The 57671-nt window shown below is 28.3% G+C and carries 59 protein-coding genes, 1 pseudogene and 2 riboswitches; of the genes and pseudogenes, 4 read left to right on the top strand and 56 right to left on the bottom strand.

Annotated features, from left to right (window positions below):
- Window positions 1–75 precede the first annotated feature (75 nt).
- From Q5O29_RS11070 to Q5O29_RS11220, 31 genes and pseudogenes are all read right to left on the bottom strand, one after another.
- On the bottom strand, window positions 76–1302 hold the full coding sequence (locus Q5O29_RS11070; RefSeq protein WP_022213003.1) for an NAD(P)/FAD-dependent oxidoreductase: 1227 nt from the start codon (window positions 1300–1302) through the stop codon (window positions 76–78).
- On the bottom strand, window positions 1302–1709 hold the full coding sequence (locus Q5O29_RS11075) for a 4Fe-4S dicluster domain-containing protein (protein WP_022166567.1): 408 nt from the start codon (window positions 1707–1709) through the stop codon (window positions 1302–1304). Before Q5O29_RS11075 ends, Q5O29_RS11070 begins: the two co-directional genes overlap by 1 nt.
- A 33-nt stretch (window positions 1710–1742) precedes the next feature.
- Entirely contained in the window at window positions 1743–3824 is a 2082-nt protein-coding gene (locus tag Q5O29_RS11080; protein ID WP_022213004.1) for a molybdopterin oxidoreductase family protein, read from the bottom strand.
- Between the two features lie 143 nt (window positions 3825–3967).
- Window positions 3968–4918, bottom strand: coding sequence for a TDT family transporter (locus Q5O29_RS11085; protein ID WP_022213005.1), 951 nt, complete (start codon window positions 4916–4918; stop codon window positions 3968–3970).
- A gap of 37 nt (window positions 4919–4955) precedes the next feature.
- On the bottom strand, window positions 4956–5936 hold the full coding sequence (gene asrC / locus Q5O29_RS11090; protein WP_022213006.1) for a sulfite reductase subunit C: 981 nt from the start codon (window positions 5934–5936) through the stop codon (window positions 4956–4958).
- 13 nt (window positions 5937–5949) lie between these two features.
- Window positions 5950–6741 (bottom strand): anaerobic sulfite reductase subunit AsrB, encoded by a 792-nt coding sequence (gene asrB, locus Q5O29_RS11095; protein WP_022213007.1) that lies wholly within the window; start codon window positions 6739–6741, stop codon window positions 5950–5952.
- A 1-nt stretch (window position 6742) separates the two neighbouring features.
- Window positions 6743–7750 carry an anaerobic sulfite reductase subunit AsrA gene (gene asrA / locus Q5O29_RS11100; RefSeq protein ID WP_022213008.1) on the bottom strand — a complete coding sequence of 336 codons (1008 nt, stop codon included), beginning with the start codon at window positions 7748–7750 and terminating at the stop codon, window positions 6743–6745.
- A gap of 133 nt (window positions 7751–7883) precedes the next feature.
- Complete coding sequence (locus Q5O29_RS11105; RefSeq protein WP_022213009.1) at window positions 7884–8573, bottom strand: Crp/Fnr family transcriptional regulator; 690 nt, start codon at window positions 8571–8573, stop codon at window positions 7884–7886.
- Between the two features lie 209 nt (window positions 8574–8782).
- Window positions 8783–9313 carry a GNAT family N-acetyltransferase gene (locus tag Q5O29_RS11110; protein ID WP_302632157.1) on the bottom strand — a complete coding sequence of 177 codons (531 nt, stop codon included), beginning with the start codon at window positions 9311–9313 and terminating at the stop codon, window positions 8783–8785.
- A 43-nt stretch (window positions 9314–9356) separates the two neighbouring features.
- Window positions 9357–10118, bottom strand: coding sequence for an EFR1 family ferrodoxin (locus Q5O29_RS11115; protein ID WP_022213011.1), 762 nt, complete (start codon window positions 10116–10118; stop codon window positions 9357–9359).
- 59 nt (window positions 10119–10177) lie between these two features.
- Entirely contained in the window at window positions 10178–10714 is a 537-nt protein-coding gene (locus Q5O29_RS11120; protein WP_022213012.1) for a cysteine hydrolase family protein, read from the bottom strand.
- 34 nt (window positions 10715–10748) lie between these two features.
- Window positions 10749–11264, bottom strand: coding sequence for a DJ-1/PfpI family protein (locus Q5O29_RS11125; RefSeq protein ID WP_022213013.1), 516 nt, complete (start codon window positions 11262–11264; stop codon window positions 10749–10751).
- A gap of 28 nt (window positions 11265–11292) precedes the next feature.
- Window positions 11293–11856, bottom strand: coding sequence for a methyltransferase domain-containing protein (locus Q5O29_RS11130; RefSeq protein WP_022213014.1), 564 nt, complete (start codon window positions 11854–11856; stop codon window positions 11293–11295).
- A 20-nt stretch (window positions 11857–11876) separates the two neighbouring features.
- Window positions 11877–12038: a hypothetical protein gene (locus tag Q5O29_RS11135; RefSeq protein ID WP_022213015.1), complete on the bottom strand. Its 162-nt coding sequence runs from the start codon at window positions 12036–12038 to the stop codon at window positions 11877–11879.
- A 24-nt stretch (window positions 12039–12062) separates the two neighbouring features.
- Window positions 12063–12491, bottom strand: coding sequence for a GNAT family N-acetyltransferase (locus Q5O29_RS11140; RefSeq protein ID WP_022213016.1), 429 nt, complete (start codon window positions 12489–12491; stop codon window positions 12063–12065).
- Between the two features lie 113 nt (window positions 12492–12604).
- A complete protein-coding gene (locus Q5O29_RS11145; protein WP_022213017.1) occupies window positions 12605–12772 on the bottom strand; it encodes a hypothetical protein in 168 nt (55 codons plus the stop codon).
- 24 nt (window positions 12773–12796) lie between these two features.
- Window positions 12797–12964 (bottom strand): hypothetical protein, encoded by a 168-nt coding sequence (locus Q5O29_RS11150; protein WP_022166580.1) that lies wholly within the window; start codon window positions 12962–12964, stop codon window positions 12797–12799.
- Window positions 12965–13471: 507 nt separating this feature from the next.
- Window positions 13472–13737: pseudogene (locus Q5O29_RS11155) on the bottom strand (RNA-guided endonuclease InsQ/TnpB family protein); the annotation flags it as partial.
- Entirely contained in the window at window positions 13727–14455 is a 729-nt protein-coding gene (locus Q5O29_RS11160) for an RNA-guided endonuclease InsQ/TnpB family protein (RefSeq protein WP_370545604.1), read from the bottom strand. The gene Q5O29_RS11160 and the pseudogene Q5O29_RS11155, both read right to left, overlap by 11 nt.
- Before the next feature lie 45 nt (window positions 14456–14500).
- On the bottom strand, window positions 14501–14965 hold the full coding sequence (locus tag Q5O29_RS11165) for a helix-turn-helix domain-containing protein (protein WP_022213020.1): 465 nt from the start codon (window positions 14963–14965) through the stop codon (window positions 14501–14503).
- Window positions 14966–15609: 644 nt separating this feature from the next.
- Window positions 15610–16380: a diaminopimelate epimerase gene (gene dapF / locus Q5O29_RS11170; protein ID WP_022213021.1), complete on the bottom strand. Its 771-nt coding sequence runs from the start codon at window positions 16378–16380 to the stop codon at window positions 15610–15612.
- A gap of 143 nt (window positions 16381–16523) precedes the next feature.
- On the bottom strand, window positions 16524–16949 hold the full coding sequence (locus tag Q5O29_RS11175; RefSeq protein ID WP_022213022.1) for a HepT-like ribonuclease domain-containing protein: 426 nt from the start codon (window positions 16947–16949) through the stop codon (window positions 16524–16526).
- Entirely contained in the window at window positions 16942–17310 is a 369-nt protein-coding gene (locus tag Q5O29_RS11180) for a nucleotidyltransferase family protein (RefSeq protein WP_022213023.1), read from the bottom strand. The genes Q5O29_RS11175 and Q5O29_RS11180 overlap by 8 nt, the downstream gene beginning before the upstream one ends.
- A gap of 105 nt (window positions 17311–17415) precedes the next feature.
- Entirely contained in the window at window positions 17416–18801 is a 1386-nt protein-coding gene (locus Q5O29_RS11185) for a PH domain-containing protein (RefSeq protein ID WP_022213024.1), read from the bottom strand.
- Between the two features lie 2 nt (window positions 18802–18803).
- Window positions 18804–19202, bottom strand: coding sequence for a GntR family transcriptional regulator (locus Q5O29_RS11190; RefSeq protein WP_302631211.1), 399 nt, complete (start codon window positions 19200–19202; stop codon window positions 18804–18806).
- A gap of 116 nt (window positions 19203–19318) precedes the next feature.
- Entirely contained in the window at window positions 19319–19498 is a 180-nt protein-coding gene (locus Q5O29_RS11195; RefSeq protein WP_022213026.1) for a YjfB family protein, read from the bottom strand.
- A 61-nt stretch (window positions 19499–19559) separates the two neighbouring features.
- Entirely contained in the window at window positions 19560–20342 is a 783-nt protein-coding gene (locus Q5O29_RS11200) for an ABC transporter ATP-binding protein (RefSeq protein WP_022213027.1), read from the bottom strand.
- On the bottom strand, window positions 20339–21331 hold the full coding sequence (locus tag Q5O29_RS11205; RefSeq protein ID WP_022213028.1) for an iron ABC transporter permease: 993 nt from the start codon (window positions 21329–21331) through the stop codon (window positions 20339–20341). Before Q5O29_RS11205 ends, Q5O29_RS11200 begins: the two co-directional genes overlap by 4 nt.
- Window positions 21332–21334: 3 nt before the next feature.
- Window positions 21335–22213 (bottom strand): heme ABC transporter substrate-binding protein IsdE, encoded by an 879-nt coding sequence (isdE, locus tag Q5O29_RS11210; protein WP_022213029.1) that lies wholly within the window; start codon window positions 22211–22213, stop codon window positions 21335–21337.
- A gap of 15 nt (window positions 22214–22228) precedes the next feature.
- Window positions 22229–22873 carry an NEAT domain-containing protein gene (locus Q5O29_RS11215; RefSeq protein ID WP_022213030.1) on the bottom strand — a complete coding sequence of 215 codons (645 nt, stop codon included), beginning with the start codon at window positions 22871–22873 and terminating at the stop codon, window positions 22229–22231.
- 61 nt (window positions 22874–22934) lie between these two features.
- On the bottom strand, window positions 22935–24890 hold the full coding sequence (locus tag Q5O29_RS11220; protein WP_022213031.1) for an NEAT domain-containing protein: 1956 nt from the start codon (window positions 24888–24890) through the stop codon (window positions 22935–22937).
- A gap of 181 nt (window positions 24891–25071) precedes the next feature.
- Here Q5O29_RS11220 and Q5O29_RS11225 point away from each other — a divergent pair, with 181 nt between their 5' ends.
- Window positions 25072–25797, top strand: coding sequence for a helix-turn-helix transcriptional regulator (locus tag Q5O29_RS11225; protein WP_022213032.1), 726 nt, complete (start codon window positions 25072–25074; stop codon window positions 25795–25797).
- Between the two features lie 40 nt (window positions 25798–25837).
- Here Q5O29_RS11225 and Q5O29_RS11230 read toward each other — a convergent pair whose 3' ends face one another.
- The 3 genes from Q5O29_RS11230 to Q5O29_RS11240 all read right to left on the bottom strand — a co-directional run bounded on the left by Q5O29_RS11230 (window position 25838) and on the right by Q5O29_RS11240 (window position 29052).
- Window positions 25838–27286 carry a TrkH family potassium uptake protein gene (locus tag Q5O29_RS11230; protein ID WP_022213033.1) on the bottom strand — a complete coding sequence of 483 codons (1449 nt, stop codon included), beginning with the start codon at window positions 27284–27286 and terminating at the stop codon, window positions 25838–25840.
- A gap of 1 nt (window position 27287) precedes the next feature.
- A complete protein-coding gene (gene trkA / locus Q5O29_RS11235; protein WP_022213034.1) occupies window positions 27288–28643 on the bottom strand; it encodes a Trk system potassium transporter TrkA in 1356 nt (451 codons plus the stop codon).
- Window positions 28644–28821: 178 nt separating this feature from the next.
- Window positions 28822–29052 (bottom strand): hypothetical protein, encoded by a 231-nt coding sequence (locus tag Q5O29_RS11240; RefSeq protein WP_022213035.1) that lies wholly within the window; start codon window positions 29050–29052, stop codon window positions 28822–28824.
- 266 nt (window positions 29053–29318) lie between these two features.
- Here Q5O29_RS11240 and Q5O29_RS11245 point away from each other — a divergent pair, with 266 nt between their 5' ends.
- A complete protein-coding gene (locus Q5O29_RS11245; RefSeq protein ID WP_022213036.1) occupies window positions 29319–30167 on the top strand; it encodes a DegV family protein in 849 nt (282 codons plus the stop codon).
- Between the two features lie 67 nt (window positions 30168–30234).
- On the opposite strand, the gene Q5O29_RS11250 is transcribed toward Q5O29_RS11245, so the two are convergent.
- The 8 genes from Q5O29_RS11250 to Q5O29_RS11285 form a co-directional block, all read right to left on the bottom strand.
- A complete protein-coding gene (locus Q5O29_RS11250; protein WP_302632158.1) occupies window positions 30235–31008 on the bottom strand; it encodes a sugar phosphate isomerase/epimerase in 774 nt (257 codons plus the stop codon).
- Between the two features lie 21 nt (window positions 31009–31029).
- On the bottom strand, window positions 31030–31725 hold the full coding sequence (locus Q5O29_RS11255) for an ECF transporter S component (protein WP_022213038.1): 696 nt from the start codon (window positions 31723–31725) through the stop codon (window positions 31030–31032).
- Window positions 31707–33386, bottom strand: coding sequence for an ABC transporter ATP-binding protein (locus Q5O29_RS11260; RefSeq protein WP_022213039.1), 1680 nt, complete (start codon window positions 33384–33386; stop codon window positions 31707–31709). The genes Q5O29_RS11255 and Q5O29_RS11260 overlap by 19 nt, the downstream gene beginning before the upstream one ends.
- Entirely contained in the window at window positions 33359–34258 is a 900-nt protein-coding gene (locus Q5O29_RS11265) for an energy-coupling factor transporter transmembrane component T (RefSeq protein ID WP_022213040.1), read from the bottom strand. The genes Q5O29_RS11260 and Q5O29_RS11265 overlap by 28 nt, the downstream gene beginning before the upstream one ends.
- 25 nt (window positions 34259–34283) lie before the next feature.
- Window positions 34284–35135 (bottom strand): DUF4430 domain-containing protein, encoded by an 852-nt coding sequence (locus tag Q5O29_RS11270; protein ID WP_022213041.1) that lies wholly within the window; start codon window positions 35133–35135, stop codon window positions 34284–34286.
- A 132-nt stretch (window positions 35136–35267) separates the two neighbouring features.
- Window positions 35268–37538 carry a PQQ-binding-like beta-propeller repeat protein gene (locus Q5O29_RS11275; protein WP_302632159.1) on the bottom strand — a complete coding sequence of 757 codons (2271 nt, stop codon included), beginning with the start codon at window positions 37536–37538 and terminating at the stop codon, window positions 35268–35270.
- A 243-nt stretch (window positions 37539–37781) separates the two neighbouring features.
- Window positions 37782–37984: riboswitch (cobalamin riboswitch) on the bottom strand.
- Window positions 37985–38137: 153 nt separating this feature from the next.
- Window positions 38138–39715, bottom strand: coding sequence for an alpha-amylase family glycosyl hydrolase (locus tag Q5O29_RS11280; protein WP_022213043.1), 1578 nt, complete (start codon window positions 39713–39715; stop codon window positions 38138–38140).
- A gap of 250 nt (window positions 39716–39965) precedes the next feature.
- The gene (locus tag Q5O29_RS11285) at window positions 39966–40820 is read right to left on the bottom strand and encodes an alpha/beta hydrolase (RefSeq protein ID WP_022213044.1); all 855 of its coding nucleotides are present in this window, start codon (window positions 40818–40820) and stop codon (window positions 39966–39968) included.
- Window positions 40821–41220: 400 nt separating this feature from the next.
- Here Q5O29_RS11285 and hydG point away from each other — a divergent pair, with 400 nt between their 5' ends.
- Window positions 41221–42639 carry a [FeFe] hydrogenase H-cluster radical SAM maturase HydG gene (gene hydG, locus Q5O29_RS11290; RefSeq protein WP_022213045.1) on the top strand — a complete coding sequence of 473 codons (1419 nt, stop codon included), beginning with the start codon at window positions 41221–41223 and terminating at the stop codon, window positions 42637–42639.
- 83 nt (window positions 42640–42722) lie between these two features.
- Here the strand turns inward: hydG and Q5O29_RS11295 are convergent, their stop codons facing one another.
- The 9 genes from Q5O29_RS11295 to Q5O29_RS11335 all read right to left on the bottom strand — a co-directional run bounded on the left by Q5O29_RS11295 (window position 42723) and on the right by Q5O29_RS11335 (window position 50224).
- The gene (locus Q5O29_RS11295; protein WP_022213046.1) at window positions 42723–43274 is read right to left on the bottom strand and encodes a hemerythrin-like protein; all 552 of its coding nucleotides are present in this window, start codon (window positions 43272–43274) and stop codon (window positions 42723–42725) included.
- A gap of 10 nt (window positions 43275–43284) precedes the next feature.
- Entirely contained in the window at window positions 43285–43923 is a 639-nt protein-coding gene (locus tag Q5O29_RS11300) for a hypothetical protein (RefSeq protein ID WP_022213047.1), read from the bottom strand.
- 153 nt (window positions 43924–44076) lie between these two features.
- The gene (gene hcp, locus Q5O29_RS11305; RefSeq protein ID WP_022213048.1) at window positions 44077–45750 is read right to left on the bottom strand and encodes a hydroxylamine reductase; all 1674 of its coding nucleotides are present in this window, start codon (window positions 45748–45750) and stop codon (window positions 44077–44079) included.
- A gap of 100 nt (window positions 45751–45850) precedes the next feature.
- Window positions 45851–46663 (bottom strand): ABC transporter ATP-binding protein, encoded by an 813-nt coding sequence (locus Q5O29_RS11310; RefSeq protein ID WP_022213049.1) that lies wholly within the window; start codon window positions 46661–46663, stop codon window positions 45851–45853.
- Window positions 46664–46674: 11 nt separating this feature from the next.
- Complete coding sequence (locus Q5O29_RS11315) at window positions 46675–47724, bottom strand: iron ABC transporter permease (protein ID WP_022213050.1); 1050 nt, start codon at window positions 47722–47724, stop codon at window positions 46675–46677.
- A 12-nt stretch (window positions 47725–47736) separates the two neighbouring features.
- Window positions 47737–48684, bottom strand: a complete 948-nt coding sequence (locus Q5O29_RS11320) for an ABC transporter substrate-binding protein (RefSeq protein ID WP_022213051.1) — start codon at window positions 48682–48684, stop codon at window positions 47737–47739.
- A 36-nt stretch (window positions 48685–48720) separates the two neighbouring features.
- A riboswitch (cobalamin riboswitch) is annotated at window positions 48721–48932 on the bottom strand.
- A 148-nt stretch (window positions 48933–49080) separates the two neighbouring features.
- On the bottom strand, window positions 49081–49203 hold the full coding sequence (locus Q5O29_RS11325) for a hypothetical protein (protein WP_302631145.1): 123 nt from the start codon (window positions 49201–49203) through the stop codon (window positions 49081–49083).
- Window positions 49203–49649, bottom strand: a complete 447-nt coding sequence (locus Q5O29_RS11330) for a sucrose-6-phosphate hydrolase e1 (RefSeq protein WP_022213052.1) — start codon at window positions 49647–49649, stop codon at window positions 49203–49205. Before Q5O29_RS11330 ends, Q5O29_RS11325 begins: the two co-directional genes overlap by 1 nt.
- A gap of 11 nt (window positions 49650–49660) precedes the next feature.
- Window positions 49661–50224, bottom strand: coding sequence for a glycoside hydrolase family 32 protein (locus Q5O29_RS11335; RefSeq protein WP_308779184.1), 564 nt, complete (start codon window positions 50222–50224; stop codon window positions 49661–49663).
- A gap of 149 nt (window positions 50225–50373) precedes the next feature.
- Here Q5O29_RS11335 and Q5O29_RS11340 point away from each other — a divergent pair, with 149 nt between their 5' ends.
- Window positions 50374–51387, top strand: coding sequence for a LacI family DNA-binding transcriptional regulator (locus Q5O29_RS11340; RefSeq protein WP_022213054.1), 1014 nt, complete (start codon window positions 50374–50376; stop codon window positions 51385–51387).
- A gap of 54 nt (window positions 51388–51441) precedes the next feature.
- Here the strand turns inward: Q5O29_RS11340 and Q5O29_RS11345 are convergent, their stop codons facing one another.
- The 5 genes from Q5O29_RS11345 to Q5O29_RS11365 form a co-directional block, all read right to left on the bottom strand.
- Window positions 51442–52371 carry a carbohydrate kinase gene (locus Q5O29_RS11345; protein ID WP_022213055.1) on the bottom strand — a complete coding sequence of 310 codons (930 nt, stop codon included), beginning with the start codon at window positions 52369–52371 and terminating at the stop codon, window positions 51442–51444.
- A gap of 68 nt (window positions 52372–52439) precedes the next feature.
- Window positions 52440–53906 carry a glycoside hydrolase family 32 protein gene (locus Q5O29_RS11350; RefSeq protein ID WP_022166815.1) on the bottom strand — a complete coding sequence of 489 codons (1467 nt, stop codon included), beginning with the start codon at window positions 53904–53906 and terminating at the stop codon, window positions 52440–52442.
- Between the two features lie 71 nt (window positions 53907–53977).
- Window positions 53978–55582: an extracellular solute-binding protein gene (locus tag Q5O29_RS11355; RefSeq protein WP_022213056.1), complete on the bottom strand. Its 1605-nt coding sequence runs from the start codon at window positions 55580–55582 to the stop codon at window positions 53978–53980.
- 25 nt (window positions 55583–55607) lie between these two features.
- A complete protein-coding gene (locus Q5O29_RS11360; protein ID WP_022166817.1) occupies window positions 55608–56504 on the bottom strand; it encodes a carbohydrate ABC transporter permease in 897 nt (298 codons plus the stop codon).
- Window positions 56505–56513: 9 nt separating this feature from the next.
- On the bottom strand, window positions 56514–57392 hold the full coding sequence (locus tag Q5O29_RS11365) for a sugar ABC transporter permease (protein ID WP_186834621.1): 879 nt from the start codon (window positions 57390–57392) through the stop codon (window positions 56514–56516).
- Window positions 57393–57671 lie beyond the last annotated feature (279 nt).

A 57671-nucleotide genomic window follows, 5' to 3' on the forward strand; every position in this document is an offset into this window, starting at 1 on the left:
TATGTTCCCTCATGTCAATGCTTTATTTAGACAAATATCAACAAATCAATTTTTCATCTTTAATTAATTATACTATTATTTATAACTAAATTCAAAATTTTTCTCAATATTAAAGAAATCAGCATAATCTATATCAAATAAACTCTTAGTAACCTTTGATACATCTATCTTTTCTTTTATAAGCTGAGTAAGTACTCCTGCATAATCAAGATCACCTTGAATCAAAGCTCCATAAATCTTTCCATCTTTATGTATTATCTTCTTATATCCTTTTTCATCATTTTTAACTTCTACTATATAAGTTTCATCTTCTGGTTCAACTGCTCCTAAAGACATTGTAGCAATTCCTACAAAGTTCATTGTATTTTTACTTCCAAAGAAATCTGTCATTATCATTTCTTTTCCTAACATGTTGTTAGCAGCTATTATACCTTCTTTTACAGCTGTTGGCCATATAGGATTTCTTCCAGTTACATCACCAGCACCATAAATATTATCTATATTAGTTTTACCCTTTTCATCTATAAGTAATCCAAATCTATCACATTCTACATTGCTATTTTCTAAAAATGCTATATTAGATCGTACTCCTGTAGCAACTATAACAAGTTCACATGGAACATCTTCACCATTATTTAATGATAATGATACTGGATTGTTATTTTCATCTACATTAAGTTTTACTGCGCTTACACCTAATTTTAAGTTTACACCTTTTTCTTCAAACTTATTTTTATAAACATTTGAAGTATATTCATCTAATTGTAGTGGAAGTACTTTATTGCTCATTTCCACTAATGAAATATTAACACCTGAATCTAAAAGTCCACTTAAGGCATCTATACCTACAAGTCCAGCTCCAAGCACTACAACATTTTTAACTTTTGCAGCTTGCTCTTTTATAAGTACTGCATCTTCAAGATTTCTTAAACCAACAACGTTGTTTGATGTTCTTAAGCCCTCTACTGGTGGTATGAAAGCAGAAGCACCACTACATATCATAAGTTTATCATAAGCTAATGTTTCACCATTACTTAATGATAATGTTTGCTCTACATCATTAACTGAAGTTATTTCTATGCCTTTTTTCCAGTTTATATTATACTTTTCAAAGAAATCTTTTCCTGTGAAGTTTAATGCTTCAACATCTCTATGATTTGAAATATAGTGATGAAGTATACATCTTGAATATACATGTTCATCCTTAGAAACTAATACTACTTCTGCATCATTATCTAATTCTCTTAAAGTCTTTGCTCCACTTATACCAGCTGCTGAGGCTCCTATAACTACATATCTCATTACTTATTAACCTCCTCAAAAGTAATTGCTCCCATTGGACATTTTTCAACACATTGTGGTGAACCTGCATGTTTACAATGGTCACATTTCATTATTTGTTTATTAGTTCTACTGTCTGCTTTTAATACTCCATAAGGACATGCCATTATGCACATATAACAACTTGCACATTTAGTTTTATCATATGTTACTTCTCCAGTTTCCTTATCTTTACTCATAGCACCTGACATACATGTAAATACACATTCTGGTTTATCACAATGTCTACAAAATATAGGGGCATATTTTTTATTACTATCTATTGTTATTCTGCTTCTTGTATCTTCTGAACTATGTGAAACTATACATGCAGTTGTACATGTAAGGCATCCAACACATTTTGATCTATCAATTTTAATTCTCTTCATCTTTAGAACTCCTTAATTATTTATACTTCATAACTACTTAATAATGTTTACTGCAACTGTTTTGTATGATGGTTCTTTTGAATATGGATCATATAATGAAGGTGTTAAGCTATTTGTTTCAATATAGTGCATTGGAGCATATAAATGTTCTTTTTTAACTGTATCTGAATACACAACATTAAACTCACTTGTAACACCATTTTGTGATACTATCTTAACTCTTTCATGTTCCGATATATTTAATTCTTTGGCTAATTGAGGGTTCATTAAAACATATGATTCTTTGCTATATATTTTGTTAGCTTCTATTTCTCTTGATCTAACTTGAGTATGCCATTGTCCAACTGTTCCTCTACCTGAATTCAATATATAAGGGAATTTTTCAGATGTCACTATTGGATTTTCAGCTATATCTTCAAACATAAATTTAACTTTCTTAGATGGTGTGTAGTAATTTCCATCTTCATAAAGTCTTCTTTGGTCTTCTACTAAAACATCCCCTTCTCTAAATGGCCATTGAACGCCTCTTGAACCAGACATTTCTGCTCCTTCTAACATTTCATATGTAACACCAGTTATATCACAAGGCATTCCTTTTGAACATTTTTTTAATAACTCAAATACATCTCTTGGAGTCTTCCAATTATCTAAAAGACTTCCCATTCCCAATGCTTGTCCTATTCCGTATAATATTTCAAAATCAGATTTTTCTCCTTCTTCTTTAGGTATAATAGGATTCATCTTAGATAATCTACGTTCAGTATTTATGAATACTCCTTCTTTCTTTATACCTGGAACTGATGGTAAAAATAAATCTGCTAGTTCTGCAGTATGTGTATCTTCATATATATCTTGTACAACTAAGAAATCTAAGTTCTCAGCAGCTTTTCTAAATTCTTCATTATTAGCCCATGAATGTCTTGGATTTGTACATACTACCCATAATCCTTTTATTTCACCTGAAATAGCTCTTTCTATTATTTGATTGTATGGAATTGTTGGTTTTGTGGCTAATACACTTTCATCAACACCTAAAGCTTCTGCTACTGCTTTTCTTCTTACTGGATTATCGAAATCTCCACCACCATAAAGTCCAGCTGTATTACTAAATACTCTTGATCCCATAGCATTACTTTGTCCAGTTAAAGAGTTTGCTCCTGTTCCTGGTCTTCCAATATTTCCAGTCATTACAGCTAAGTTAATTATTGCTTGAGCTGTTCTTACTGCTTGATAACCTTGATTAACACCCATTGTCCACCAGAATGATACCTTTTTACCATTATGTATTATTTCTGCTAATTCAAGTACTCTTTCTGCTGAAATTCCTGTTTCTTCTTCAACATTTTCTAAAGTAAATTTAGCAACATGACCTTTAAACTCTTCAAATCCTTCTGAATGCTTTTCAATATAATCTACATCTATCCATTTCTTTTCAATTAATACATTTGCTAATGTATATAAAAGTACTAAATCTGCTTTTGGTTTAATGTCTACCCATATATCTGAATTTATTGCTGTTTCAGATTTTCTTGGGTCTATTGTAATTATCTTAGCAGTTGTATTTTTTCTTACTCTTCCCCAGAATACAGGGTGAGCTATAACTGGATTTGCTCCAATAAATATTATTGTATCTGAAAGTTCAGCATCATTTAATGTGTATGGAGGCGCATCAAAACCAAAGCTTTGCTTATGAGCAACAACTGATGTAGCCATACAAAGTCTTGTATTACCATCTCCATTTATTTTCATATAGTTTCTACCTACATGACCTAAAAGTGCCATATCTTCAGTTGGAATTTGACCTGTACTTATGAAAGCAACACTTTCTTTTCCGTACTTTTCTTGAATTGCAGTCATTTTTTCTGCAAAAGTTTTAAACCCTTCTTCCCATGAAATTTCTTTCATATTTCCATTTTCATCTTTTAATAATGGAGTTTTTCTTGCTTTTATCTTAGTTTGTTGCTTGTCTAAGTTTAATCCTTTTATACAGCAGAATCCTTGATTTACTGGGTAATCTACCGTTGGAGAAACTTTTTCAATTTTTCCATTTTCAACATAAAAATCTAAGTTACATGCAAGTGCACATAAATTACAAGTAGATTGAATCTTTTTCATTAATACCATCCTCACTTTTTAAATTTATAATTGATAATTTGTAATGGATAATTGATAATTAATGTTAAAATTAAGTATAATTTTACAAAAAAGTATTTCTAGTAAAAGAAACTCCCTAAGGAGTTTCTACATTGAAATTATCATTAACCATTATTTTTATAGCTTTTAACTAGCATTCTTGCAAAGTTATAAAGTACAAAACCAATAATAGCTGTTGTTATATAGATTTGTATTCCAGATATTTCTTTTACTATACTACCAAAACTTTCATTTCCTTGTGCTATTAAAAATGCTGACATTTTTGTTGAAGCAACAATTCCTATTGCCATAGGGAATGTAAGTCCTGCAAATCCTGGATTAAAAGTAAATCCAAAGAATTTTGGCATTTTATATAAAATAAATAAGAAAGAACAAAATGCTAATGCATATAAAGCATAGACAACTATCTTATTTGGTTTTTCAATAAAGTTTAAATAACTAACTAAGCAAAGGCTTGAAGGTGCAAGTAATATAGCTTGTGTATGATACATAGCATCTTTTATTGAATGCTTTGCTAATCTGTAAACCATAAATGGCATTATTATACATAATATAATTATACCATAATATACTATTACCTTGCCTATAGCTGGCTCATTCATAACTCCACCAACTACAGTTGCAACCATTATTCCGTTATAAGTAACGAACCAACTTGGTATAAAAGTATCTCTATTTATGCCTTTAAATACATTCATAAATGTAAATATACATATGTGTATTGCATGTAATATAAGCCCTAATAACCATAATCCTTTACCTATGCTTTGATTATAAGTAAATATATAACTTCCTATTATCATAGTTATCATTGTTAATCCTGCATAAAGACTAGCTGGAACAGTATTTCTATACTCAGATTTAACAGTATCAAAATGAAATACTATTTTTCCTAAATATGATAATAATATTAATATAGCTGACCACATAGTAACATGTTTTATCCAAGTAAATCCTAATCCTTGATATACATTAGAAAGTGTTGCTGCCCCTACCATTGTAGGTACTATTGCTATTGGCATATTTTTAAGTTTGTTTTTAAAATTTTTCTCCATTATAGCTTTCTCCTTTGTTAAAGTAAATTTATATATATTATTGGTTATCTATAGAATTATAATGAATCCCACCCCAATAAACATTTTCTTTAACTATAGCCTTTTCTCCTAATTTTACACCATCTAAAGCCCACTTTTTAAACTCATGGAAGCCAACTCTATCAACTATGTAACCTACGTGTTCTTTTCCTCCTGGTGCATCTTTTGCTATATATTCTTTTGTGAATTTATAAGTATTTGATATTATTTTTATAATGCTTTCTTCATCAGCCCAAATAATAAAATCTTGCCCTAATCTTGGATTTTTCTTTCCTGTTCTACCCATTATAGTAAGTTTATAATACTTTTCTTTACTTCTTGTAAATGCTCTTGTAGGACATTTTTCCACACACACACCACAACCTATACATTTTTCAGTATTTCTTACAATTTTATAATTTTCAGAACTTAAAGCACCAACAGATAACTTCTTACAAGCTTTTAAACACGCTTGACAATTTATACATCTACTTTCGTCATATTGCGGTTCTGTCATACCTATAATACCAAAATCATGCATTCTTACCTTTGCACAATCATTAGGACATCCTGTTAATGCTATTTTTACATGAAGGTCATTTGGGAATATTACCTTTTCTATTTTCTTAGCAAAATCAGATGTTTTATAATTAGCAAATGGACATACTGCATTTCCTATACAAGCAGAAACATTTCTAGTACCAGCTGCTGAATACCCAGTACCTGGATCTTCTTGATTTATTTCCAATTTATCAATTATAGGTTGAAGCATTTCATTTACTGCATCAATATGCTCAAATTTAATTCCTAATATTTCAAAACCTTGTCTTGAAGTGATATGAACTTTTCCATTACCGTATTTTTCAGATATTTCTTGAATTTTTCCTAAAAGTTCAGCATCTAAATGTCCCCCTGGAACTCTTACTCTTGATGCTGTAATTCCTCTTTCCTTAGTTATTCTAAATGCATTTTTTTTAAGCTTTTTAGTATTTATATCCACAGATTTGCTCCTCCTAATCAACTAAATTTTTAGCCTTAGTATAGTTAAATACTGGTCCATCAAGGCAGATATAAGTATCATCCATCTTACAGTGACCACACTTTCCTAAGCCACAGCACATTTTTCTTTCATAAGATACCCAAATATTTTCTTCTGCTACCCCTCTTTTAAGAATTTCTGCCACTGTAAATTTCATCATTATTGGAGGTCCAACAACTACAAACGCTGTATTTTTTATATCTTTTATCTCTAGCTCTGGTATATATTTAGTAACTAATCCAGTATTTCCTTTATATCCTTCTTCAGCCTTATCTACTGTTAAAGTTACATTTATACTTTTTTCCCATTCCTTAATATCATCTTTAAATAAAATATCATCAATTGATTTAAATCCACATATTAAATTAGTGTGTACTGCTTCAGAAGTATTTTTAGCAAAGTAATCAACAACTGCTTTTACAGGTGAAAGTCCAGTTCCTCCTGCTACTATAGTAACTTCCTTACCCTTATAATCGTTAACATCAAATCCATTTCCGTAAGGTCCTCTTAAAAACAGTTTATTTCCTACATAATTAGTGAATATTTCGTTAGTAACCTTTCCAACTTTACGAATTGTAAGATCAACTGTTCCTTCACCAATACCACTTACAGATATAGGAGCTTCTCCAAAAGTAGGTATTGATACTTCAAAAAATTGTCCTGGCTTAACATCTCCATCATAAGTCATACGGAACGTATATTCAATATCTGTATGTTTAATTATTTCCTTTATTTCAGAAATAAATGGCATATATTCATTATTCATCTTATTCCACCTCTTTTACAGCATCTTCAAGCTTATTTATGCAATTTGAGAAAGATATGTATTCTGGACATACATCATCACAACGTCCGCACCCTACACACATATTGTACCCAAATCTTTTCTTATAATCATAAACCTTATGCATTACTTTAAATCTCATACGTTCTCCATTAGGTTTTCTAAAAGTAATTCCTCCGGCCATATCAGTATATCCATCAACCATACATGACGCCCATACTCTACGTCTTTCACCTGAATTCTTATTTTCTTTATATGTTATATCCTGCATAGTGAAGCATGTACATGTTGGACATACAAAGTTACAACGTCCACAAGCTATACATCTGCTTGTATATTCGTCCCAAACCTTTGAATTGAACACTTTACCAGATAAATTCTCAGGTATATTTACATTAACTTTATTACTTTCTACATATTTTGGTGTAACTTCACAAGTAACATTTCCTTCTTTTTCAATTAAAGATGCAAGCTCATCCCACTTACAATCAAAATATGTATAATCTCCATCAACATCTATGTATGCATCATAATTATCGCTTTTATTACTATGCATATCTACACAGAAGCAATTATCAAATGTGTGGCTACATCCCATAAGTATAAATCTTGTATTTTCTCTTAATCTCTTATAGTAGAAATCTTCCGGTCCATTATTTAAATATATTTGATCCATACGTTTTAACCCATGTAAATCACAGCTTCTTAAAAAGATTATAGCTCCTTTTTTTGGTCCTTCTGGAACAACTGCATTGTCTTCTGTAAAATAGAATAAAGTTTCTGAAATAGGTAAAAGAATTTCCTTAAATGAATATTCTGATTTTTTATCAAACACTATTTCCTCTATTTCAGATATTTCTCCATATCTTATAGTATCAGTATCTGAAAATCTTCCATCACCTTCAAATACTTTTGGGGCATATATTAAATAATCTTTAGATAACTGTCTTAAAATATTATTTACATTTTCCGTTATAACCTTGTAGCCCATCTTAACACTCCTTTTTCTTTATTAACATCAATTTCTTGTTGATAAATGTTTTTTTAACAATTTTGTTAAAAATTAAACAACTATTCCATGAATTAATTATATGTTAATATAAAAATAAACACCGTGATATTTATCACGATGTTTTAAAAAATTCTGAAATTTTATTCAAATCATAAATTAAAATATTTTTGTCTTTATAAAAAATAAGCTTTTTATCCTGTAATAATTTTAATGCCCTTGACACTGTTTCCCTTTGGCTTCCTAATAAATCTGCTAAATAAGTTACTGTTAAATTCATCTTTATTAATATGCCTTCCTGAGTTTTAACGCCATAATCACGACCTAATTTATAAATTTTTGCTGCTAATTTTTTTTCTATTTTTATAGATGGCGGAGTATTCTTCAGTTGTCTATACATCCTTCTAGTTTTCATAGAAAGTGAAATTATTATATTCTTACATAGCTCAAAGTCATACTTCATTATCTCAAGAAGTTTATTTTTATTAATCTTCAAAAGCTCAGCATTCTCAAAAGCCCTACAATTTATTGATGCAGGAAGTTCTTTTATAATAACTTCATTTACTACTTTTCCTTCACCTAAAATAAATATCACTTTTTTTTGCCCATTTTCATTTAGTTTATAAAGAGATACAGTTCCACTAATAACTATATAAATATCTGTTACTTCTTCTTTATCATAAAAAACAATGGTATCTTTACTATACTTGCGTATTTCTCCTTGCTCTAAAATTATTTCTATAGTTTCATCACAGACATTATTAAAAATCTCTAATGCCTTCATATCTTTTGTTACTTTAATCATTTTTTCTACACCTTAATTTCCTAAGATTGAATTTTTCACAATTATAACATAAAGCCGTTATTAATTTAACATATTTTTTTTATTTTTATTCTTATATAATTTATTATTTCCAATATTATATTTAAACATATGAAAACTTACGCTATTAATAAATTTATTTATAACTATCAATTTTTTCTTTTATTTCTTTATTATTTTTTACATACTCCTTAATTACCTTTAGCTTCATTAGGATTTAATACTGCATAAACATATGTATCCCAATAAATAGGATTTCCTTTATCATCATTATGAAAAGATATATTTTTCCTCAAATGAGCTTCTCTTTCCATACCAATTTTCTCCATAACCTTCCATGATGGAATGTTTTGCGGAGCACACTCTGCATAGATCCTATGCACGCCTTCTTTCAAGAAATAGCTAATCACTGCTTTACTTGCTTCAGTACCATAACCTTTACCTTGGAAATTTTCATTTAATACATAGCCTAATTCTCTTCCATTAAAATCTCTTTTGCCTAAATATATATTTCCAATAACTTTATGATTTTCCTTTAATTCAATGGCGAAAAATTCATCACTTTCAGCTCTATATGCTATTTCTTTCTTAGCTTTTTCCACTGTAAAATCTGGATATGCTTCAAACTCAGCATTAACTCTCTGTAACATATACTCACTTAAATCTTTTTCATCACTTAGTTGAAAGTTACGAATAATAAGTCTTTCAGTTTCTATTATCATATTTAATATCACTTCTTCCTTATAAATATAAAACTATAACTTTTTATAAAAACAATACATTTTCTTTATATTGACTAAAAGATTTTTTCATTACATTTGCTGCTATTTTTATTACAACATTATTTACTGATTTTGCTTTTTTAGGGCATATTGATATGCATCTCATACAAGTTATACATTTATTATGATTCACTATCATAGGATCTTCTTTTGAAATTGCACCAACAGGACATCTTTTAGTGCAAATCCCACACTTATTGCATTGATTGCTTGTTTTTACTTTCAAAGGTAATTCTCTATATTTTCTATATATTTTTCTACCTGGAACAATTACCTCTTGGTTACTTCTGCTAGCTAATTTAGCTTTTATTTCACTACTAAAAGTCATTAACTGTCTTTCATCATCCTCATTAGGCCTACCAGTTGCATATTGATGCATAATTGAGTGCTCCGCAATAGCCGCCACAGCAGCTACAAAATGAAATTGAACTTGCTTTAATGTATCTTCAAGTTCAATTAAAGTATCATCATACTCTCTATTTCCATACACCGCCACTAAAATAGCATTTGAGTTATTTCCCTTTAACTTCTTTATTCTATCTACTGCAACTGCTGGCATACGTCCACCAAAAGCTGGTACTGCTACTATACATATATCATCTCTATTAATTTCATAACTTGTTAAATCAACTGCTCTATCACATAAATCTATTTCTGTCTTTTCACAATTCCAAGAATTACTTATTATCTTAACAACTTTTTTTGTTCCACCTGTTGGACTAAAATAAATTTCAAATAATTTCATAAAAATACCTCTATACATTTTTTATATAATGTATTCAGTATTTTATATCTTATGAATAATTATTTTTCAATGGACCTACTAATTAATTTTAAAACCTCATCTAAAGAAATACATTGTGCATATCTATCTGGCCAAATAAATTCATTATAATATTTATATGATTTTTCACCAGACATAAATTCATTATCAACAGTGGTATTAGCATAAGCTGGTACTATAATATCAAAGCCATGTTCATAGCCAGTTTTTATGGTAGCATCAATACAATAATCTGTTTGCAAGCCCACCACAATAATGTCTTTTTCTCCTTTATCTTTTAAATACTGCAATAATCCACTTTCTTTAAAAGCACTATTTACATGTTTATCAAATATTTTTTCTTGACCTTTTGGCTGAAACTTTTCATATATCTCAAAACCTTCAGTTCCTTTAGTTAATTCCTCATTTGGTCCATCATCATGTCTAACATATATTACTTCAATATTATTTTGCCTAGCTGTATGAATTATCTTTTCTACATTTGAAACAAATAAATCAAAATTATATAAATTTTCATTTGTTATTAATTTTTGCGTATCTATAACTAATAAAACCATATTCATTCCCCCTAATTAAGTTTTTCATTAATTCTCATTGAACTCTTTTATGAAATTTCCAAAAATCTAGGGTTTCCTTTAAATCCGCTTCATCTTTAAATAAATTTAATTCCTTAGCAACTTCAATGGCAAAATCCACATATGCATTAGCTCTTGCTGTAATTACTTTTTTATCATTATAAATATCAGTATCCTCTGAATGAGTTGATTTAGTATCTTTTAATACTCCTGTATTTTCTAGTACGTCCACCCCTGCACAAATAGCTGCTACAATTATTTCTTTTTTCACTAAATCTTTGATAAGTTCATATACCTCTTCATTACATATAATCTTTATATCTCCACCTGGAATAATCAAACTCTTTATATTATCTATTTCTACATCTTTTAATGCCATATCTACATTAACTGAATAACCTTCCATACAAGTTATAGCACTTCCATTTAGTGAACAAATAACTACATCTTGACCTGTAAATTTCATAAAGTAATTTAATATCACTATTTCATAAAAGCAACAATCATCATATACCAGAAAAACATTCTTCATAATCTTCTCCTTAAAATATTTTATATATCTACTCTTTATATGCATCAATAATAATTGAAACCATTCCTAAACTACCATTATTATTTCTAGTATCAAATCTTAATGATCTGCCAATTATACCATCGTCTGGACTCCAATAATTAAAATGAAATCTACCATTTTCATCACAATACTCAAGCAAATCCACTTTAAACCCTATTCTTTCAAAAATTTCAATTAAAGTTCTATAGTCGTAAAAAACTTTATGGCTATAGGCAGGATGATTTATATCTCCTGTCCCTCCTGGTTTGCACATATTATGATACCATTCATTTTTAAAATTAATGTCTGGAACAGCTACTCTAATATACCCACCTTGCTTCAAAAATTTATATATATTTTTTCCTGCCTCTGCTCCTTCTTCATAACTTAAATGTTCAAAAACATGTTCAGCTAAAAAGGCATCAGCTGACTCTTCCTTACCAAATAATTTATAATAATCCTCAATATTTAGCAGATTTAATTCTTCTTCTTGTGTTGCTATCCACCCTTCATATGAAGTATTACCTGCTCCAATAATAACTCGTTTTATAAAATTCTTTTCCTTACTCATCACTCTTTACCCTTTATTATTTATGGTAATATCTCATTCTTTTTGTTATTTACCATATATAAATAACCTAATGAAATTAAAGCTATATTAGCAGCATACGCCACCATCATCCTTATTCCTCCAGATAACAATGCAGCTATACCACTAAAGACTATTACTAAGATTGCTAATTTTTTATTCATATTACTAATTCCTCCTATATATATTTATTTAATTAACTTTTTAAGATAATATCTTTTATGCTTCTTTGGACATTCATCTAAAACACCAAATACTTCATATCCATGCTTAATATAAAAATCCTTTGCTTGAAAATCAAAAGTATCCAAATGAATCAAATGACATCCTTTTTCTATTGCAATATTTTCAATTTCTTTTAATAACTTTGATCCTAATCCATCTTTTCTATAACCTTCTTCAACCCATAAAACATCTATATATAAGCAGTTCCAACAATACATTTTGGCAAGTATTCCAGCAATGATATTACCTTTAACATCTTCTACAACTCTATCTATATTTAAAAAGTCAATTTCTTGTGTACTTGCTACTTTGGATAAATTGTATTCTACTAATTTATCAATAACAAAATCTGCTTCTTCATTACTACATTCTCTTATATCATAATCTTTCATCACTATTATCCTTTTTCTCTCATATACTTGTTTACAGTCTTTTAGTAAAATAATGACGCTTTCCTTCTAATGGATATTCTTCTAAAACAAACTTTTCTTTATATCCATGTTTTTTATAAAATTCTGGTGCTTGCTAAAAGTTCATCATTGTCATCTTTTAAATAAACACCTAAGTCTTGAGGATTTTTATCTTCTAGTCTTGCCAAATTATATTCTAATAATCCTTGGAAAATAATTTCTTTATCTTTTGCATTAATTTTATCAGTAACCTTAAATTCCATTTAAACACTACCCTTACTTTCAAACTAATAATATTTTGCAAAATAATAAATTACATATACCCAGCTAAGCAAACCATGTATAATTGCCCATCCAATTGATTTCCATGCAGTATAAGATATTACCATAGCTAAGCATGTCCCAAATGAAATTCCACTTTTCACTGCACTATTTCTCTTACTATTATCTACCATCCCTTTCACCTCACAAAATTATATTACTCTTTCAATAAACAAAACATTCTATTATGCTTTACAGAAACTCCCCTCAAGGAGTTTCCTCCTTCATTTTTAATTCTTAATTCTTCATTTTTCATTTACTTAAGGTCTTCAATAAGTTCTCCATTTAAAATTCCTTCAGCTATTTGTCTAACTTCTCCAGTCATTCTTACATTAAAGTCATCATCAATCTCAATTGTAAGCTCTGGTGCTAAAAATATACTTAAATGTGTATATTTTTATTTATTCACTACTTCGTTGTGTCCTATTTTGCCTAATCTACTTTAGTTTGTATAACACTCCATAGCATCTAAGGATACACCAAAATCCCTAAGACCAAAGCCTCTCAACATTTTAGGCTCTAGAATAATTACTTAAATTAATACTTGCTGTCCTATTTTGCCTAAGCTACTTTGGGTTGTATAACACTCCATAGCATTTAAGGATACACCAAAATCCCTAAGACTAAAGCCTCTCAACATTTTAGGCTCTAGAATAATTACTTAAATTAATACTTGCATTATAATCTCTATCTATTTCTAAACCACATTTATCACATTTATAATTTCTATCATTAAGTTTTAAATCTTTTTTATAAATCCACAACATGAACAAGTTTTACTTGATGGATAAAATCTATCTACTTGAATAAATTCAATTCCATTAAATTCACATTTATATTTAATTTGTCTCATAAACTCATAAAATCCTTGTTCTGCTATTGCCTTAGATAAATGCTTATTCTTCATCAGCTTGAATAAATTCAATTCCATTAAACTCACATTTATATTTAATTTGTCTTATAAATTCATAAAATCCTTGTTCTGCTATTGCCTTAGATAAATGCTTATTCTTCATCATTCCACTAACATTTAAATCTTCTATTACAATTCTATATGGGTAATGCTTTATTATTTTATTAGTAGTTTGATGTATATAATTATTTCTTATATTAGATAACTTTCTATAAATTTGCTTCACTTGTTTTTCTAATTTAATAATATTATTAGTTTTAACAAATTTACTTCCTTGTTTATTATCTTCATATTTTCTGCTAATACTACGTTGCAAGTGTTTTAATTTACTTTTTAAATTTTTAATTCTTTTTGTTTTGTTTATATTTTTAAATACATCATCATTGGAACAAGTAGCTAAATCTTTTACCCCTAAATCTATTCCTATTGATAAATCTTCATTTAAAGCAGTTTGGTTTTCTTCTACTTCAACACTAAAACTTAAAACCCAACACCTTCCATTATAACTACAGTAAGGGTTACTATACTTACAGTTTTTAGGAATACTATAATTAGTTTTAAATCTTACTTTTCCTATCTTTTCAATGTTGCACATATCATCTGTGAAATATAAACTATCACATCTAACATAAAAAGATTGTTTTGATTTTCTTTTAGTTTTAAATTTAGGATACTTTAGATTGTTTATTAAAGAAACTTTTAAATGCCTTATCTAAATTTCTAATAGATTCTTGTGTTACCTTACTAGAAACTTCATTTAGCCGTAACTACAGTAAGGATTACTATAACTACAATCTTTAGGAATACTATAATTTGTTTTAAATCTTACTTTTCCTATCTTTTCAATGTTACACATATTATCTGTGAAATATAAACTATCACATCTAACATAAAAAGATTGTTTAGATTTTCTTTTAGTTTTAAATTTAGGATATTTAGATTTTTTATTAAAGAAACTTTTAAATGCTTTCTCTAAATTTCTAATAGATTCTTGTGTTACCTTACTAGAAACTTCATTTAGCCATTTAAATTCTTCTTCTTTCTTTAGCTGAGTAAATTCTTTTCTTATATTTCCTATTGAATATTTTTCATTATTATTATATTTTTCATTACACTTATTCAAAGCCCAATTATAAGCAAATCTGCTACAACCACTACTTTTTAACATTAATACTTCTTGTTCTTCTGTTGGTAATAATCTTATTTTTATTGACTGTTTCACTTTTTCACCTCCTTCCATATATCCATATTTTAGTTATACCACTGTTATAACTTCTTTATTCTTATGATATATTCCCTTTTAAGAGGTGACATTGTATTTTAATAAATAGTATTTTTTAATTAAAAATATATAAATTATTCATTCTTAGAAATTTTCATCATCGTTATTTGAATAAATAAAAATATATACAGTTAGCATATTTTTAGCATGTTCAATATGGTTCGTTACTCCATACCAGTTCTCTTATGAACTTCTTATGCTTTCACATAAGCACAGACTATATCACCACCTTTTTAAAAGGTGCTACCCACTTCCATCCACTTAGATGTACTTCCTTTACGGAATAGTCGTTGAAGTTTCCTCTATTGGAGGCTTACCTGCTGATTATCCATTGTATAAGCACTTAGGATTTAACCTTATGCCATCTAACTAATTTTTTCTACTTTCGTAACCTTCACGCTTAACTTTATTTCATGTTTACGTTGTGGTTTAGTTAGCTTTAGGAACTTCCAGCAATTCAAGTAGTTTTGGATAGGTATTTCCTATCACTCCATGCTCTTTATAAACATGGGGAGCTTTTTATATTAAAAATATATTAAACACATTTGTTCACAACTAAACATATTTGTATATATTTTTAACAACTAAATAGTTGCTCCTCCAAGCATTTTAATTTTCACCTTATTATCAATAAGATTTCTTTTTCTTAAAACACAAGCTACTGCACAAGAAGAAGTTCCTGATGCTAAAGTAAATTCTGCTCCTCTTTCCCAAATAAGAATTTCTGCTTCATTTCTTGAAATAACCTTAGCAAATTGAACATTAATTCTGTTAGGAAACATTTCATGATGTTCTAAGTATCTACCATATTCTTTAATTTCATCTATACTTAATTGTTCCTTTAAAACAACACAATGAGGATTTCCCATAGATACGCAGTTAACTTCAAATTCTTTTCCATTTGCCATTAGTTTTTTACCTATGGCTTCTTCAGAATCAAATCTTGTTGGAATTTCCTTTGCGTTAAATATTGCTTGTCCCATATCTACTGTGATTAGTTTAGCTTTTCCAGCCTCAGTAACTTCAACAATATCAGCATTAACTAATCCACCTTTAGTTTCAACAGTAAACTGTCTATTTTCTGTAAAGTTATAATCATAAATATACTTGCAAAATATTCTTAATCCATTACCACTCTTTTCAGCTTCTGAGCCATCTGGATTATATATTTTAAGACCAAAATCTGCTTTATCTGATGGAACTTTTAAAAGAATTCCATCAGAACCTATTCCAAAATTAACATTACAAATCCTTTTTATAGCCTTTTCTGTTAATTGAAAATTTATACTATCACTATCTAAAACTATATATTCATTTCCCAATCCATGTGTTTTTACAAAAATATTTTCTCTCATTTCTCTTCTCCTTTTCTATAGTCAAATTATATTTCACCTCTTCATCTTACTTTATATGTCTTTTATGTTATATATTAACATATCATCATGGTATTTTACAGAAAAAAAATCAGCAACTTACACTGTTACTGATTTTAACTTTATTATTTATCTAATTCTTTAATTGCTTCCTCAAGCTCTCTAATAAATTTTATATTTTCTTTTAAATTTAAATAGATTACTTCATCTTTAGGAACCTTATATCTATGTGCCAATCTATTTCTTAACCTTCTTGAAGTACTATAAAAATCTAATAATTCTTTACTAATTTTTTCTGAAGATACTATTACCTCCATTCCTTCAATTGCCGATATGTCAATCTTAAACTTTTTTAGTGTCTTTAAGCTAATTGATATATAATCTTCACATAATATATGAAAATCTAAAAAATATGCCCTAATACTATGATATAAAAGTTTCTTTATATCTGCATCTTCACATTCTTCCAATTTGATACTGGCTAATTTAAAATCCTCTTCCCACTCTTTAAAATCCCTTAATAGCTTTAAAACTCTATCTCTATTAATCAAATAAATCCCTCTTCCTTAAATAAATAAAATCACTATTTTCTATAAAAAAATTTTCAATTTCTTTAAAAAATTTTTCAAAAGAATTATTTTTACTATATATCACATGAGCTTCATTTATAATATTTTTCGCTAATATTCTATCTGTATCTTTATCTAATTTAATTACATCTACATCTTGTTTTAAAATATCAGATATTTCATCTTCTAACTTCAACTCGTCACTCAAAGAAATTTCTCCAATGATAAAAATATCATAATCAGAATCTTCTCTAAAATCACCTCTGGCTCTGCTACCAAAAATCCCAATTGAGTCAATGTTATATTTAACTCCAATATATCTTAACTCATCTTCAAAACTCATTAGAACTAGTCTCCTTTTTAATATTTACTATTTATAGTATTACCATACTTTTGTGCATTAAAATAAAAAATCTCCTTTGAATTTCTATTTTTTTATCTTAGAAAATCAATACTTCTTATTTATCACTGCAATAAATTCATTATAATATCTTAATGTTTCTTCCTCATTTTCACTATTAATAAAAATTATTTCATCATTACTTTTAATTAATATATAAGGTTTAACATCATTATAAATATAAAGCTTACACTTTCCATAACCTTCTACGTTGAAATTACCAACAGAATACTCATCCATTCCTATTCCATTTATCCTTAATTTCACTTTAAGCTTATCTACTATTTCAACTTTTTCAATGTCTTCCACATTAAATTCAATACCATATAGTGGTGCATTTATCTTCACACTGTTATCAATAATTTTCATATTAAATCCATATAATTCAAAATATAACATCATTAATATAATAGTTAATACACTTACTGCTACAAAAATATTAGTACCATAAGTTATTAACCTTCCCTTTTTAGTTGCTAAATTATAAACTGGCTTTGTTCCAATTCTAGGCTCTACAACAACTCTATTATCATATGGATTTTTATAACTCATTCCATTAATCCAATATTCATCACTATCTACATAGATAGGATTTTCAGCAACTGAAATAAGCTGATTTTGCATATTAATAATTCGTCTATTACCATAAACTATTCCTAAAACAACTATAATAACTGGTAAAGTTATGGCAATTAAAAAGACATTTTCATTTACTCTTGGCAATAACATAAAAACATATAGAGTTGTATTGGTAATACTTTGTAATATTGCTAATGATGTATAAATAATACTCCAAGTTCTCTTATAAACCTTATTGCAAGCAATATTTATTTTACTTTCATCACAATAAACAATAGTTCTGCCTTTTACATAGATCATATATATTATGAAAAGAATAAGAGTTCCAACTATTGAACTACCTGTACATATAACTGCTGTACTAAAATATTCATTTTTATTAATTATATTTAATATAAAAGGACTTATTCCTATAAATAAAGCTATAAGGAACCACCATTTAGATATAGGCATCTTGCTCTTTGCTTTAGTAAGCTCTGTATCTATATTTAAAATATGCTTATTAGGTAAAAGCCAATCATTTTTTCTTTTGACTTCTTTTAATTTACCATTAAACTTACAAATCAGCTTATAATAAATATAGCAAAATAATGAAAACCATAAAAACCATCCAATTAACAGCCATACTGTTTTCATAAACATCAGAGGAAAATAAATAACAATTGATAATACCGATAATATTTTCATATTATACATAAACTCTTTTGTAACATCTGTTATTTCAATGTTGCTTAATTCTAATGGAGGAATCGTTACACCTAATATAATGTTTTTATTGGGCTTTACTGCACTTTGTGCCTGCCAGTAATATACTACTATAATTACTAATGATGTAATTAGCATTACTAAATTCATAACTACCTCCTACCTCTTTCCAGCTGAAGTCCATTCATTGTATTATATACAGTTTCGCATAACTTCATAAACTCTTCTTTACTAATTCCCTTTACTCCTGATTCAGCTATAAGTATCTCCAGCTCACTTTCTATTTTCTCTCTAAACTCTAATGATTTATCTAATACAGGCTTGATTTTAGCACCATGTCTTCTATCAATTTCAATAAAGCCCTCATTTTTTAAAATGTTATATGCTTTAGTTACAGTCATCATATTAACACCTATATCTTCTGCCATTTGCCTTACAGTTGGAAGTTTTTCTCCACTCTTTAATTCACCACGACCTATTCCCATAACTATTTCATTCCTTAATTGAACATAAATAGGTATATTACTGGACATATCTAATTTCAAAATCATTTTACCACCCCTTTGTATTATTAGTATTAATACAAAGCATACTTTATTTTTATATTTTATGCAATAAAATTTACCAAATAAAATTAAAAACTGTGACATAAAATGCCACAGTTTTCCTAAACATATTGGTCTAAACTTATTCCTTTTCCTGGTTCAACAGCCATAGTTTGAGCAATTTCTAATAAATTATTAGAAACTTCTTGATCTGTATTCATCTGCATCTTAAGCAAAGCCATTGATGTTGCGGTATTTACTGCATTTTGACTCATACCAATTGATAATGCTGCTATATCCATATTATTCCTCCTATTATATTATTCATCTTAATTATCGTACAAAACCAAAATAGTATTAAATTTATTTTTGAAGTTCCTTTTTCATTGGTACAAAGTACAGATTATTTTTTTGAGTACTTAAGAATCCACCTATATTATAAACATCATTTAACAAATTCATACTTATTACTGCACTTGCTTTTCCACTTTTAATAAGCTTCCCATTTTTCATAACTATAATGTTATCACTATATATTAAAGCTTGATTTATATCATGCAATACCATTACTATAGTCAATCCCTCTTCTTCCTTTAATTCCTTTATAAGCTCCAACAATTCTATTTGATGATAAATATCTAAATATGTAGTAGGCTCATCTAAAAATAATATCTTACTTTTTTGAGCTAAAGCCATGGCTATAAAAACTCTTTGTCTTTCTCCACCTGACATACTCATGACTTCCTTATCTTTTAATGGTTCTAATCCTGTTCTGTCAATTGCCCACTTTACTATTTCTTCATCATCATGAGAATTCTTTGCAAAATATTTCTTATGTGGCATTCTACCATATGCGATAAGCTCTTTTACTGTTATGTCATCTGGCACAGTATTTTGCTGGTGTACAGTAGCAATTTCCTTAGCTATATCCTTATATTTCATACTCTTAATATCTTTATCATTAATGATAATCTCTCCAGATGAAATCTTATTTAAACCACATAATAAACTTAATACTGTAGACTTTCCACTACCATTTGGACCAAGTATAGTAGTAATTTTTCCTTTTTCAATATTAAAGCTTAAATCTTTAATAAATTTTTTCTTCTTATCATAACTAAACGATAATTTATTTACTTTTATCATTTTAAGTCACTCCTTCTTAAAAGATATAAGAAAAATGGTGCCCCTATTATACAGGTAACTACTCCCACAGGTATTTCATAAGGTTTCATAACAACTCTTCCTATAGTATCAGCAAAAAGCACCAAAAATGCTCCTAATATTCCACTGCATGGTATTAGATACTTATGATTAGATCCTACTATTATCCTACATATATGAGGTACAACTAATCCTACAAAAGAAATCACTCCTCCAATAGCCGTTGAGATACTTGCCAAAAATACGGCAATTAAAGTTACTATAATCATATATAAATCACTATTAAATCCTAAGCTCTTAGCATTCTTACTTCCTAGTACAAGTACATTACATATTTTGCTTACACATATTGATAAGATTATTCCTATAATTGAATATGGCAATAACATATATACATTATCCCATGTAACTGTGGCTAAACTTCCCATAATCCACTTTTGTATATTGCTAGCTCCAAGTCCTGCACTTATGGTAAACATTGATGATAGTCCACCTAGTAGAGCATTACAAGCTGCTCCTGCTAGAACTATTCTTATAGGTAAAAGTCCTTTTTTATAAGCCATTAAATAAACTATGGCACAACAGATAAGGCCTCCAAAAAAACCAAATACAGGCCTTAATGTTGTTACACTTGGTACAAATACCATAAAGAAAACTGTTACAGCACAAGCTCCAGATGAAATACCTGTAATATAGGGATCAGCTAAAGGGTTTCTAATAACTGCTTGCAAAAGCACACCTGAAATAGCTAAATTTGCCCCAATAAGTACTGCAATGATTACTCTTGGCATTCTTAAATCCTTTATAATTCCTATATTACCAGTGCTATCACCGGTGAATATTCCCTTAATTAACTCCGTAAAGCTTATATCAATACTTCCTAATTTTAAAGATATTAATATAGTAGACAATAATACTAAAAGCAAAGAAACTGTAAAAACTATTTTCGTTTTTTTATTCAACATCTTCATTTTCTATTCACCTTTATTATGCACTATATCATATAGCATGTCTAAACCTTCAATTACTTTTAAATTAGCACTCATACCAAAATAAGTATTATCTAGATATTCAACTTTACCATTTCTTACAGCCTCAATATTTTGCCATGATGAATCAGTAGCCATTTCAGTTTCTAAAGCTGCCTTAGTTTGCTCTGGAAGTGCATGCATCATTACAAGGATTTTATCTGGATTTAACTTTGCTATTTCTTCCTTACTATATGTTACATACGCTAAAGAAGTATCCTCAATAATGTTCTTTCCTCCCACAATTTTAACTAAATTTCCTATATAAGATTTTTCAGTGGCAATCATTGTTGAACCTGGTGCTGCAAATAAAATAAGTATATTAGGTTTTTCTTTTTCACTTATTGAAGCCATTTCTTCTTCCTTAGTATTTAGTTCTTTAAGTATAGCTTCTGCCTCAGCCTGCTTATTAAATTTATTTCCTAAATTACTAACTGTCTCTTTTAATCCTTCCAAGCTTGATAATGAAACAAATTCACTTGGTATATTGTTATCTGTAAATAGCTTTTCATAATCTGCTCCTAATGTATCAACAGACACTACCACCGACGGATTTAATGACTTTATTATTTCTAAATCAGGACTCATTGGATTACCAACTTCTACTGCCTCCTTTGTACTTTCTGGTAGTTCATATGAAGTGGTAGGAACTCCTGATACTTTTACTCCTAAAGCATCTAAAATTTCTGTTACTGCTACAGAAGTAGCTACTACAACATCTTCATCATTGTTAACAACAACATCTTTTTTGTCATTACTACAACCTATCATTGTTGCAGAAAGCATTGTTACCATTAACATTCTTAATATATTCTTAAATTTCATATTAATTCTCCAGTCTTACTTTTTTCTTTTTAACATTATAGTACAAACTATACCAATCACTAATATTGCTACTCCACCAAATAAAATTACTTTACTAATACTACTATTTTCTTCTGTATTATTATTTTCACTTATAGGCATTATTTCATTATCTTGTATTTCTTCAATAGCACTATTTTCAGTAGTTTCTTCTGTACTTTCTTCTTCAATAGATTCAATTAATGACATTGTTTCTAATTTTGGTATTATTCCAAACTCTACGTCTCTTCCCATTGGACCTACATATATACATGCTTTTAGTTCATCACTTAATGAAGTTGCAGATACTTTCAATGTTACTATTCCATCTCCATCAACTCTTTCTACTGGAACTTCAACATCATTAACCTTCACTCTATAATTTTCCATATAATCAGTTCCTGTAAAACCAATAGTATATAAAACTTCATTTTTTGTAATTTTCATAGTCATGGTATCTTTTAAATAACTTCTAGCCATAGACATACCAATTTCAGTATCATGATACACTTCATTAGAAACTTCATATATTCCACTTGCTATCTTTTCTTCTGCAAATACCGTATAAATATTGATATTTCCCATAACTACTATTGATAGCATAATCATTATTAAAATCTTTATCTTATTAATTATTTTCATTTTTTTCCCACCTTATCCTTTACGCTGAAAATGGGCCTTTACAGCCCATTTTAATCTTTTTCTATTTAACTTTTTTTCTTAAAACTACTCCTGAACCAATGGCCATTAATCCTATAGATAATGCTAATGCTGATGATGTTGCTGCTCCTGTTTCTGGAAGTGAATCAGCTTCTATAGTATACTCATTAACTAAAGTCATAGTATCTAATAATAATTCCACACCAAATTCAACATTTCTTGCCATTGGTACAACATAAGTTTTAACTGATATTGTATCATTTAAGCTTGCAATGTTAAATCTAATTGATACTGAATCACTAGTACTTGATACTATACTGTGACTTACTTTGCTACCATTTACATAAACTTCATGATTTTGCATGAATTCAGTTCCTGTAAATGTTAATGTTACATAATACTTACCATTTATCTCTTTTATTTCTGTATCACTGTTTAAATATTTTCTTGCCATAGCTACTCCTGTTGCATTATCATGAGTAACATTATTTTGCACATTATAAACTTTAACTTTTACATTTTCTTTAACATTTTTCTCTTCTTCTACTTTATTAGTAGCATTATTATTAGAACTGCTTGTCCCATTATTTACTAAAGATGAATTATTATTAGATTGATTATTTGTATTATCTTTGTTTTTATCTTCTTCAATATTTCCATTAACTAATGTAAGAGTATCTTCCAATAACTTTACATCAAATTCAATATTTCTACCCATTGGAATTACATAAGTTCCAACTTTAATTGAATCACTTAGGCTTTCTACAGCAAATCTTAAAGCTATCTTACTTGAAGTACTTTCAACAACCTCAGCTTCAACTTTGTTGCCATTTACATATATTTGATGATTATTCATGTATTCAACACCTGTAAAAGTCATTGTTACATAACGCTTACCATTAACATCCTCCACCTTGGAAGTAGTATTTAAATATTGTCTTGCCATTGTCATACCAGTAGCATTTTCATGATATACCTGATTTTCTATTGTGTATACCTTAGTTCCTGGTATTGTCTCTGAACCTTCCCCATTATTTCCTGAGTCTGGTGTAGTTTCTGGTTTAACTTCTGGAGTTTCAGGCACTTCTGGTACTGTGTCATTCTTGTCATCTTCTGCTGGATTATCTGTCTCCTCACTTATCTTTGCCAATGTATCCATATCATTAATCACATAGAAATCAACTGCATGATTCATTCCTTTTATATTCATTCCTAATAATACTTCTGTATCTACTGATGGAACTTCAAAAGTAACTGTTCTTGCATTTGAATCTTCAACTATATCTAGTTTTTTTCCATCTAAAGAAACAGAAATATTTTCTAACATAGAATACATAGATGAAAAAGTAATTGTTAAGTAAGTTTTTCCATTTTCAACCTTTATTAAAGTTTCGCTTTCAATAGCTCTTCTTGCAGATGAATTTCCATGTTCACTATCTGTATAGTATCTTGTAATATTACTTGCTTTATATTTACCATCTTCTAAAACAACAGCATCTGTTTCTTCCTTAAAAGCTTCTTCTAATGTTAAGGTATCCATATTATTTTCTACATAAAAAGATACCTTTCTTCCCATTACACTAACTGTAACATCAACCTTCACCTTTGAATTCACAGATGGTACTTCCATGGTAACTGATTTTTCATCATTATTAACCTCAGATATTAATTCTCCTTCATCCATAGATGCTTTTATATCACTTAGCATTTTAAACATTTCTTCATCAAAATACATCGTTAATAATACTTTACCATCTTTAACTACTATTTTTGAATCTTCCTTTAGTACTTTTCTAGCCATACCTTCGCCTGTAGTATTACCTTCTTCTACATACTTAGTAGTATTTTTTACAGTATATCTTCCACTTTGCAATTGTTTTTCATTTTTTAAAATTGTTTCATTTATTATATCAGCCTTTACCACTGGAGTAACAGCTCCAAATACTGATGTAGCAATCATTATTACTGATAATAGCTTACATATTTTCTTCCTTAACATTCTTTATCCCCCTATATCTTAGTAGTATATTTATTTTTTATTCAATATTGACATTTTATTATTTTCTGCGATAATTGAAATTGATTCTCATTTACCCTTAATATAATAACATATCTTTTTATGAATGTTTTTAAGGATATTTATATTTTATTTTATATATTTTTAACTATGGAGGTATAAAATGACTGCTTTATATACTAAATTAGATAATTTTTTTAATTGCTGTAATGTTCCCCTTTCAATTATAGATTTAAATTCAAATTTTCTTTATGAGCATAATTTAAATAAATTATCAAAGTTTACATTACTTAATTTAAATATTGTAGATAAGATTATTAAAAATGATTTAAATTCACCACAAGAAATTATCTCTGAACATTTAAAAATAGTAGCAATTCCTTTTGCCAACAACAATAAGAACTCTGCTACTTTTCTTTTACTTGGTCCTTACACTATCCAATTAGAGGAAAATAATACTTTTTATTATATTAATTGTGAAAAAGGCCTTACTTACTTTATTAAGCTCCTTAAGTTATTTTTATCATATAAGAATACATGCTCCTGTGAAAAAATTTCTGATGTATCACCAATAATCAAAGAATCACTGGATTATGTACATAAAAACTACTCCAAGCAAATTACAATTGATGATATTTGTGATAAATTCAAAATAAACAAATGTTATTTCTGCTATATGTTTAAAAAGGAAACAGGTCAAACCTTTATTAACTATTTAAATAATTACAAGATAGAAAAAAGTAAGAACTTATTAGAAAATACTAATATGACTTTACTGGATATATCTTTAGAAGTAGGTTTCAATAATCAAAGTTACTACAGTACTATCTTCAAGAAATATACCAATATGACCCCACTGGAATATAGAGAAACAGCCCTTTACACATAAAAAATCACACAGCCAAAAAACTGTGTGATTCTTTATTACATTAGTATTTTTTTCTCCAAATTGATGGGCTAAATAAAATTAACATTGGATATATTTCTAACCTTCCTGCTAGCATACAGAACGATAAAACAATCTTACTTAAAGGTGAAAAAGCTGCAAAGTTACCTGTAGCTCCTACCATTTCAAATCCTGGACCTATGTTACTTATAGTCGCAATAACTGATGTTGTAGTTGTTACTAAATCAAATCCATCTAAAGCTACTATAAAAATAGCAATTAATGATATGACTATATACGCTCCAATAAATAATAGTACACCTAAAACCACTTCTTCTTCAACTACTTTACCATCCATTTTTACTCTTTGTATTCTCTTTGGATGTAGTATTTTATCTATTTCTCTTTTAATAGCTTTAAGAATTAAGACTATTCTTACGGTTTTAATTCCTCCACCTGTTGACCCTGCCATAGCACCTGCAAACATTAATAACGTTAATATTATTTTACTAAAGGTAGGCCATAAATTAAAATCTGTTGTGGCATATCCAGTAGTAGTTATTACTGAAGCAACTTGGAATGATGAATCTCTAATAGAAAGTCCAATATTACCTCCATTAAAATCAAGTATGTTTATTGTAATAAGGACAATTGATACCACTATCATTAAAATATAATATCTAAGTTCTTCAGATTTAAATACACTTTTAAAATCCCCTTTAAACATTTGGAAATAAAGTGCAAAGTTAACTCCAAATAGCAACATAAATATTGTTATGATCCATTCCACTGCTGGATTATTAAATGATGCAACACTTCTATTCATATTAGAAAACCCACCTGTCCCTGCAGTTCCTAATGCATGAATCAAAGCATCATATAATGATAATCCTGCCACCATAAGTAGGATAGTTTCTATCACTGTCATTACAAAATAAATCATATATAATATTTTTGCTGTTTCTCGTATCTTTGGAACAATTTTTCCTGGGTTAGGTCCTGGACTTTCTGCTTTTAATAAAAATATTGTATTAGTTGATAATGAAGGTATTACTGCTAATATGAATATTAAAAATCCCATTCCTCCAATCCAATGTGTAAAGCTTCGCCAAAACAATATTCCTCTTGGAAGTGATTCAATTTCTGTTAATATAGAAGCTCCTGTTGTTGTAAAACCTGATGATGTTTCAAAAAATGCATCAATAAATGAAGGAATTGCCCCACTGATTACAAAAGGAAGTGCACCTACCACTGAAATCAATATCCATGCTAATCCTACTGTTAGGAATCCTTCTTTTGCATATATTTCTTCCTTATCAGTCCTAATCTTACATAAGAAAATCATTATAGGTAACATAAGCACCATTGTTATAAAAAATGATAATGCGTCTCCATCACCATAATATAAAGCTACTAAGAATGGAATCATTAAAAGGAAGATTTCGTATTTTAATACATTACCCAGTAGCTTTAGTACTACTCTATAATTCATGCTATTTGTCACCTCCGAAGATTATCTCTTCAAACTTCTTATTTTGTGACACAACTATTACTTTATCATTAATTTTTAAGCAGTCATCTCCTGTAGGTATGATTATCTTATCATCTCTAACTATAGTTGCATAAATTATATCATCAGATATTGTTATATCCTTGAACTTTTTATTTAAATTTTTAGTATTTTCATCCACTATAAATTCTATTGCTTCAACCTTTTCATTACAAATCATATACATGTTTTCAATTAAGTATTTTCTTTGCCCTTTAAGAGATCTTACATATTTAATTATCTTATTAGCTGTTGCAAGTTTAGGACTAACTATTGAATTAATTCCTACACTTTCAGCTATAGTGATATGATTTTCTCTTGTAACCTTAGTAATAATGTTATTAACACTCTTATTTGCTGCAAACAAGGCAGCCACTATATTATCTTCATCTCTATCAGTTAAGGCAATAAAATTATTAACTTCACCTAAATTTTCAGACATTAACAATTGCTGATCCATACCATCTCCATTAATTATTATTGAATCTGGTAATAACTCAGTTAATTCTTCGCATTTTTTAATATTCTTTTCTATTATTTTGCAGCTTACACCAACGTCGTTGATTTTCTTAGCTAAATAGTAGCTTATCTTACCTCCACCAATAATCATTGAATTTTTAACTCTTTTTTCATATTTTCCTAATCTTTTAAAGAAATCTTGAATTTCTTTATGCTCTCCAATAACGTATATTCTATCATCTACTTGGAAAACATAATCACCTTTAGGTATTATTACTGCATCATTTCTTTCAACTCCACAAAATAATATATTACCTCTAATAGAACCTAGCTCAGAAATTCTCTTTCCCACTAAGTCAGTATTAGGAGTAATTTTAAATCCAATTAAATTTACTTTTCCTTCGGAAAAATCATCTATACTACATACTGATGGGAACTTTATTAGTTTTGCTATTTCATTAGCAGCAGCTTTTTCCGGATTAATTACTAAATCAATACCTACAGCTTCTGATAATAAAGTTATATCCTCATCATATTCTGGATTTCGTACTCTTGATATAGTATACTTAGTACCTAATTTTTTAGCAGCTAAAGAACAAAGCATATTTAATTCATCACTATTTGTTACAGAAATTAATAAATCAGCATCTTTAACCTCTGCTTCATTAAGCACTTTCAAACTTGTACAATTTCCTTTAACACACATTACATCTAGACTATTGTTAATTCTCTCTAAAGCTACAATATTATTATCTATTATAGTAACATTGTCACCTTCTATAGAAAGATATTTGGCCAAGGTATATCCTACTTTTCCTGCTCCTACTATAACTATATTCATCTGTATATCTCCTTAAATCATATGTATATTTAATATAAATAAAAAATATATTCTTATTATATATTATTACACTAAGTAACTCAATTACTCTTTGTATTTTACTTAACAAATATATATATATTTATTAAGTATTAAGTAAAATAAAAGCTCCTCTATATTTGGGAGCTTATATATATATTTAATTATTTAATAACTGAATTAGTTCAGCAACAGATTTTTTTACATTATCAGGTAATTTTTTTATAGCTTTTTGCCTTTCTCTTTCATTAGTCATTTGAGCTATTTTTATTATCTCTTGTTGTAATCCTGGAATACTATTTAATTCTTGAGCTAATCTATTAAACTTTTGAGCAAAATTAGAATCTTGCATCTTGTTCTGTAGCTTTCTTATAAGTTCATAGCCATTCATTTATATTAGCCTCCTTGAATATGCATTACATTTTATAATATTCCTAAAAATAAAATAATGTTCGTTTATTAAACATTATTTTATTATTTATTCGATTTCCCACTTATTTTTTAACATTTATGTAATATAATTATATGAAAATTTGTTAATAATTCTTATGAAAGATTAATGTTAAATTTCTGATAATTATTTATAATTAATAATTTTTCCAATAATTTTTGAGCTATAATATTATAATCAAAGAAGAATAATAAGGAGGACTATATATGGCAATAAAAATTGTTACAGACAGTACATCATATATACCAAAGGAATTCATAGATAAATATGATATATCTGTAGTATCACTTAACGTAATTATGAACGGAGTATCTACACGAGAAATAGATTTAGATAATGAAACATTTTATCAAAAGATGAAATCAAGCACTGAAATTCCTTCATCTTCTCAGCCATCTCCTGATGAAATATATAATACTTTTGAAAAGATAATTAAAGAAGGTAATTCTATAGTTGGTATTTTTATCTCTTCAGATATGAGTGGTACTGTATCTAGTGCTAACCTAATAAAAAATATGCTCTTAGAAAAATATCCAAATGCACAAATAGAAATAGTTGATTCCCGAAGTAACTGTATGCAGATGGGATACATAGCCATTGAAGCAGCTAAATCAGCCATTGCTGGAAATTCTATGGCAGAAGTATTAAATGTATGTAATACTGTTATTAATAATAGTAGATTTTTATTTACACCTGATACCTTAGACTACCTAAAAAAAGGTGGAAGAATCGGTGGAGCCGCTGCTCTTTTAGGAACGCTTTTTCAAATCAAACCTATACTAACAGTATGTCAAGGAAAAACCACTGTATTTACTAAAGTTAGAACTAAGAAAAAAGCCATAGATACTATTATTAATACATTAATTAGTGATTTACAAGGTAAAGAGTTAGGTGGTGTCATTGTTCATCATATAAATTGTCCCGATGAAGGTCTTAACTTAGCAGAAAAAATCAAAGAAAAACTAGGTGTTGAGGTACAAATTGACACTATTGGTCCTATAATTGGCCTACATGTTGGTCCTGGTAGTATAGGCGTAGCCTATTTTACCAAATAAAAAGGTATCTGAAAGTAATATTTCAGATACCTTTTTAAAAATATTTTATATAATTATGTAAGTGATTTTATTTATTGTTATTGAAAAACTTTTCTACTATATTAATTGAATTATGTAATTCATTATAATTATTAATCTCAATAGTAATTGATGAATCTTTACAATACTTATTTATACTATTAAGCACAGTATCAATATCAATATTTCCACAACTTAATCCATTATGAGTATCCTTAACTCCATCATTATTATGTAAATGAACATGACCTATACGATGCCCACATCTTTTTATCCATGTTTCTATACTATCTTTTCCATAACAATTTACATGTCCAATATCTAAGCATAATGTTAAATTTTTATTATTTACTGCATCAATAAGTTCTATTAAATGATCCATTTTAGATTCTAACACATTTTCAATATGTATCTTAATAGTATCATCCTTATCTTTCAAAAATTCCTTCCAAAACTCAATAGAGTTATTAACATATGATTCCTTAAAATAAATATTTTCATTAAAGCATGAATGGTAAATTATTCTGTCAGCTCCAAGTTTCTTGGCAACTGAATATACTTGATTATATCTAAGCATTGTAATGTTTCTTACCAAACTATCATAACTAGCAGGATTTAAATCTAAAAATGGTCCATGTATTGATAAAGAACGTTTTTTAATGGTATCTCCCATTCTATTACAATAATCACTTAATCCATTATCCTCTTGATCTAATACACTTCCTATTCCAAATTCAATAATTTCCAGGCCTATATCCCTATCCTTAAGAAAATCAATTATTTCATTGTCATTAAAAAGTTGCGATATATAAATTTTACTCATTATTAATTCCTCTTCTATCATCTATCTAAACAATCCATATTTAATCTTTAATCTTTCCATTTTTTCTTTCATAGGCATTGCTAATATAAATAAAAATAAAATAGTTGAAACTGCATGTATAGTGTCAAATGGTATGCTTGAAATATAAATTGTCATTAATCTTTCTTTAGTAATATCATTTAATTGTGTAGAAACAATCCATAAATTCACTATAAATCCATATAAATAACCTGCTATACCTCCAAATATACAAATTGATAATTTATTTTTTATAATTTTATATTTATATAAAAGCCCTGCAAGAAATCCTAGTACACCAAAAGCAAACATTTGCCAAGGAGTCCAAGGACCTTGCCCAAAAAAGAAATTTGATACTAGTGCCGATACTGCTCCTGTTAAAAAACCTGCTTCTGGTCCAAAGGACATTCCTGTTATTATAACTATTGCTGCAACTGGTTTAAACTGTGGCAACATTGCAAAAGCAAACCTTCCAATTGCTGCAATTGCTGACATTACAGCAATTGGAACTATCTCTCTAGCTCTTGGTTTTCTACTTTCAAATAAAGAAAAAAATAACCATATAGCTAAAATAATTAAAGACATGCTTACAAACCAATAATTCCTATCACCTATCTTTACCCCAAATAATAAAATTATAAAACTTAATAAAATGCTTATAATTGATGCTTTTACTGACTTTAATTTTGATAATTCCATATATTTACCATATCCTCAACTTTTAATATATCTTGTAAAATACCTCTCGACATCTTATTAGCACTGGTTGTATAAAATGTATTGCCACAGAAAAACTCCCTTGGTGTACCTTCTGATGAAATATCTCCATCAAAAAACATTAAACATCTATCCGAATTATCTGCAGCAAATTCAATATCATGAGTTACAATAACAATGGTCATGCCTCTTTTCTTTAAACTTTTAAATAAATTTCCTAGTTCTCTTTTAAAATTTCCATCTATCCCTTTCGTAGGCTCATCTAATATTAATATTTTAGGTTCTAGTAATAATATCTTTGCTAATGCTGCTTTTTGTTGTTCTCCACCACTTAAATCATATGGATGCATTTTTAATAAATTAACTATACCTAGTAGTTCACTAATATTCTTAACTCTTTCAGTCTTTTCACTTTTAGATAGTTTCGTACCATCTAAAACCTCTTCTAAATCATCTTGCAAAACACTTTTTACGAACAAGCTTTGTGGGTCTTGAGGAAGTACTGCTAAATTATTATTAAATAACTCTGATAATTTATACTTTTCTATCTTTTTTTTATTAATATAAACATTTCCTCTATATGCTCTATTACTACCTGAAATAACACCTAAAGTAGTGCTTTTCCCTGTACCATTTCCTCCAAGAATACATAATACTTCATTTTTATAAACTTCTAAATTTAAACCTCTTAATATATCTGGAGATGTTTTATCATACCTAAACCATACATTATTTAATTTAATAACAGATTCTTTTTTATTATTTTCTTTTAAATCACTTGATACTGCTTTACGTATTGTATTTTTTTTATTAAATGTTTTTTTAACCCATTCCCTTCCCTCTTTTATTGTTAAAGGAGATTGTCCAACACCATCACATTCTTTATAAACTTTAATTGGTGTAGGAAGAGAATAAAACATAGAATGCTTATTACCATTATTATATATTATATCACCTATTTCATTTGCATTTTTACTTCCTATAACCTTGCCATCATCCATTAAAATCACTTTATCAGCCATAGAAAATACTTCCTCTAATCTATGTTCTGTAAGTATAACTGTTACACCTAGTTCTCTATTTATCTTATATACAGTTTCTAAAAACTCTGTTGCAACTATAGGATCTAATTGAGATGTAGGTTCATCTAATATTAATATATCAGGTTGCATACACATTATTGCTGCTAAATTCAATAATTGTTTCTGTCCACCACTTAATTCAGATACATCTTTTCTAAACCATGTCTGTATTCCAAAAAAACTAGCCATTTCCGAAACTCTTCTTCTTATTGTTTGTGAATCAATGCCTAAGCTTTCTAACCCAAAAGCAAGCTCATGCCACACTTTATCTGTAACTATTTGATAATCTGGATTTTGCATAACAAATCCTATTTCTGATGCAGATTTTCTTTGGTCTAATTCTCTTATATTTTTCCCTTTATATAATATCTCCCCAAACACTTCTCCATATGGTTGTATTTCATTTTTTAATTGTCTCAAAAGAGTGCTTTTACCACACCCTGATTCTCCAATTAAAAGAATAAATTCCCCTTCATTTATATTAATATTTATTTTATCTAATACTTTCTTTTCAGTATCTGGATAACTAAAACTTAAATCTTTGATTTTAATAATCTCCATCTTAATGCCTCCACTACTTCAATTATAATTGGGAAAAAAACTAATATGGTATATGCTAAATATATAATATAATCTATTACCTCTATTTTTTTCATTTGTATATATGGATAAAACTGCATTGTATTTTTACCACATAAATATCCCAACATACAAATTGCAATTAATACTCCCATTATAAATAAAGTTAATTTATCTCTTTTGTCCATCTTATATAACGAAAAGTGAGTTCTTCCTCTTAATCCATATCCCCTACTCCTCATTGAATCAGCTGTTTGAACACCATTTTCTAATGCCCACATTATAAGTATAGATATAATCCTACATCCATGTTTAGCCTTTTCATAAAAATTTCCATTATTAATATCCCGCCCTATATTTCTTTGAGACATTCTTATTTTCTTTAATTGCACTTTAAACTTTGGAACAAAACTTAATGTCATAGAAATTAATAATGCTATTGATGGAATTGTTTTGCTAAAAAGATATATTATCTTATCTGAAGTTATTACATTATTATAAGAACTAAACCACATAACCATTGTTACAAGCACCATAGCTGTAACTATCCCATATATAAATGATTCAAATGTTATAGGTTTATTGTCAAGATAAAACAATATAGTCATACCTTGATGACTAAATAATGGATTTAATGCTATTACCATAAAAAGCATTGGCAATAAAAAATATAAATTAAATTTTAATGCTTTAATTCCATTAAGTATTATTGTATAACTAAATGAAGATATAATAGATATTACTAATAATACTGGATGTTGAAATATCATGGAAAACATTATAACTACAGTAAAATATATAAAGTTTACTAATGGATGATATTCACTAAACGAATTATATGATTTTATATCCATGTTTCTATTGACTCCCTTATTATTTTTATAAATCTTTACCTAAATCACAAGTATACATCCACTGAATAACATCACCATCATTTAAATTGTAAATGCTACATCCATAATTAGGGAAAACACCATTTACACTATACATCCATCCACTAAGTTCCCCAGCATCAAATTCATAAATATTGTTTATTCCCTTTATATATGCACTTCCATATACAGGAGATTCCACAAAATCCATATGAATTCTTTGTTTTCTTGTTTCCCTTAAAAGCACATCAAATACTGTATCACCATCATTTATTTCAACTTGCTTTTGTGATAGTATAACACCATTTGACGGTATTATTCCTTTTTTGTTATCTGAAACTTTATCTAAGTTATTTAAAATAGTATGACAAGTTATTGATATAGTTACATATTTACTTACAGGTTCTTGATTACTTTCTGGTTTAATTTCTGGCTTACTTTCTTGAGAAACATTTGTACTACCAGCACTACCATTTGCTTCTTGATTTTTTTCTACTGTAACTTTTGATTCCTCTTCATTTGTTACTGGATTACTACTTCCTAACTTAACTTCATTGATATTATCATCACTTAATAAATTATCTTTTTTATCTTCACTAATATTTTCTTCATTTTTTAATTGTTCACCATCACTAATAGACGTTTCTTCTTCTTTTGACTTATTATTTTCATCATTACTTTCCCCATTAGAACTATTATCTTCCATAGTTTTATCAGTTATTAAATCATTATTTTTATTAACTTCAGGTTTTGTTGTTAATGAACTTTCATAACTTTTTATCATAAATCTACCTGAAACTATAATTGCTAATATAAGAACTATTATAATAGCTCCTATTTTAACATTTTTATTTTTCATAATTGCCTCCAATATATTTATTAAAGTATTAAATTATCTTTATTAAGATTTTATTTACTTAAATAAAAAAATGCTTGCACAACTAAGCTTTTCTAAATAAACATTCAATTGTGCAAGCTATTTTATTTTAAATTACTTTTTAATTTCTTTTCTTAAATTATTATTTTTTAAAAATAATATAGTTCCAGTAGTTAATATTATTGCAGAAATAAATATTAATATTACTGAATTTACTCCACCTGTTTTTGGTAAATTTGTTTGAGTATTAACTTCTGATTTAACTTCAGGTTTTGTTTCTGGTTTAACCTCAGGCTTTACATCTACTTTTTCTTCAGCTTTCTCTAATGTATCAATTACTTTTTTAGCATCTAACACTTCATCAAAGTGATTTACATACTTTCTATCTCTTTCATCTAATGCATTATATCTTGATATTAATCCATAAACTATATCTTTATTTTCTAAAGTGATATTTTCAGGATTTATTTTTTCCCAAATATCTTTTTCTATTGAAGTTACTTCTCCTCTAACATAATCTATCTTTTCCTTAGCTTCAATAAGCCTATCCTTATTTGTAACTTGATTTTGTACATCTTCTGATAAATTTGTAAACTCTTTATATAAATTATTTATTTTTTCTTCTTCATCTAAAACAATATCTTTTAGCTCTGGTAGTTTAGCTATCTTAGCTTCCATATCTTTAATAGCTTCAGCTTCTTCTAATTTTATAATAGTTTTATATGAATTAATTAACTTATCTGCATTAGTTACCTTTAATTTATGCTCTTCTGATAATTTATCATAACTATCAAATAACTCTTTAACTTTAGCTTTATCTTCTAATGTTATTTCATCTGGTAATTCTTTTATTTCAACTAATAATCTTTCTACTTCTTTATCAGCATCCTTTAAGTCATTTATCTTTTCTAATGCTGCATTTAATTTATCAATATTAGTAACCATAAGTTTATCTTCATCAGATAAATCTTTATATCTTTCCATTACATCATTAATTGATATTTCATCATTTAAAGTTATATTCTCAATATTAGGTAATCTATTTATAATATCTATAACATCTTCCACACCAAATGCACCATTTACTTTATTTATAAATTTAAATAAATAACCTGAATCATTCTTAAAATATATACTTCCCTCTTCATCTATTGCTGCAGATGATGAATTATATTGTGGTTTTGATGGTGTTGCTACTTTTTCATAAGATGGTTCTGTATTACCTTGGAAATCCTTAATCACATATATATCATCTGGATTTTTATAATTAAATAAATATAAATACACTGTATAGTTATTTTCTGCTGTAGCATATGCAGTTGTTAATATTGGTGATGATTGTGACGCTATATCATTAATTTGATATATTATTTCTAGTGTATTGGCATCTAATACAGAGAATCCAGCTCCAGATAATGCACCACCACCAGCTACGTATATTCTTCCATTATATGAAACAGGACTTGATGTTATATCAGAACCTATTTTTTTAGTTATTAAAGATGATTTGTCAAAAGTACCATCTGAATTAACTTTCACTGAATGTATATTTCCTGCCTTAGTTGCTATATAAATTCTACCTGTTTTTATATCATAATGAATTGATGTTCTTATGGCTTCATTTATTTCTAAAGTATCTATTACAGCATCTGTAGTTAAGCTATGACTTACAACTTGTCCACTTTCACCACCAAAAACTATACTGTTTCCAATTATAGAAGCACCACTCCAGTAGTATCCTTTTTTCCCTTCACTTGGTGAATATGTCCAAGTATACTCTTTTATTTCATCACCAACTGATGGATCTTCATCTTTAGCTGATACTGCATAAAAAATTCCCTTATCAGCAGAACCACTTGTTGCTCCCATATAAACATAACCATTATAATAAGTAACAGGTGATATAGCTTGTAAAGACATGTCTGATGGATTTACTTTTGTTATCCAAAGAGACTCTAATGTATTTGCATCAATACATTGTATTCTTCCTTCTCCAACTGGAACAAATAACTTTCCTTCTCCATAAGCCATTCTTGAGAAAAATCCTATTCTTTCTGCTAAAGGTTTTTCTAATACAATATCTCCAGTTTTCTTATCTAATTTTTTGACATTTGAACTATCTGTTATGTAAACATAACTACCAACAACTATTGGATCACTAAAGCTCCAGCCTGTCCCCATTTTCTTAGCCCATGATTCCTCTATTTCTTCTGAACTTCTTGGAGTTTTACTATCTGTCACTCCTGGATTTAAAGTTTCTCCTCTAAACTGTGGCCATGCCGATTCTTTTCTTGGAGTAGCACCTACAACCAAAGAGTTAGTAACTAATAAAAAAGCTACTAGTAGCATAGACAATACTTTTTTGCCTACATTAATTTTTTTCATACTTTTACCCCTTTCAATTGATGGCAAATAATTTCATTATCCTTATGAAATGCTAGTATTCTTTTTTTAATCATCTTTAAAGTATTACAAATAAAAAAATCCCATAAAATATGAGATTTTTAAGCAATACATATTAAATAAATAAATTAAATCATAGACAAATTAAATAATTCATTAATTTAATGAATTATTTATCTGCAATATGTTATTAAAAAGTATATGCTTTCATTTCCCACCGAAATTATTCACTTATATTTTTGTGGCAGGTATCCTGACTTAAAGCTTCAAATCTATTCCTCTTGCCTTCCCAAGTATTCCTCAGTGACATTACTTAATAAAATAATATATTAAGTAGAGTTTCGTATCTTTTACAGTAGCGGGGGCTGCTATGGATTCTAACCATATTCCCTATTATTACAAATGTAACCACAAAAACTTATTAAATTTTACTTATTAATTCTATAGTAACATAATACCAATGTCAACTTAATTTAACTTTTTCATTTTATTAAATCTGTATATATAAAAATAACTTTATCTAGGTACATATCTTTTCACTGACCATATACTTAGATAAAGTTATATCTTAAAATAAAATTTTATTTATTTTTTAAAATAGGTAACCCTTCTTTAGCAAACTCTGGTATCTGAGTATTTCCATTAGTAAATATCACTCGTCCACTAATCCAATAATCTTCTATTGGATAGCTATATAAATTTTCTCCTTCTCTATACATTTCTCTTCCTGGCCATGGTGATAATTCTGTAGATTTATAGTTTCCTTCTTTATATATATATACCCTTGCTTTATCCCATCTTAAAGGATTTGTGAAAAATACCTTATTATCACGAAGATAATATATATCTTTTTCTATAAAATCTTCTTCTAATTCATGATATATTATTGATATTCTCCCTTCTTCAACAGTTCCATTTAACCGCCCATCTCTTACATAAAATAATTTATCGGAAATTTTATCCTTATATATGCCATCTTTTAAGTTAGTATATATATTTATATCATAGTGTCCACCAATATTAATCATTATCACACCTTTATTACCTCTTTCAACAATCATCAGATTATTACCTAAAGTAATAATATTTTCCTTTTCTCCTTTCATCTTTAACCTAAACTTGTTTATTGCAACAATTTCACTACTCTTCCAGAAATCGTTTCCTGCTTCTCCCATAGTTCCTTCAAGCCATATTTTTCCTTTAGGCCTATTAAAAAATAATGGTATTGATTCACTTCTTGAAGCAATTATTGCCCATCCCATCTTTATCTGCCACTGACTTAACTCAAAGCTTTTTTCAATATCACTGGCATAATCATCATGAGATTCTATCCACGTCACTAAATTTGAGCCATTAACTCCATAAGGTACTTGATATTCTTTAGCGTTATTAATATTTTTTTCTGACTTATATCCAACAGTTTTCCTTATGGCATAACTATAACCTTCTGCTGATAATCTCATATATTTTATATATTTTTCATAATTTGATGCTCCACACTGTAATACTTCTCCATATAAAAGTAATCTTTCTTTATTTTTTAATGCTCCTATTACTCTTGGCCAAAAATCACTTCCACCTGGATCCTCAGGTAGTTCAATATGCTTAGCTGCATCAAATCTTAATCCATCTGCACCACATTCAATAACATCATTTAAAAAATCAATAATTATGTCTTGAAGCATATGGTTAGATGTGTTTAAATCTGGAAGACCTATACACCAGTGAGTAACTTGCCACCTATCATCCCAATCTTCTACTTTTTTTCTTTCATGCCAAAAATTAATATCATCTCTTATAAATGATTCAACTGTTTCATGTGGAAAATTGCTATCATTACCTCCACCTCTATTGGCCATATGGTTTAATATTACATCTACCATTACTTTTAATCCATACCTATGAGCTTCTGCACACATTCCAATAAACTCTTCTCTACTTCCTAATTGAAAATTTCCTATCTTAAAATTAATTGGTTGATATAACATCCACCAATCCTTTACTACTAGACTTTTATCTTTAGTCCCTTGAACTGGCGATATCTGTATCCAAGTATATCCTGCATTGACTATTTCCTTTATATTTTCTTTTATTGTTTTAAATGACCAATTCCACACATGAAGAATCGTTTCCTCATTGATTCCGTTATTTATAATCATAAAACCTTCCCCCAATAATAATAGAAAGTTATTATTAATTTAATGGAATTTTATTTTTTATTATGCCCTTGCTTTTAAATTATTATCCAATCTTTTTCTCATAATTAAACATTATGATTCTATATATATTCGTAAACAAAAATGAGTTCGCATATTATACTATTATTTTTTTATTTAAAATGTGATAAAAAAAGATATTAATAACTAACTTATTGCTAATTATTAATATCTTTTTGCTAATTATGAATTTTTAAATAATCATATCTTCTAGCATCTTTACATACTCTACTGGCCTAAATAAAAATGATGCATGTCCACCACTTTTTATTGTTTTACTAATGTTATTTTCAAATAGTTTCTTTAATTCAGCCTTAATTCTTTCATCAAAAACCTCATCATCATTTGTATTTATTATACATATGCTTCCATCAAAATCCTTAAAATCATTCTTATCAAAAGTGATATTTTCAGCAAAATCTAATGCAATACTGCATAGATATATAGCTTTCTCTTTACTTACCCTTTCCATAAGGTATCCTACGTATTCCTTGGCATATATGCTATCAATACTTCCATCAAAATCTTCTTTAATCTTTTTCAATGATTTTTTTATCAATGCTGATTTTAAGATATATGCTGGTGTCATCTGTACAGTCTTAATGGCAGATTTTATTCCATCAACAACTTCTTTTCTCATTGTATTAGGAATATTTTTAGTGATAGTTCCTGTATTAGTAAGCACTACTCCCTCTATCATTTTGGGATACTTTTTCATAAATAGTTCTACTACTAAACCACCTAATGATTCCCCAATGAAATAAGATTTATTAAAATTTATACTTTTTAAAAATTCTGCAATACTATCAACTAAATGGTAAATATCCTTTTTCCCATCAGGATAATCAAAAGCTACCACAGTACACTTCTCTTCCAATAATTGTATATGCCGATAAAACCCTTCATATAATCCACTTCCTGCTGTAAATAGTACAATCTTTTTCTCTCCGCTGCCTGAAAGTACATAATTAAAATCCCCTCCTCCAATCTTTACTGTATTCATCTTATGCTTTTCATTAAACCTTCTAATATCCTCTTTAAATTCCATAATTCCCTCCAAAATGCTAAAGAGCCGCATAATTACAGCTCTACTCCTATATACTTATTATTATTCAACTCTTCTTTATGCTATGACTTAATTTATTCTTAGCTAACTTATACAAAAGTAAAGTTTCTAATTTTAAGCCTTTAATTTCATTGATACCCATAAGCTATAAAAATCATTTCCTATATCATAATGTGATGTTACTTCTTCTTTCTGCTTAACTTTATTATTAGCCTTATGAAATATATGTGGTAGATTTTCTTCAATAATTTATCATTAATTATAAATTTTGATAAAAGAATTTATTTATGTTAAAATTTACTTATATGTAATATATAGTAAATTAATCTACATTAAAGGATACGATTTTAAATAAACTATTAAAGAAAGAAGATGTTTGAATATGTATAATGTAAAATCAAATAAAGCTACCGAATTCATAAATGATGATGAAATACTTGAAACACTTAAATATGCAGAAAAAAATAAAAACAATAAGCAATTAATTAATAAACTCATTGAAAAAGCTAGAAACTGTACTGGCCTTACTCATAGAGAAGCTGCTGTACTTCTTGAATGTAATTTAGAAGAGGAAAATAATAAAATTTATAGTTTAGCCAAAGAAATTAAAGAAAAATTTTATGGTAATAGAATTGTAATGTTTGCTCCTCTATATTTATCAAATTATTGTGTAAATGGCTGCACATATTGTCCATATCATTTCAAAAATAAACATATTCCTAGAAAAAAACTTACTCAAAAGGAAATAGAAAAAGAAGTAATTGCACTGCAAGATATGGGCCATAAAAGACTTGCCTTAGAAACTGGTGAAGATCCTATAAATAATCCTATAGAATATGTACTTGAAAGCATAAATACAATTTATAGCATAAAACATAAAAATGGTGCCATTAGAAGAGTTAATGTCAATATAGCTGCTACCACCGTAGAAAACTATAAAAAATTAAAAGAAGCTGGCATAGGAACATATATATTATTCCAGGAAACTTATAATAAAGAAGCTTATGAAGCATTACATCCCACTGGTCCTAAACATGATTATAATTATCATACTGAAGCAATGGATAGAGCCATGGATGGTGGTATTGATGATGTTGGCTGTGGAGTATTGTTCGGCTTAAATCTTTATAGATATGATTTTGTAGGTCTTTTAATGCATGCTGAACACCTAGAAGCAGTTAAAGGCATAGGTCCACATACCATAAGTGTACCAAGAATAAGACCAGCTGATGATATAAATCCCCATGAATTTACCAATGCAATTTCCGATGAAATATTTGCTAAGATAGTTGCTGTCTTGAGAATTGCAGTACCTTATACTGGATTAATCGTTTCCACTAGAGAATCACAAAAAACTAGGGAAAAAGTCTTAGAGCTTGGAGTATCTCAATTAAGTGGTGGCTCTTCTACAAGCGTTGGAGGATATGTCATTAAAGAAAAAAAATATGAAAGTTCTGCTCAATTTGATATAAGTGATGACAGAACTTTAGATGAAATTGTCAATTGGCTATTAGAAATAGGACATATCCCTAGCTTCTGCACTGCCTGCTATAGAGAAGGAAGAACTGGTGATAGATTTATGACCCTTGTTAAAAATGGACAAATAGCCAATTGCTGTTTACCAAATGCTCTTATTACTTTAAAGGAATATTTAGAAGATTATGCTTCTCCTCTTACAAAAGAAAATGGAGAAAAAGTAATTGCTACTGAAATAAAAAAGATACCTAATGAAAAAGTTAGGCAAATAGTACTTGAATATTTAAGTAAATTAAATAATGGTAAAAGAGATTTCAGGTTTTAATTTAATTACTATAAATTTTCAATGTTTAAAAAGCAACGGATAGTACTTATACTTATCCGTTGCTTTAAGTTATTATACTGTATTTATTTAGTATATTTTTCTTCTAATTTACCTAAAATATTTAAATATTTATCTTTTACAGCTTCATTAGCATCTTCAAATTTATAGCACTCATTATTAACTTTCTCTAATATTTCTTTGCTTAAATTTCTTTCTGCAAAAGTATATACTACTCTATCTTCCTTATCAATATGTCTTTCCATTAGATGGGTATATGATATTGCATTAGCAATTATATCAAGCTTAGCTTCTTCATCGCCACCTTTTACCTTTTCAATAGATTCAACTAAATTACTTATATAAAGTCTTCCATAATCATGTTCTACAAGCATTGCATGCTTCACAAGTTTTTCTCCTAATTGCCCTAAATTTTCAGTAATTCTATTAAATAATATGTCTTCTTCTTTTTTATGATGATGACTATCGGCATAATTTCTAATGAATTCAATTATATCTTCTAAATCTTTATAATTAATTTCTGTACCATTCATTATATTGAAGCATACCTTTCTTATAACCTTAATCATTCTTAGTATATTTTTATGTTCTTCATTCATTAATTCTATAGCATTCATAGTTTTTTCCTCATTGCTTTTTCTTTATTTCCATTGTAGTTTCATCTATTTTAACATACTCATATTGACTATTTACTTCTTGAACAAATGCTTTTATCCATATATTTCTTAATTGATAGAATATAGATACATCCATTGATTCTTTTTGCCAGATATCGTTATGTACACATATTCTTCTCTTCCATTGCACTTTATCTTCTTCAGCTATTATAACTTCATTAACTCTGTCACAAGGCATACCATCAAGAATATAATCATTAATGCTATCATATATTTCTTTAGCACTTATAATATTTTTTTCTTCTTTTACTTCTTTAGCCGCTTTTATTCCTTGATTAGCATATATATTTTCTAATTTTCCAATTGCAGTTTCATTATTTTCTAAGATAGCTTTTGTCCATGCTGCCATTCTTCCTTCTGCACTATGAATTTTATTTTGTAACCATCCATGAATATTACTTGTATCTATTATTTCTTCTAAATTTTTATTTTCAGTTTTTTGTCCATACTTATTATTAATTTCAACACTTAATTTTTTTACATTTAATCCTTCTTCTTGTGCTAACTTTATAATTTCATCCTCTAACCCTTCAAACCATAATACCTTATTAAATAACCAAAAATGTATTTTACCTAAAAATAAACTCATTTTCTCTTCTCCTATCAACTTACATAATACTTTTTACTTCAAACTATAATATTAATATACATCAACTTTAAATTATTTTAAGTAACATTTGTTACAAATATAAATAATATTCATATAAAATACACATTATTTTCAAACTAACTTATATTTCTTTTATATCTCTTGTTTCAAACAAGTTTTTAAATCATCTTCAGGTGTACTTATTAAATGCAAATTAAAAGTATCTATAAGATATTGAAGAACATTAGGACTAAAGAAAGCAGGAAGTGTTGGTCCTAAATATATATCTTTAATTCCTAATGATAGCAATGCTAAAAGATCTGCTACAGCTTTTTGTTCATACCATGAAACTATTAAAGATAATGGTAATCCATTTACATCTGTTCCAAAAGCATCTGCTAATGCTGTAGCTATTCTAATTGCTGAATAAACATCATTACATTGTCCTACATCTAATAATCTAGGTAAACCTGCTACTTCACCAAAATCTAATTTATTGAATCTATATTTTCCACATGCTAAAGTAAGAATTATACAATCATCTGGTATCTTTTTTGCAAATTCAGTATAATAATTTCTACCTGGTCTTGCCCCATCACAACCTCCTATTAAAAAGAAGTGTCTTATTTTCCCATCCTTTACAGCTCCTACAATAGCTTCTGCATTGCTTAAAGTTGCATGATGACCAAAACCTACAATAATTTCATGTGGTTCTTGGTCTTCTTCAAAGCCACCTAATTCTAATGCTTTTTCAATTATTGGTGTAAAATCTTTTTTACCATCTTTTCCTTTTGGTATATTTATAACTCCATCCCATCCAACAACATTAGTTGTAAATATTCTATCTTTATATGTTTCTCTTGGTCTCATAAGACAATTGGTAGTCATTAGTATACATCCAGGAATACCATCAAATTCTTTTTGTTGATCTTGCCATGCACCTCCATAATTTCCAATTAAATGTTTATATTTCTTTAATCCTGGATAACCATGTGAAGGTAACATTTCTCCATGGGTATATATATTTATACCTTTTCCTTCTGTTTGTTCTAATAGCTGTTCTAAATCTCTTAAATCATGACCAGAAACTATAATAAAAGGTCCCTTTTTAATCTTTACATTTACTTTATGTGGTGAAGGCTGTTCATATACTTTATTATTTGCTTCATCTAACTTTTTCATTATAGCAATACTCATATCACCAGTTCTCATAGTCCATCTTATTAACTCTTCTACTGATAAACTATCATCTGTTGTTGCTTCTAAAGCTCTTACATAAAAATTATCTACTTGATCATCGTAATAACCTAAATATCTTGCTTGATGTCCATAAGCACTTATACCTTTTAATCCATATACAATTGTTTGTCTTAATGAACGTATATCAGGATCTAAATCTTGATCATACATAATTCCTGCAATTTTTGAATCTTCAAGCATTTCTGCTTTGCTTTCTCTTAATATATAAGTTACATGAGCTGTATCATTTTTAATTTTACCAACCTTCTTTTTTAAATCATCTTTTATTTTTTGAGATTCTCTTAATAACTTAACATGATTATCTGCATCAAAATTAACATTTGTTAATGTTGTAAATAAACAATCTTCGATAAAAGCTATTGTTGATTTATCAACATTTTCTCCCTTTTTTATAAATTCATTTGCATAACAACTTATTCCTTTTAATTGAAATATTAATAAATCTTGTAGATTTGCTACTTCAGGGGTTTTCCCACATACACCCATCTTAGTGCATCCCTTTCCCCCTGATGTTTGTTCACATTGATAACAAAACATTGGATATTCCATAGCCATATTATTTTCCATTATATATTCCTCCTTTATTATTATCTTGCCTTAATATCTATTTTTTTATAATCAAAATACCCTAAATAACAAAAAAACATATACTTTAACAGCATATGTTTTATTTATATTTATTCAATAATCCAGATACTAAGGGTACAAAAAATAATTGATTACTTTTAGTTAAATGTTGAATTTCAAAATCCATTTCATATACAGCCTTCAAATTTTCTTTAGTAAGTACTGATTCTACTTTTCCTTTAGAAAAAATTTTTCCATTTTTCATAAGTACTATCTCCTTGCAATATGCTGAACTTAAATTTAAATCATGCAAGATTGCAATAATTGTTTTATTTTCCTCATTATTAAGCCTTTTTAATGTCTCCATCAATTCTATCTGATATCGTATATCAAGATGTGAAATAGGCTCATCTAATATTAAATATTTAGTATCCTGTACTATAGCTCTAGCTACTAATACTCTTTGTGATTCCCCTCCACTTAAATTAGCAAATATCTTATCTTTTAAATAAGCACAATTTGCAATTTCCATAGCATGTTGTATAATTGCCTTATCTTCAATAGTTAAATCTTGAAATCTTTTTAAATATGGTGTTCTCCCCATGGCAATAATATCATATACAGAAAAATTTACATCCATATTAACATTTTGAGGTACAAAAGAAATATTTGTTGCCAATTCTTTTCTTGAATACTTATTTATGTTTCTTTCATCTAAAGAAATATTTCCTTCTTTTACTTCTAAAAATCTTAAAATATGTTTTATTAAAGAAGTCTTTCCTGAACCATTAGGTCCCAATATACCATAAAAACCACCTTCTTTAAAATCACTGGATATGTCATTTAATATATATTTTTCTTCATTATTTGGTTGCCAGCTTAAATTGCTAATTGACAAAATATTTTCCGTCATCTCACTTCACCTCAAACTCTTCCATTCTTTGAATTACGATAAAGTAAATATATAAAATATGGTGCTCCAAAAACAGCTGTTATTACTCCTACAGGTATTTCTGTAGGAGCAGCTATTGTTCTAGCTATAGTATCACATATTATCATAAATGCAGCTCCACCAAAATATGAAAATGGTAAAAGTAATCTATGATCTGAACCTACTAGTAATCTCATGCAATGAGGAATAATAAGCCCTACAAATCCAATAGTTCCACTTACTGATACACTTGCTGCAACTAATATAGCACAAAAAATTATAAGTAGATTTTTTAATTTTACAGTATCTATTCCTAAACTTGCTGCCACCTCATCACCTGTAAGAATTACATTTAAATCCCTACTGAAAACAAATAATATTACTACGGATATTAAAGATACTATAAACATAAATAATACTTTGCTCCAATTGGCAGAAGAAAAACTGCCTAGTGTCCATAAATAAACTTTTTCTAAATTATCTCTGTTGTAAATCATAAGTAGTGAAATAACAGAACTTAACATTGTTCCTATAGCTGTACCAGTTAATAAAAGATTTGTAGTTATTATTTTTCCACCTAAGCCACCTACTTTATATACCAACATTACAGTTGCTATTGCTCCAATAAAAGCAAATATACTAATAATACCTATTCCTAAAAAATTAAGTGTTAAACCTGACAATATTGCAATTGTTGCTCCTAATGATGCTCCTGATGAAATACCTAATATATGTGGATCTGCTAAAGAGTTTCTAAATATTGCTTGAAAGGTGCAACCTACCACTGCAAGCCCCCCTCCAACAAGAGATGCTTGCAAAATTCTTGGTAAGCGCACCTTCCAAATAATTACTTCATATATTTCTTTTATATCAGTAGTATCAATAACTCTATTTATCAAAGGAATTTTATTAAGCACAAGCTTTAAACTTTCCACTGGATTAATAGATGATGATCCTACTGATGCAGAAACCACTATACATAGGAATAAAAAAACGCACAATAAGCTAATATAAATATAGTTTCTTGCTTTCTTTGATTCCAAAATATGCTCCTCCTATTGTTGAAAGGCTTCTGGATGGAATATCTTTGCTAAAGTCATTACTCCTTCTGCATTTCTATAGCCTTGACGGTCTATTAAGTTATTATCTATTTCGTATACTTTTCCTTCTTTAACAGCAGTTAACTCCTTATATCCTTCAGCTGTCTCAAATCCATCCTTCATACCATTACCTATAATGATTATTTCAGGATCTGCTTCTAAAAGTGCCTCTAAACTATATGACCAATTGTCTTGTGCTGGTACTATATTATCTCCACCAGCTAATTTAATAATTTCTCCTGCAAAAGTATTTTCTGGTGCAGAGAAATCACCATATTCTCCATATCCTACTACATAATAAACTGTAGGTTCTTCTAAATCTTTAACAGCATCAGTTACTTCTTTAATAGTAGATTTCATTGCAGCTACATCCTTAGTTGCTTCATCTTGTTTATTTAAAGCTTTTCCTAATGTTTCCATCATAGTGTAAACACCATCAACATCATGTTCTTCATATAATCCTATAATCTTAATACCAGCTGCTTCAAGTTTAGCTGTATTTTCCTTATCAAAATGAGTTGAAGTAATTACTAAATCTGGTTCTAAGCTTATTATTTTTTCAATATCTGGCGTCATTAAATTACCAATTGATTCAATATTTGTTACTTCTTTTGGATAATCACAATAATCAGTTCTTCCTACAAGTTTGCCTTCTGCTCCAAGTTCATATATCATTTCTGTTATGTTAGGTGCTACAGAAATAATCTTTTTAGGTTCCTTATCTAAAGTTACCTCTTTACCAAAAGAATCTGTTATAGTTACTGGATATACTACTTCTCCAACTTGAGATGATTGATTTGCAGTATTATCTTTTTTTTCTGCATTATTTCCACAGCTAATTAAGCCAAAAGCAATCATAGTGGATAAAGATATTGCTGCAAACCTTTTAAATAATTTATTCATTTTTTTCTCCTTTTTTGTTCTCTCCCTCCCAAAGAAAAACACTATTAAAGTTATGGCAGGTTTCCTGACTTAAGAATCTCTTTACTCACTAAACTCCTTCTCAAGAAAATATCTCAATGGAATTTATAATTTTAGCTTTCATCCTCTATCACAGTAGTGGGGGCTGTTGTGAAATTTCATCACATTCCCTTTTAACTTTTGCCTATTTATATTTATAAACTAAAAGCACCATACTAATTCCTTCAATATTATATATATTAATAAAACATATTTCAAGTATAATATAATTATTAGTTTATCAATCTTACATATATTTAAAACTATCTATTCAAAACAATAAAGCTATACCAAAAATAATAAACTTTTTGATACAGCCTTATATATTTATTAAATTATCTAGTTAGTGCTATTCTCTTTCTTTTGAAAAACCGTGGATAGCAAAATTGTTGCTACAGTTGCTGTAACAAATGTAATAACCATTGTTACCATATATTGTACCATAGACTTTGGTCTAATCACTATAACTCCAGGTAACCCAGAGCTGGTCCTTGAGATAATGATAATACTTTCATAAATGTAGCATATGCTGAACCTACGGCAGAACCTATTAATGCACCTACAAATGGATACTTTAATTTTAAATTTACCCCAAATACGGCTGGCTCAGTAATTCCTAATAGAGCTGAAATTCCTGATTTTAACGTAACATTTATTTTACATGAATTATTTATATCAAATTTGCCTATATCTATTTTTTTATTAAACTTATCATCGATATAGTCAGGTATACTAAAATACACTTGATTTTTCCTAACTGTTATTTTTCTTGGTAGTGTCATCATTCCTATCCACTCTTCATTAGAAGGCTTGCTAGGCATACGCATCCATCCAATTAATATCCTATTTCCGTATTTATCAATATTTGTTTGTGCTGCATATAAATCTAATCCCTCATCTAAGATCATTTACTTCATCATCAATCTTCAATATCACAGGATTCTTCATCAAAGCCAACTATTGAGTAAACAGTATTATTAGTGTAATTATTTCCATCACTTATTAAATGTTCCGGAGACATAATTAATATATATTCATTATCGACTTCAAATAAATCTGGACATTCCCACATATCTCCTATTTTTTCATCATAATACCTATTTTTATAACTCCAGTTTTCGCCGTCCTCACTAGTGTAAAATAGAACTTCTCCAGTAAACTTATCACTACCACTTTCTATAAACTTACTCCCAAGTATTAACGTATATCTATCTTTATATTTCCATACTTTTGGATCTCTTGTATGAGTTCTATGTCCTAACTTTTCATCCATAATCGGTTCTATAATTATTTTCTTATCTTCTAAATTATTAAATGTATATCTATCTTCAGAAAATATTTTTACTTGTGATGACTCAAAAGACTCATTATCATATGGGAAATATTGATAAAACAAATGATATTCTCCCTTATAATAAATAAATCCATTTGGATCATTAATCCAATTTCTCGGTGCTGTTAAATGTATCTTAGGTCTCCCTATATAATTCCCTCCTAGTTTTAGTAATCGGTAACATAACCGGTTATTTTAAGGTAATATTATCATGTTATCGATTACATGTTAATGTTCTATAAGCATTTTATTTTCATTTGAAATCCTTTTTTGATATAATATACTTAGGTGAGGTGCATATGAAGAAAAAAATTACATTTAACGATATAGCAAAAAAAACAAACTTTTCTAAAACAACTATCTCTAGATATTTCAATAATCCTGATTCTTTAACTGAAGAATCTAAGAAAAAAATTGAAAATGCTTTAGTTGAATTAGACTACAAAGAAAATAAAGTTGCTAGAAGTTTAGCTAATGGTAAAACAGAAATGATTGGTATTATTATTCCTGATTTATTTTTACATTACTATTCTCAAATTTTAGATTCTCTTATTAATACTTATCCAAAATACAAGTATAAATTTTTAGTATTTGTTGGAAATAACAATAGAGATGAAGAAATGAATTATATAAACGAATTATTAGCTTATCAAATCGAAGGATTAATTATACTAAGCCATTCTATAGATTCTAAAACCCTAAGTGAATTAAATATTCCTATAGTCTCTATTGAAAGAGAAAACAAGTATATTTCAAGTGTTAATAGTGATAATTATTATGGCTCTTTGCAAGCAACTAATTTACTAATTAACAATAATTGTGATATGTTAATTCATATAAACGGAGATGTAAAGGAAGACACTCCTTCTTATAAACGTATTGAAGCGTTTAAAACTGCTTGTGAGACTAATAACATTAATTATAAATGTTATCTTTCTAAAATAGGAAGTACATTTGATACAGCTTATCATAATATTTATAATATATATGAAGACATTGAAAAAAAATATCCTAATGGAAAAAAAGGTATATTTTTAAGCAATGACACTCATGCCAATATTTTATTGAATATTTTAATAAAAAATAAAAAAAATATACCTGATGAATATGAAATAATAGGATTTGATAATTCACCAATTTCTATGGAGTCTATCCTTCCAATTACCACTGTTAAGCAAGATATTGTTAAAATTGCTGAGGACTCAATGAAATTAATTCTTAGACAAATTAATGCTAAAAATAAAAATATGCCTATAACTATTGAACATATTAATATAGACACTGAATTAATTCAAAGAGATACAACTTCTTAATATTTATACGTATAAAAAATACTGAGATTTAGTTAACTAAATCTCAGTATTTCCTTATTTATACTTTTCAACTTCTTCCCAAGTAGGTATTGATTCAAGTGCACCTATTTTAGTTGTGGTTATTCCTCCTACTAAATTAGCTAGTTTAACAATTTCAACAATATCTTTATCTGGTTTATTTATAATCTGAGCAATGACAGCTCCCATAAAAGCATCTCCTGCTCCTGTAGCATCTATCATTACCATTTCTTTTGTTGGCACTAATACTTGTGTTTTCTTCGTTGTTACTAAAGAGCCTTTTTTACCTAATGTTATAATCAAATTTTCACAACCTAATTTTACAATATACTGGGCAGCTTCTTTAACTTCATTTTTACCACTAATTAACAATGCTTCTTCCTCACTTAGTTTTACAATAAAACTATCCTTTATAAAATCAACAGAGCATTTAATAAATTCTTCTTTTTTATCAGCAAATAAATTTTCTCTATAATTAGCATCAAATGTTATTAACTTGTTATTTTCAACTGCATACTCTTTTAATTTATAATATGTTTTTTTCAATTCTCCTTCAAGAAATGCTGTGGCACTTCCAAAATGAAATAAATCAAAACACTCTAATTTATCCTTAAACATATCAATTGATAAAAGCGAATCAGCATCCCTTGCGAATTCAAAATCTCTCTCTCCATCTTCCATTAACGAAACAAATGCTAATGTAGTACTATGATTTTCTAGCTTAAACAATAAACTTGTATTAATATTATTAGCTTTTAAAGTAGTTTCTATAAATGCTCCAAAAGCATCCTTTCCTACAGTTCCTGCAAAATAAGCTTCTGCTCCTAATTTAGATATAGCTGATGCTACATTTGCTGGAGCCCCACCAGCTTTTTTTACAAATCCATTTGTATTCTCTAATGATTTACCTACATCTGTTGATACAAAATCTATTAACGCCTCTCCAGGACAAATTACTTTTTTCATAATAGTTTAATCTCCATTTCCTAGTACTCTATTTTATAACTTTAAATATTTTGATTAATTTTTATAATTTATATGTCGATTTTATGTTTTTCAATGCTAAGTATTGATTTTCCTTTTGATGAAAGTGTTATATCTTGTGCATCCAATGGTGTATAAAATGTTGAAGTCATTACTTGTTCTCCATCATTTGCAAATATTTCAGCAGAATATTTATCTAAAACTAATCTCATTCTTAACTTACCATCATTATCTTTAACCTTCATCTCTCTTTTATGAAGAATATCTCCATATTTTCCTGAATAACTTCTATCAAACTCTATTGTATTTCTTTTTGAATAATATCTTATTATCGTTTCATACTCATTATTTTTTGCAAATTTGATTTCAAATTCTTCAGCTTTTGAAGCGTCGATATCTAAAGTCATATCAAGTACTCTTCCGTTAATTCCTTCTAGCGAAACTTCTTTATCTATAGTTATTTTTTCATATTTTACTGTATCACCATAGTAATTTTCAATTTCCTTAATTGGCGTTTGAATTACATTATTATCTTTTATTCTAATTTCTCTTGGTATTGTCATCATTCCACACCATTTAAACTCATTAGGAATAATTCTATTTTCCCAAGAATGCATCCATCCAATCATTATACGTCTACCATCTTTATCTTCAAATGTTTGAGGTGCATAAAAATCTAATCCAAAATCTATTACCTTTGTTTTTTCTCTATTAAATTTTTTATTTTCTTTATCATACTCTCCAATTAAAAATGCAGTATTATTCCCATTATGGAATCCATCTTTGGTAGCTCTAACCTCTTGTGGTGAAATTACAAGTACATTTTTTCCATCTATATTAAAGAAATCTGGACACTCCCACATACGACCTAATTTATTTTCACTCTTGTCTAAGATAGTAACTAACTCCCAAGTTTTTAAATTCTCTGACTTAAACATTAATATCTGTCCACTACCATCTTTACTTCTACTAGCAACAACTGAATAAAAATCTCCATCTTCTTTCCATATCTTAGGATCCCTAAAATCTTCAAAACTGCTTCCTTCTGGTAATAATTCATCAGTTATAACTGGATTACTATCTAGCTTAAAATAATTTTCTCCATCACCAATAGCTATACATTGAACTTGTCTTACATAATGCTCACCATTTTCATTTTTCTTATCAACTACTCCAGTATACATAAGTATATGTTTATTATTATCTTCTATAGCACTCCCTGAAAAACATCCATCTATATCATATTTACTATCTGGTGCCATAGCTACTGGTAGCTGTTGCCACTTTATCATATCTTTTGATTTACTATGCCCCCAATGCATTGGCCCCCACACTGTACCATATGGATTATATTGATAAAACAAATGATATTCTTCATTAAAAATTGAAAATCCATTTGGATCATTAATCCAACCAATTGGTGCTGATATATGAAAAGCTGGTCTTTCTTCGCTTTTTATACTCTCAATAAATCTATTCTCATAATCTCTTGCTTTCTCTAAAACTGAACTACTCATAATTACCCTAATCCACTCCTCTAATATTTTTCAGTAAACACAAGTGACAATCTGCCACTTGCGTATGTTTATTATTTAAAATATTCATCTAAATATTTTTGCTTTATTTCCAACATTTTTGATAGCCCTAATTTTTCCATCTCATCAAGATAAGAATCCCATTCCTTTTCTATGCCTCCATTTAAAATCCATTCAGCTTTTTTTCTTTCAGTATATTGTCGTACTGCTGTTTCATATTGAGTAACCAATTCTATATCTTCTTGAGTCATAAGTAATACAGGATAGTTATACTCTGCCTTCATATCTTTTACATAAGTTTCATGGAGTATATTTAACCTTTCTTGGGCATCATCTGGACATGTTGTATAATTTCCATAGTATTCATTAAGAACTGCTAAAGGACCACCTACATTTTGATTTACTCTAACTTCCCAAGGTGAAGTATCTCCTAAAGGTAAATGTGCTAATGAACCATCTTCTTTTAGTTCAAATACATTTTGATGTTCTTCATCTCCGTAAGTTCCCCAGTTATCTTGTACTGATTGTAATGGATCATATAATTCATCTATCCATTTTGCTGTTAATTCTAAATTCTTATTAGCAGTAGTTATTACACATCTTCCAATGTCTATACCTGCTCCATTTGATCTTGGTACATTAACGTTCCCATTTGGTCCTGCTAGTGCTGGTAATGCAATATAATCTTCTGGATTTGTAACTATATTTGCTGCATCCCAAGTAAAGAACATTCCATATCTTCCATTATTACCTTTAGATACATAAGTTGCCCAATCTTGTGTAAATGCTTCTGGATCTATAAGTCCTTCTTCTTGAAGTGAATGAAGCCAGCTTATACCTTCTTTATATCCCTCTTGTACAGTTGAATAAATAACCTTTTTATCATTTGTTACAAGAAAATGATCACTATTGTCCCCTTCTCCAAAAGCTCCTAATAATATTCCTGGATCTTGGTCTCCATTATTTATAATGAACGTCATAGGTATTACATCTGTTCTACCTTCTGGTTTCTTATCCCTAAAAGCTTTTAGCACTTCAACTAATTCATCAGTTGTAGTTGGTACTTCTAACCCTAATTCGTCTAGCCATTTTTTATTTATAAAAGGCATATCTCCTACAGCCTGTATAGCTTCTTTTCCAGTACCTAATTCCTCAATCCAAGGGAATGAATATATATGTCCATCAGGAGCTGTTATCATCTTTCTATACTCAGGATTTTCATTTAATATCTTGCTTAAATTAGGCATATATTCATCTATCAAATCTTCAACAGCAATAATTACGCCTTGTTTAGAGTAACGAAGTAAATCATAATTACTCATTCCAGCATTAAAAACTACATCAGGTAGTGTATCTTTTTTAGATAATGCTAAACTTTTTTTATCGCCATATTGATCATCTGGATAGCATGTCCAATCTACTTCTACATTAGTTTTTTCTTGTAATCTTTTAAATATAAGTCTATTATTAGGATTTTGTTCTGATACTGCTGGTGCACTTGTAAGCATAGTTAAAGTGGCAGTTTCCTCTAGTGGAAATGATACATCAGAATGTACAGTTACATTTTCCTCCTTCTTACTTCCACAAGCACTTAAAGATGTAGTTACTACAGTTAACATTACAATACTTAAAATTCTTTTTATCTTATTTTTTCTCATTTTACTCTCTCCCTTTTATATAATATCAGCCTTTTACTGAGCCCATCATTATACCTTTATCAAAATATTTTTGGAAAAATGGATACATAATTAACAATGGTAAACTTGAAATTACTATTGTTGAATACTTTAATAATTCGGCCATCTTAGACATTTCAGCCATATTTTGTATATCAGCTATCATTCCTGTAGATGGTGAATTTTGAATTAATATTGATCTTATTACTAGTTGTAGTGGCTGTAGCTTAGAATCATCTAAATAAATCATTGCATCAAAATATCCATTCCATTGAGCTACAAATTGGTATAACATCAATACTGCTATAATTGGTTTGCATACTGGTAACACTATTTTAAAGAAATGCTTTATTTCACTTGCTCCATCTATAGATGAAGCTTCTCTTAATTCTTTAGGTAGTGACTTAAAATATGTTTTTGCAAGCATTATATTCCATACATTTATGGCTCCTGGTAATAACATAGCCCATATAGTGTTTAAAAGATTTAATTTATCCATCAATAAATATGTTGGGATTAATCCTCCACCTAAAAACATAGTTATTACATATAAAGTGTTTATAAATGTCTTACCCACAAACTTATCTTTTGATAACGGATATGCTGCCATAAGTGTAACTGCAACTGAAATTACTGCATATGAAATTGAATAAAAAATAGAATTTAAAAATCCTCTTAAAATCATATCATCTTGCAGAACTCTCTTATATCCATCTAATGACCATTTGCTAAAATCGAATGTTATTCCTTCACTGCTTAGCACAGTAGGATCTGTAAATGAAGCAATAACTATATATGCAAGTGGAATTATAATAGCAAGTAGAAAAATTCCTAGCAATATATATCCACTATTTAAAATAATTTTATCTGACATTGAAAGATTTCTTTTTCTTTTCTTTACCATTTTACCCTCCTATAAGCCTACTTCTTCATCTTCGTTCATTTTCTTTATAGTTACATTCACCATAATAAGTAGTATTATATTTATTACTGAGTTAAATAATCCAACTGCTGTAGAGAAACTATAATCACCTAACTGTAACCCCATTCTGTAAGTATAAGTAGCTAATATATCAGATGTAGGCATATTTAAACTTGTTTGTAAAGCAAGTGCTTTTTCAAATCCTATACTCATTATTCCACCTACTGATAAAATAAATTGAATAATCATAATTGGCTTTATAGCTGGAATATCAACATTCCAAATCTGTTGAAAAATATTAGCTCCATCAATGACAGCAGCTTCTGTTAGTTCCTTACTTGAATTAGAAAGAGCTGCGGTGTAAATAATAGACGCCCAACCTGCCCCTTGCCAAATTCCACTGGCAATATATATAGTACGGAATGCTTCTGGCTTAGTCATAAAATTAATTGATGTTCCCAAAAATTGATTTACAGGTCCAACAGGAGATAAAAATAATATAATCATACCTGATATTACTATTACAGAAATAAAGTTTGGTGCATAAATTATTAATTGCACTATTTTCTTTATTCTTTCACTTTTTACCCTAGTTAAAAGTAAAGCTAAAATAATTGGTACTGGAAATCCCCATAACAATCCATAAACGCTTAATTTTAAAGTATTCATCAGTAAGGTCATAAAATCTGGTGAGGACATAAATCTTTGGAAATGTTTTAATCCAACCCACTCACTTCCTAGTATTCCACTGATAGGGTTATAGTCTTCAAAAGCAATTAGTATTCCACCTATAGGAATATACTTAAAAATTATTAACAACAGTAATGGAGGTAATGTAAAAAACAAATATAACTGGTAGTTTTTTTTCATATAATCTAATTTTTTATAAATACTTACTTTTAAATCTTGCTTTTTACTTCTGAAAAACTCTCCCTGTATTTTTTCATTTCTAACTAAAACATCACTTTTTAGCTCTCTCAATATAATCTCATCCCTTCTTATAATTTTAGAAACAATTCCGCTTACCTTTATACCATTGCAAACATTTTCATTTCTCTATAAACTAATATTATCACCATTATTTTACATCGTCAACTATTTTTGTTATATTTATCAATATTTTATTTTTACATTGTAAACTATATACTT

This window comes from Clostridium sp. CAG:265, assembly GCF_000436575.1.
Taxonomy (GTDB): domain Bacteria; phylum Bacillota; class Clostridia; order Clostridiales; family Clostridiaceae; genus Clostridium; species Clostridium lentum.

Bases quoted from the DNA above. Each gene is read 5' to 3' on its own strand.
- Q5O29_RS11340 (WP_022213054.1), top strand. From the start codon at position 50,374: ATGAAGAAAAAAATTACATTTAACGATATAGCAAAAAAAACAAACTTT.
- Q5O29_RS11295 (WP_022213046.1), bottom strand. From the start codon at position 43,274: ATGAATGCTATAGAATTAATGAATGAAGAACATAAAAATATACTAAGA.
- Q5O29_RS11250 (WP_302632158.1), bottom strand. From the start codon at position 31,008: ATGAGTAAAATTTATATATCGCAACTTTTTAATGACAATGAAATAATT.
- Q5O29_RS11180 (WP_022213023.1), bottom strand. From the start codon at position 17,310: ATGAGTTTTGAAGATGAGTTAAGATATATTGGAGTTAAATATAACATT.
- Q5O29_RS11260 (WP_022213039.1), bottom strand. From the start codon at position 33,386: ATGGAGATTATTAAAATCAAAGATTTAAGTTTTAGTTATCCAGATACT.
- trkA (WP_022213034.1), bottom strand. From the start codon at position 28,643: ATGAATATAGTTATAGTAGGAGCAGGAAAAGTAGGATATACCTTGGCC.
- Q5O29_RS11085 (WP_022213005.1), bottom strand. From the start codon at position 4,918: ATGGAGAAAAATTTTAAAAACAAACTTAAAAATATGCCAATAGCAATA.
- Q5O29_RS11350 (WP_022166815.1), bottom strand. From the start codon at position 53,906: ATGAGTAGTTCAGTTTTAGAGAAAGCAAGAGATTATGAGAATAGATTT.
- Q5O29_RS11220 (WP_022213031.1), bottom strand. From the start codon at position 24,890: ATGTTAAGGAAGAAAATATGTAAGCTATTATCAGTAATAATGATTGCT.
- Q5O29_RS11255 (WP_022213038.1), bottom strand. From the start codon at position 31,725: ATGGAATTATCAAAATTAAAGTCAGTAAAAGCATCAATTATAAGCATT.
- Q5O29_RS11110 (WP_302632157.1), bottom strand. From the start codon at position 9,313: ATGATAATAGAAACTGAAAGACTTATTATTCGTAACTTTCAACTAAGT.
- asrA (WP_022213008.1), bottom strand. From the start codon at position 7,750: ATGGGCTACAAGGTTATAACGGAAAATGTAAATAATATTTTAAGACAG.
- Q5O29_RS11070 (WP_022213003.1), bottom strand. From the start codon at position 1,302: ATGAGATATGTAGTTATAGGAGCCTCAGCAGCTGGTATAAGTGGAGCA.
- Q5O29_RS11245 (WP_022213036.1), top strand. From the start codon at position 29,319: ATGGCAATAAAAATTGTTACAGACAGTACATCATATATACCAAAGGAA.
- Q5O29_RS11190 (WP_302631211.1), bottom strand. From the start codon at position 19,202: ATGATTTTGAAATTAGATATGTCCAGTAATATACCTATTTATGTTCAA.
- Q5O29_RS11225 (WP_022213032.1), top strand. From the start codon at position 25,072: ATGACTGCTTTATATACTAAATTAGATAATTTTTTTAATTGCTGTAAT.
- Q5O29_RS11120 (WP_022213012.1), bottom strand. From the start codon at position 10,714: ATGGTTTTATTAGTTATAGATACGCAAAAATTAATAACAAATGAAAAT.
- Q5O29_RS11195 (WP_022213026.1), bottom strand. From the start codon at position 19,498: ATGGATATAGCAGCATTATCAATTGGTATGAGTCAAAATGCAGTAAAT.
- Q5O29_RS11360 (WP_022166817.1), bottom strand. From the start codon at position 56,504: ATGGTAAAGAAAAGAAAAAGAAATCTTTCAATGTCAGATAAAATTATT.
- Q5O29_RS11105 (WP_022213009.1), bottom strand. From the start codon at position 8,573: ATGATTAAAGTAACAAAAGATATGAAGGCATTAGAGATTTTTAATAAT.
- Q5O29_RS11150 (WP_022166580.1), bottom strand. From the start codon at position 12,964: ATGGTAGATAATAGTAAGAGAAATAGTGCAGTGAAAAGTGGAATTTCA.
- asrB (WP_022213007.1), bottom strand. From the start codon at position 6,741: ATGAATAATGAATATATGCCATTTATTTCTGAAATAAAGGAAATAATT.
- Q5O29_RS11275 (WP_302632159.1), bottom strand. From the start codon at position 37,538: ATGAAAAAAATTAATGTAGGCAAAAAAGTATTGTCTATGCTACTAGTA.
- Q5O29_RS11145 (WP_022213017.1), bottom strand. From the start codon at position 12,772: ATGGAATTTAAGGTTACTGATAAAATTAATGCAAAAGATAAAGAAATT.
- Q5O29_RS11330 (WP_022213052.1), bottom strand. From the start codon at position 49,649: ATGATCTTAGATGAGGGATTAGATTTATATGCAGCACAAACAAATATT.
- Q5O29_RS11265 (WP_022213040.1), bottom strand. From the start codon at position 34,258: ATGGATATAAAATCATATAATTCGTTTAGTGAATATCATCCATTAGTA.
- Q5O29_RS11365 (WP_186834621.1), bottom strand. From the start codon at position 57,392: ATGAAAAAAAACTACCAGTTATATTTGTTTTTTACATTACCTCCATTA.
- Q5O29_RS11310 (WP_022213049.1), bottom strand. From the start codon at position 46,663: ATGACGGAAAATATTTTGTCAATTAGCAATTTAAGCTGGCAACCAAAT.
- Q5O29_RS11215 (WP_022213030.1), bottom strand. From the start codon at position 22,873: ATGAAAATAATTAATAAGATAAAGATTTTAATAATGATTATGCTATCA.
- isdE (WP_022213029.1), bottom strand. From the start codon at position 22,213: ATGAAATTTAAGAATATATTAAGAATGTTAATGGTAACAATGCTTTCT.
- Q5O29_RS11200 (WP_022213027.1), bottom strand. From the start codon at position 20,342: ATGATAAAAGTAAATAAATTATCGTTTAGTTATGATAAGAAGAAAAAA.
- Q5O29_RS11285 (WP_022213044.1), bottom strand. From the start codon at position 40,820: ATGGAATTTAAAGAGGATATTAGAAGGTTTAATGAAAAGCATAAGATG.
- Q5O29_RS11080 (WP_022213004.1), bottom strand. From the start codon at position 3,824: ATGAAAAAGATTCAATCTACTTGTAATTTATGTGCACTTGCATGTAAC.
- Q5O29_RS11135 (WP_022213015.1), bottom strand. From the start codon at position 12,038: ATGAATAAAAAATTAGCAATCTTAGTAATAGTCTTTAGTGGTATAGCT.
- Q5O29_RS11320 (WP_022213051.1), bottom strand. From the start codon at position 48,684: ATGAATAAATTATTTAAAAGGTTTGCAGCAATATCTTTATCCACTATG.
- Q5O29_RS11115 (WP_022213011.1), bottom strand. From the start codon at position 10,118: ATGAAATTATTTGAAATTTATTTTAGTCCAACAGGTGGAACAAAAAAA.
- Q5O29_RS11230 (WP_022213033.1), bottom strand. From the start codon at position 27,286: ATGAATTATAGAGTAGTACTAAAGCTACTGGGTAATGTATTAAAATAC.
- Q5O29_RS11205 (WP_022213028.1), bottom strand. From the start codon at position 21,331: ATGAAGATGTTGAATAAAAAAACGAAAATAGTTTTTACAGTTTCTTTG.
- Q5O29_RS11240 (WP_022213035.1), bottom strand. From the start codon at position 29,052: ATGAATGGCTATGAACTTATAAGAAAGCTACAGAACAAGATGCAAGAT.
- dapF (WP_022213021.1), bottom strand. From the start codon at position 16,380: ATGAGAGAAAATATTTTTGTAAAAACACATGGATTGGGAAATGAATAT.
- Q5O29_RS11270 (WP_022213041.1), bottom strand. From the start codon at position 35,135: ATGAAAAATAAAAATGTTAAAATAGGAGCTATTATAATAGTTCTTATA.
- hydG (WP_022213045.1), top strand. From the start codon at position 41,221: ATGTATAATGTAAAATCAAATAAAGCTACCGAATTCATAAATGATGAT.
- Q5O29_RS11300 (WP_022213047.1), bottom strand. From the start codon at position 43,923: ATGAGTTTATTTTTAGGTAAAATACATTTTTGGTTATTTAATAAGGTA.
- hcp (WP_022213048.1), bottom strand. From the start codon at position 45,750: ATGGAAAATAATATGGCTATGGAATATCCAATGTTTTGTTATCAATGT.
- Q5O29_RS11075 (WP_022166567.1), bottom strand. From the start codon at position 1,709: ATGAAGAGAATTAAAATTGATAGATCAAAATGTGTTGGATGCCTTACA.
- Q5O29_RS11130 (WP_022213014.1), bottom strand. From the start codon at position 11,856: ATGAGTAAGGAAAAGAATTTTATAAAACGAGTTATTATTGGAGCAGGT.
- Q5O29_RS11355 (WP_022213056.1), bottom strand. From the start codon at position 55,582: ATGAGAAAAAATAAGATAAAAAGAATTTTAAGTATTGTAATGTTAACT.
- Q5O29_RS11140 (WP_022213016.1), bottom strand. From the start codon at position 12,491: ATGAAAGATTATGATATAAGAGAATGTAGTAATGAAGAAGCAGATTTT.
- Q5O29_RS11345 (WP_022213055.1), bottom strand. From the start codon at position 52,371: ATGAAAAAAGTAATTTGTCCTGGAGAGGCGTTAATAGATTTTGTATCA.
- Q5O29_RS11125 (WP_022213013.1), bottom strand. From the start codon at position 11,264: ATGAAGAATGTTTTTCTGGTATATGATGATTGTTGCTTTTATGAAATA.
- Q5O29_RS11185 (WP_022213024.1), bottom strand. From the start codon at position 18,801: ATGAATTTAGTAATGCTAATTACATCATTAGTAATTATAGTAGTATAT.
- Q5O29_RS11280 (WP_022213043.1), bottom strand. From the start codon at position 39,715: ATGATTATAAATAACGGAATCAATGAGGAAACGATTCTTCATGTGTGG.